Source organism: Sediminispirochaeta bajacaliforniensis DSM 16054 (assembly GCF_000378205.1).
Classification (GTDB): Bacteria; Spirochaetota; Spirochaetia; order DSM-16054; family Sediminispirochaetaceae; genus Sediminispirochaeta; species Sediminispirochaeta bajacaliforniensis.
The window spans coordinates 1-57671 of sequence record NZ_KB899412.1; the positions used below are offsets into that span (position 1 = coordinate 1).

Genomic DNA, 57671 nt, shown 5'->3' on the forward strand with positions numbered 1-57671 from the left:
TTTCCAGCTCATCAACACCCGGTATGAACGTGGATCTATCATCCTCACTTCAAATAAAACTTTTGGCAAGTGGGGTGAGATTATGGCTGATGATGCAGTCGCCACTGCAACTCTGGATAGGCTCTTGCATCATTCCCATGTGGTGAGCCTTAAAGGCGATTCGTATCGTATGAAAGACAGAATGAAGATTGGAGCCGTTGGCTTCTAAAGATTTTTGCCGGAACTCTGCAATTTAACTCCGATGAAAAACTGCAATTTCATTCCGGTGTTGACAGCAGGTTCCGCCACTTCTCGATTTCTTCGTAGATTTTCTTGTTGAGATTACTGATCGTTCCCGGTGACACCTTTGCTCCCCACAAGGCTTCTGTGATGTCTTCGACTCTCCGCACCGACACTCCTGCCAAGTACATTTCCACCATCGCTTCCTCTACGGAAATCTCCCGGCGCTTATACCGTTCAATGATCGCCGTTTCGAAAGTGACCTTCTTCAGCTTTGGCATCTGAAAGGTAACTTCCCCCGCCTTGGTCAACAGCTTTCGGTCATAATGGCCGGCCCGATACCCTTTGCGCTCAGCTCTTCTTTCGTGTTTCTGGGCATTGACCAATTGCTCGGCTTCAGCTTCCAGCATGGCATTCAATGTTTCCTCTACCGTTTCTCTAACAAAATTCCCTAAATGGTTTTTGACTTCTTCCTCATTTATCTCGATAATCGTACCAGACATTTGGTCCTCTCTCTGATGTGGTTTTGGTTGTACTTAATCAATCGTCAGATTGAGGACTTTCTTTTTATCAAAATTAGAATTTGCGCAAGATATTATACGTTATCCATCGATAGAAGAAAGATGCGGAGGCATAGCGTGGATGCCGGAAAGAGGATGGCGTGGATATGCCATGAAAAACTGTGCTAAGCGGCGGCCGTGAAGAAATCAGTATAGAGGCCGAAGAGTACGGGCTTTTTTCTCACCGGCCCGGGAGTAGGGGGCGCACCGCATGGAAATGCATTTGAAATGCCCTGGTGGGGCCGCCTGTGGTTGTAGTATGAAACATATGCTTTCATGATGGACCTGATGTGGCGGAGTGAGAAGGGTATGAAGAAGTTAAAGCATTCGCTTTCTGCCGATCGAACGAAGCGTTGGGCAAAGGCATTCAGGTTTGGCGAGTATGGAGGAAGTTTTACCTGAGTGATGGAGAGGGAGCGGTAGTCAAACCATGCGAGCTCGCCGGAGTTATCGTGGCTGAGAAGAACCTGCGTATCGATTCTGTCGAACATGAAGGCAGAGAGCTGGTTACGGATGAATGCCATGGAGGGATGAGCGGTAATGCCAAAGTGAACGATCATTCTTGTTTGCATGATGAAGAATACAAAGATGCGCTTGTGGAAGATGGTATCGACACAGAAAAAGTCGCAGCAAAAAAGAGAAGCCATGTGAGAGGTACCCCCAGAGTGGATTGTCTTTCTTGATCTCGATGATGAGGTTTCTGATGGAAGCGGAGCTGGGAGGTCTACCTGGCCTTGTACGATGGGGATAGGACCACCGGTGCTTGCAAAGCTTTTTCCATGAATAGAGGACGGTGTTGGGGGAGACGATGGTAAGGAGTTTTCGTGCCTTTGATAAAGGGAGAGGAGAAGGGTGAAAAAGTGCCTGTCTGCAGGGGAGACGTGGATCCTGCGTGAGTGTTGCCTGATCTGGGCCTTGAGGATCTGGTTTTCCTTAACCAGCAGGGCAAACTTGAAAAAGACGGTGGATCGTTTTGAAAAGAAGAGCATGATGAATGTAAGAAAAAAGCGCATAAGGGCCACACCTTTTTACCTGGAATTGGGTGACAGATGAGAATGTACCACAAACAGCCGGTAGTATCAGGAAACTTTTTGAAATGGAGCAAGGCAAAGAGAGCAGCGGAGCGAGGGAAGAGAGAGGTCGTAATCCTCAATCCCGTAATGCCTGGATCTCCTGCTGCCTGAGGCCGGTAAGCTCGGATATTTCCTGAATGGAGTAGCCTTTGGCCAGCATCTTTTTTGCAGTAATGACCGCCCGCTGCTTTTCGCCCTGTTCGACACCCTGTTTGATGCCCTGCTCGAGCATCATCTGGTCATGCTCTTTCATTTTGGTAAGTAACATGGATTTTACCTCCACAATGTCGTTGATCCGGGACAAGACCGGCTGTTTTTGTTGTTCTTCGACGGAAGCAAAGAAGTTGTTCAGCCACTGAACCAGCAGCTGGACTGCCTCAAGTTTCTCTTCGGTAATAATGGAAAGGAAGATATCGATCTCAGCCTCAAGCTCTTCGGGAGAGGAGTTCTCGGCATAGAAGACCGCGGAAAGGGCGTTCTTGATCTTCGCGAGGCTCTGCTTTGGAATCTGGTTCTCGATAACCGGATAGTACTGGAAAGAAGGGATGTACTTTTCCGGGATGGACTGTTCGATGAGGTCCCGGCTGTTAAACGAAGCAGTCCACCTTCTGTCGCCGTTGTAGATGAGGATGGGAAAGACGGCAGGAAAGCGGCCGGAATCGGTTGTTTGATGAAAGCTTTGATAGAACTCGGTGATGTAGCGAAGGAACCTAAGCGGCATGGAGTGGTCGACGGTGGACTGGAACTCGATGAGAAGGAAGAGGTAAAGGGGTTTATCGGTGTAATTGATCTTCCAGATGATATCGGATTCCCTGGTTTTGAAGTCATCGGTAATGAAGCTTTTGTCAACCCGTTCGAGGGAATCGAAGTCGAGTTTACGAACGAAACGTTCTTTGACAAAGGCCTCCATGAGGCGCTGAACAAAGATAGGGTGAGAGAAGAGGAACTTATAGCGTGTATCGTGCTCGCCTGCCATGAGGTAATACTACTACGGGAAGGGTGGTTTGGGCAATTGTAGGGAGTCTTTAACGATGCGTTAAGGAGACGGAGGGCGCCGGAGGCGGTCCGAGGCGAGAAGCCGAGGACGGGAGCGAAGAGCGTACCCCGGAGTCGACTGGCCCGAAGCGAGGAACGAGCGAGGGTAACGTCCAAATGCCCTCTATACCATGGTTAGAGTAATTGAACAAAGGCTCGAATGGCAGAATATGTGAAATATCGTACTGCTATTTCGTTTCCCGGGAAGGCTAATGGTTTCTGATCATCTAATGAACGCTGAAACCTGCCTTTGTTGTTCAATTTTTGTATTGCTTACCACCAGGATTCCGAACACTATGATTTTTACAGAAATAAATTGACAGCATTTACTTGTTAAGAAGATAGAGGAAACATAATGGAAGATGCGGACATAAATCAGGATAATAGTAAGGTTCACAACAGATCATTAATACTCAAGTTGACCGTGGTAAGGATAAAGCAGTTTTCTTAATGGAATTTCAGGACGAATCGCTGCAAATTCCCGTAGTTCTAAAGGCGCTTACGAGTGAATACTGTACGTGAAGGGTGCAAAGCCGCCGGGGAAAAGTATGGTGTTATCGGTGCTTCTCGTCCGCCCTTGAAGCCGGTATTCCGGTACTTGCATTGGATACGGATTTTGGTCTTAAAGGAAAAACAACCTTTGGTGGAACAAGTAATAAAACTGCCGAGGGATCGATCAAGGTGATGGATAGCGGTCAGATTAATGCTGCTTCCACTGTTGCACAGCAGCCGTACCTTATGGGGTATCTTGCCGTTGAGGCTGCCGTGAAAACGATAAACGGTGAAACGGTCTCTCCCGTCGTTGATGTTCCTGCAAACTTGATTACAAAAGAAAGTCTGAAGGATTTCTTGAAAGAATAGTATCTCCTTACAGAAAGAGGGACGCCGTCTTTCGAGGGAGTTGATCGGACTTTATCCCTCTCTCTTCATTCGGGATTCAAGCCGATTGGATACAGATACTTATCTATCCCAAAGAGAGACAATTGCGATTGTTGAATCAAAAGCCTATCCTATAAGCATAGCAGACGTAAATATCTGATTTAGGAGGAGGAGAAGGATATGGCCGAGTGTGAATGTCTTCCAACGTGTCCTTTTTTTCAGGATAGGATGGTGAATAAGCCGGTGACTGCAGATCTAATGAAGAGACAGTACTGTCTTGGAGACAATGCAAAATGTGCACGCCATATGGTAAAGGTAGCGGCGGGGGCAGAGGCGGTGCCGTCCGATCTTTTTCCATCGCAAACCGAGAAGGCTTCGAAGATTTTGGAATCTCGGAAATAACTATTATCGTTAACAATGCATGAAGCCGAAGGCGATGCTTACAGGGCTCTTTACCAATCTGCTTATCGGTGGAAAATCGTGTGCCAGTATTTCCCATTTGCGTTGTCTCCAATGCTTGCTTATAGTGGGGTATATGCAGATACCTATAATAGGGAATAGGGGTAGGTAGCCGTATCATGAAACAAGTGCCCGTATGCATCAATATCCTTTTATTCTGTATCTTATGTCCCGGATCTTTGTTCGCACAAAACCGACCGATATTGCGAATTTCTGTGGAGAATACAGAGACCCATGTGCAGGCCCAGTATGTTCGGCGTTTTTCCGAACTCCTCTCAGAGCGTTTGGAAGGTGCTGTCGAGGTACGTTTTTTTGATTCCGCACAGTTATTTCGCGATAGTGAAGTGGTTGGTGCCATTGCCCGGGGAGATCTGGAAATGGCGGTACCCGGCACCTGGCAGCTTAGTCGTTATGTTCCTGAGATCGGATATCTCCTGTTGCCGGATTTTTTTGGAGCGGAACGCATAGGGACGGATCGTTTTCTCAAAAGCGATATGGGGCGTGAGCTTCTTGCACGAATCGAGTACAATCTTAACGTTATTGTACCGGGTAAATGGATGGATTTGGGTGCAGCTCATATCTTTACAACCCGTAAGCAAATACAACGTTTCGACGATTTTGTCGGCTGCCGTATTCGGGTCGCTGGTGGGATAGCGAACAAGATGCGGGTAGAGATTTTCGGTGCCACCGGCGTTATTATTTCATGGCCTGATCTGCCTCCCCGTATTCGCGATGGAACGGTGGACGGCCTGCTTACCACTTTTGAAACGATACGAAGTGCTGCGCTTTGGAAAGACGGAATTCGATTTGCATTTCTTGATTATGAGTATTTTCCTCAATATGTGCCCATCGTATCCACACATTTCTGGGGGCTTTTGACCCCGCATCAACAGCGAATTTTTAGAGATACCTGGGATGAACTTGCTCTCCAACAACGGGGAGCCGCAGCCCAGGCGCAGACGGAAGCTATGGAAGTTGCCCAGAAAAACGGCATTATCATTACTGTGCCTTCGGACCTGGAAATAAATAAAGCGCATATGGACTTACAGGAGCATCGCTCTCAAATTATCCGTGAATTAGGAATTGATCCTGATTTCATCGAACTTGAGGATCGGTAGAGGGGTTTTGAGGTGACTATAGATGGGCGGTTCCATTTCCCTTCGATACTTTCTGTCGGTATTGGAATCATATTTGCACTTACAATAATCCTTGTGACCTTGATTTCTGCCCGTGAACGCCGTATGCAAATCGATAAACGTGCGGCCCTTGAAGCAGAGTATCAAGCAGGATTCACTGCCCAGTATATAAATGATAGTCTCGAACATATCGACTCTTTTTTACGTGTAGCAGCCAGTATGATCGAAGAAACCCCATCCGGTCTGGCTGTCGTGACAGATAAAAACGACCGGCGCATCAGAAGGGAACTGCTTTTGACTCCTCAAGTGGAATCTATGGTTGTTCTTGATCCTGAGGCTCATGAAATCTGGCGAAGCCCTTCTGCACAGGTCGATGCGCCTTGGCTTTCTCATATTGTAGCGGTTCATCGACAAACCGGGATCAGCTTTTCCATTATAACCCGTAAACAAGACTCCGCTCATTATCACATCCACATCAGCCGGTCTATAAGCGACGAAAATGGGGATATCCGTGCGATTGTCGATACCATTGTTTCTCCTGCCTCTCTGCTGCCTTCTGTTGAGGACCCCCTTCTTCATAATCCTCTCCGTATAAGCATATATACCGCGGATCGTGAAGAAATTTTGCGACAACCCGATGATGGTCCTGATGTTCCGTTACATGACTCCTGGTTGGACTCTCCTGATGGAGGAACGGCCGGCAAAACCAGAATTCTGGGCGGCGTGCATGTACATGTCGATAAAAAGTGGGCAGCATCCCTCTATCAGGTGGCCTCCTTTCCCTTCTATGCCATGGTGGTTATTAATTTAGAAGATGAACTCATCTTCTGGCGTCGGCAGACGCTGCAAATCATCTTTGTCCTTCTCGGGCTCGGCCTGCTTGCAGGCGTTTTAGGGAAGATCATGCAACAACGTGGATATGCAAGACGGATGCGGGAACATAATTTGGCTCTGAAAGAGGTAAATCAACACTTAGTGCAGACTAATGCTGAACGAGAATTACTGATCAAGGAAGTACATCACCGGGTAAAAAACAATCTTGCCCTAATTAGCGGAATAATCAGCCTGATTATCGACCGGGGTGGTCCCTATACTGAACAAACCCTGAAAGACCTAAGCGCCCGAATCCTTGCAATCCAGAAAGTTCACGATAGGTTGTATAAGAATGACGATTTTCATAGCATAGCTATTCAAGAGTACCTCACAGGCCTGGCCGAGACCATTGTGGAATCATTCTGTTCTTTCTCTGTTTTTATCGATGTACGAATTGCTCCCTTTTCGCTTTCCACAAACCAAGCGATCCCTCTTGGGATATTTGCCACGGAGGTCATTACCAATGCGATTAAATATGGGCTTCAGCCGGGTGGCACATTGAGAATTGTGGGGGAAATCACTACTGATGGTGTAGATCTTTCCTTTGCCAATGACGGCAAGCCATTCTCCGACGGGCCCAAGGGTTTGGGAAGTGAACTTATTTCTTCTTTGGCACAACAGCTTGATGCAACGCTTAATTTGGAAACTGGAAAGGAAACCTGTTATCGATTACGATTTAAGCTTTAGATGGTGATGATATGAAACCGTCTCACCCCGTAACCCGCCCAGAATGATTGACTGGGATTGAGAAAACAAAGCCTTCCTGCCTATCTATCGCAAGCCCCGACGAGATGCCTCTTGTATTATATCAGGACTCCGCGGTTTTCCTGTGTTGGCTGGGTGTAATCTGAAAGGTACGTTTGAAGGCTCTGTTGAAATGGGACACATCATTGAATCCCCATCGGAACGCTATATCGGTGACAGTTTGTGCAATTTGTCCCGTTTTTGCAAGGTCCTGCCAGCATTGTTCCAGGCGACGTTTGGTTATCCATTGTGATACGGATGTATTCGTTGTGGAAAATATGCGATGCAGATGTCTCAGGGAGATGTTGCATCCGTCCGCTATCTGTTGAGGTGTTAGGCCGGGATCCGCAAGATGCTGATCAACATAGGAGAGAATTCGGTCCAGCAACTCCCTCTGTGTCTTGTTCATCGACAAGGGATTGAGACTGTTCATCCAAAAGTGATGAGTTCCAGAGATAGATTTGCCGCCAGAGTGTATGAATCTCCTGTCAAGTTTTGTAATTGATCCCCTATCGTGGTTATATTGGCATTGACAAGCGCCCCAAGGCCTGTTCGTGCGGGTAGAACGGTTCCAACCAGTTCATCAACATGGATCAGCTGTCTTTGGAGATGAGTTTTGGGGATGAACATGGTGGTCTTTTTGAGTCTATCAGGCAGGGCAAATTGTAAGGGGAGAGTGGAATCCCAGAAAAACACCTCTCCCGTATGAGCGATTACGTCACTGTTTCGGTGGCGGATCAATTCACTCCCTTTCTGAATAAGCAAAAGGCCATAGTATTCTTCCGTGTCCCGGGCGACCTCGGCGGAATCCCGCTGCCCGCTGCATGGATCGCATGTACAATGTACAAATTGAACCTCACCTATGCGTTTCATGCGTAATTCTCCGGAAAAGCCTCTCTTTTCCGGTTTGTTCAGGCGCCATCCCAAATGAAAAGCGCTCAGGGCCGAGAACCATGAATCAAATCGCTCGTTCGGTCTGACCTCATTTGATGACCATTTTGTCCAGTGGTCCTGAGTAGGGGCTTCATAGTTCTCATATTTTCTTTTGTACTCATATTCTTCCCGGTCTGGCAGATAAAGCTACTGGTCAGGATGTTATCGGCAATAGGCTGGTAGGAAAGTCCTAAAAAACCTTATCTTTTTATAATCAGGGCACCTCAAAAACTATCAGAATTTCCCCAAATTTGTAATTGTGATATTCTCCCTCCGGGAGGATGAGAGATGGCGCAACAAAAAGGCTTTTTTGATGAAGATTTCCGTTTGGGAAAGGTCAGCAAACAGGGAGACCCGTTACGGAAGCTGGATGAATACATCGATTGGGAAATGTTTCGTCCGATTCTCAAGAAAGCCTTTCGTAAAGAAGCAAAAGGACCTGGAGGAAGACCTCCATTTGATTATGTGATGATGCTTAAAATCCTGGTACTTTAACAATTGTACAATCTCTCCGATGCACCGATGCAGTTTCACATCTTAGACCGACTTTCGTTCATGAGATTTCTCGGTCTACAGATCAATGACACTGTACCAGATGAGAAGACCATTTGGGATTTTCGAGAAACCCTTACAAAGAAGGGTAAAATAGAAATTCTGTTCGAGAAGTTCCGCTCATTTTTTATGGAGAATGGGGTCATCGTTCAAGGCGGAAATATCGTTGATGCCAGCTTCGCAGAGGCACCAGAACAGCGCAACAGTCGAGAAGAAAACGAAGAGATCAAAAATGGAAAAACTCCTGATAACTGGAATGAATCGAAGAAAAGTCAAAAAGATACCGATACTAAATGGACCACCAAGGGTGGAAAACCGGCATTTTGGCTTCATACACAACAGTGTGAACGGGTCAACGATACGATCTATAGGAATAGAGAAAGCTGAGGCGATAATCGGACTGATGAATCTGGGCTACAATATGAACCCTTCCCTACAGCTGCAAAGGATGTAAGAATGAATCCAAAGAGGAAAACGCTGCCTGAACAAGGTGAGTGTCAAAAAGAAAATATTACTTTAATCGGATATCGGACATGTTGTACCGATAATAACTTTGACCAAGCACCCAAAAAACTTATTTTTGAGTAGTTTTTAGAGGTGCCCTTTTCATTATCTTAATTTTCATGTCGGTACTCGGCAGCTCTTTTGTTGCTTATGCCTATACTGCAAGTAGAGCTGGTTTTTTCTTCAAAGACCAGCGCAAAATCCGACTGATACATCGTACCGCAGGAACTATGTTGATCGGAACGGGGATTACTCTGGCTGTGAAGAAATAGCTCCTGCTGAGATATCTGAGATTCTCCTGCCTTTGGCCTTTTGGGGCAGCAGATAGTATCCAGTATCAATCCCGATAATGCGGCAAGATTCCGAGAATCAAAGGATGTGGCCGAATTTTCTCTTGTTGCTTAGGAAGGCAAAGATATGCCTCCTATCAACGGGAGAGATGTTGTCTTTGCCGAACAGAAGGGCGCTTGACAAGGCTTTTATTTCTATATAAAATATACAAGCTTGAATAAGTAGAAAGGACCGTTGTGTTATGTCAACACGATTAGTGATTCTCGGGCTGCTAAAGGAGCGGCCCTTGTACGGCTATGAACTCAAAGGGATTATCGAGCGGTATATGGGTGATTGGACTTCGATTGCCTTCGGATCCATTTATTTTGCCTTGAACAAACTCACCAAAGAGGGGCTTGTTCGGGAGATAGCGGTTCAGAAGGAGGGGAGCCGTCCTTCACGTCGGGTTTACGAGGTAACCGAGGCTGGTAGAGATGAGTTCACGCGACTCTTGCGCGATGTGTGGCTGAAGGATGAGCGTACATTTTTCTCTTTTGACGTGGGGCTTTTCTTCCTTAGGGAACTGCCTAAAAAAGAGCGGATTGAATACTTGCGAAATCGAATTGAATCGGCACGACGGTCCCTTAGCTACCTGGATGGACATGAGACGGAAATGCTTGCGAATCCCATGGTACCTCCCCTCGCGTCTGCTATCTTTTCGCATTCCCGGTATCATGCTCAGGCCGAGCTCTCCTGGCTTGAGGAGCTTTTGCAGGGGATGCGGGAAGAGAAATATGAGTGATTTTTTTATGCTAATATACAATCTTGTATATATAATATTGAATAGGAGTGCAACATGAAACAGAAGAGAGTCATAGAGACAAACGAAGGCATTCAGGATCGGGTTACGGTAGAAGAATTTGATGCGATGCAACGTCATTTTCGGGACCGGGGAATACTGGAAACTGAAGAAATCATCAAAAGCGGTATTTGTACCGGACTTGTGGTGGAGATTGGTCCTGGTCCTGGCTATCTCGGACTGGAATGGCTCAAGGCGACCAGCGGGACACGCCTTGTCGGGGTTGAAATAAGCCCTGCGATGATTGCGCTTGCGAAAAAAAACTGTGCTGATTATGGTTTGGGCTCCCGGACTTCGTATCTGGAGGGTAATGCTGTATCCATCCCGCTGGAGGACAATTCCGCGGATCATGTTTTTTCCAACGGTTCCCTTCATGAATGGGAAGACCCTGCTGCCGCACTGAATGAGATACATCGGGTTCTAAAACCGGGGGGTACGCTGTTCATAAGCGACTTGAAGCGGGACCTTAATCGCCTGCTCATGGCGTTTATGCGCTTTTTTGTCCCCGGGAAAAGGATAAAGCAGGGGTTTGTCACCTCGGTCCGGGCCGCATATACACAGGATGAACTTGTCGAGCTTATGCACCGTTCTCCCTTTGATGGCTTCAAAATACGAGAAACGGCTTTCGGTCTGACAATGCGCGGCATAAAAAGATAGCTTTTGCCGTACAGCGTCTCTTTCAGGCTACCTGTCGAAATGACGGCCCCGTTTTCAGGGGAAAGACACCGGCAGTAGATTGCGTCAGGGATGCGGAGAACGGCCGCAAGGCCGGTCCGAGGCGGAGCCGAGGACGGAAGCGAAGCGGACTTCGGAGCAAGCCCGACCCGAGGGCCTTTGGCCCGAAGGGGGACGCCCAAAAAGAGCGTCCGGGAAGGATGCATAACACGGGCGGCCTTTTTAGCATTCGTTTTTCGGTGCGGCGGCATGAGGCGCTATTTGCTTAAAACAGTTGGTTACGGCTTCGATCAGAATGGCCGTTCCGATGGGTAAGCAGGAGTGGTCGAACTGCATATCCGGCGAATGAAGACCGGGCACAAGGTCGGAGCCGAGACCGATGTAGGCGGTGGGAATGCCTCCGATCATGCTGTACGCATGGAAATCCTCGCTACCAGGAGTGTGAGTAGGCGGTTCGACCTTACCGAGGACTGTGGTGATTGCATTCCTGCATATGTCGACGAGTGAGGGATCATAGTTGGATGCATAGCCCGGATTTTCCTCAAAGCTGAGGGTTGTGCCGAATTGATCAGCTGCCTCTTTTGCAAGCGTTTTTATTTTTTGGGTGATGCTGCTTCCCAGCTCGTTGTTCTGGGATCGGATATCGAGGGTGACTGAGCAAAATTCCGGGATGATGTTGTGCTGATTTTGATGACTGTCGACGACGGTTGCTTTTGCGGACCAATCCTCTTCGGTGTCCCATGTGAGTGTGTCGACGGCATGTATCAGCATGGCGGCAGAGGAAACGGCGTTAATACCGAGAAAGGGCCGTGCGGCATGGGCGGCCTTGCCATGAAAGTGAACGGTGATAGGAAGCGATGCAGAGTGAAGGAGCGCGGGGGTTGCCGAGCCGAGCGGCATCTCGATTTTTGGACGTAGGTGGATGCCTATCATGCCGTCGAGCCTGGGGAGCCCGTGCGCCAGAATTCTTTTTGCACCGAGCATGCTCTCCTCGCCAGGCTGGAACAAAAGATAGAGGATCCCTTCGTCGATGGTTTGAGCGGCGAAGTGCCTTCCTGCTGCAAGCACCATGGCACTATGGGCGTCATGGCCGCAGGCATGAAAATGTTGTACACTTCCGTCTTCTTTGTAAAAACTGAGTGCATCCATGTCGGCCCGTAACGCTATTGCTGCGCCTGGTTTCTTGCCTTCCATATGGGCAAGCAGTCCTGTATCGCCTATTTTTTTGACAGAAAAACCGATTTTTTTCAATTCCTTTTGGATAAAGTCCGATGTCCGATGTTCCTGAAACGCGATTTCGGGTGTATCGTGAAGGTGTTCGAAATCATGATAAAGTTGGTTTGTATCAAAATGATATTCCATTAGTTCATCCTTTCTTTTATTGTTAATGTTATTCATACTTTAATAATATATATAATAATATCGTAACATATCTAATTTTTGTGTCAATACTAATAATATTGTAGAAAATTATAGTAAGTGATATAATTATCCAAGGAGGTCTTTACATGAATAGAAGTTTTGTATCGGCGGATTTTCTTTATGATCGTCTGGCGGAACAATTTAAGCCGGAGGTGTATACGGATGTGTTTCCAAAGGTAGGTGTACAGTTCCATAATACGGATCGAATCGAGAAGGTGTATACGGCTACCTTTGCAGCCCCTGGGGTAATTGAAGAGATCCTCGGTCGCGACGAAAAAAATGTCATGCTTTTCTGTCACCACCCGGTGCCGCAAATGCCGAGCCTTGAGGCTGGATACGGGACTATTCCCGCTGAATTGGTAGAAAAGATGGCTGCCCAGGAAATTACGCTTTTTTCCTACCATATTCCTCTTGATGTGGCGGGCCCTTATTCCCCCGGCAACACACTGGCTCAGGCGATGCATGCCAACCCTTATGAATCATGGTATCCGCAAAACGGTGCACAGCTTGGGGCACTTTGTCAGACGGGTTTTACAACGGTGACAGAGCTGCAGGATTGTTTTGAAACGACGTTGGGACATGGGGTAAAGTGTTATCGCTATGGGAGCGAGAAGCTCAACAATGGGAAATTTGCCATCATGGCAGGTATAGCAAGAAGTACCGATGCCTATCGCTTCTTAAAAGAAAAGGGTATAAATGTGATGGTTACCGGAGTGACGGCTCAAAGTGTGGAATGGGTGGAAAAGATACATGCGGCGGCAAAGGAGCATGGAATCACTCTTTTGGGGGGGACCCATTACTCTACCGAGAAGTTCGCACTAATGGCGCTTTGCAACTATTTTCGCAATCTCGGAATTGAGGCGGAATTTTTGGCGGAGAAGCCGAATATGGATGAGATGTAAGCGTTTGATCGCTATTCTGGCCGGGGTGGAAGAAGTATGCTGAAATTATTGTCCAATGTTCTCGTATATCGGGAAGGAAGATGGAAATCTTCTGAGATCTTGATTGCCGACCGGAGGATCGCCCGGATTGCCGAAGCGATAGTGTGCAGGTATGACGCAATGGAACGAATCGACGGCTGCGGATGTCGGGCTGTTCCAGGCTATATCGATCAGCACGTACATATCACTGGGGGGGGTGGCGAAGGAGGATTTTCCACTCAGGTTCCTCCGCTTGCGGCCGGTGCATTGATGCAAGCGGGAACGACCACCGTTGTAGGTCTTCTGGGAACCGACGGGACGACACGCAGCGTTGAAAGTGTGGTGGCGAAGGCAAAGGCACTAAAGGAAGAGGGCCTTTCTGCATATTGCCTCACCGGGGCATACCAGTATCCATCTCCCACGGTTACCGGAAGTGTCCGGAAGGATATCATGATGATCGATGAAGTAATCGGAGTTAAGATCGCGATCGCCGATCATCGATCTTCTGGTATCACGAAAGAGGAGCTCGTGCGACTGGCGGCAGACGCCAGACAGGCCGGGATTCTAAGCGGGAAGGCCGGGATTGTTCATCTTCATACGGGAAAAGGAGCTGATGGGCTTGCTCTGCTCTTCCGGATCATCAGGGAAAGTAACATCCCGGTTGGAACCTTTCGACCGACCCATTTGGGAAACAAGCTGGATGAGGCCCTCCGGTTCGCCTCTTTGGGTGGGTATATCGATTTTACGACGGGAGAGGAGCATGAGGGAACGGCACGCGTCGTTGCCGAGGCTTTGCATAGGGCTCCCAAGGGCCTTGTTACAATGAGTTCAGACGGGAACGGCAGCATACCTGTCTGGAATGACCGCCATGAGATGATTGGGCTTGGTGTCGGGAAGGTCGGCAACCTCCACGGTGTGGTTGAGGCGCTGGTAAAAAAAGAAAGCATTCCACTGGAAGAGGCTGTTCTCCCCTGTACGGAAAACGTGGCGAAAGCCCTTTTGCTCTACCCTCGCAAGGGGTGCCTACAGGAGGGAGCGGATGCGGATATCCTGCTTCTAAACGAGGAAATGCGGCAGGATAGCCTGATCGCGGGAGGGAAGGTGGTGATGCGTCACGGAAGGCTTGTCTGTTCCATTTAGAAGTGTGTATCTTCGATCATGGTTTTTAGGCTGTCCACTTTTTCTTTGTAGGCATCGAATCGCTCCTTATTTTCCAAGACGAAAAGAGAGGCGAGAAGGTTCACCAAAGAGGCGGGGGCGGTCATTGAGTTAAAAAAGATGGTTTGATTGGTAATGCTCGTTAAAATGACATCGGCATCTTGTCCTATGGGACATGACACGCTATCTGAGAAGCATAGAACCTTGTTTCCCTCTGCATGGAGATGGCGGGCGAATTTCACCGGAGGCAGACTGTACGGTGCATAGGAGAACAGAACAATGAGGTCATCCGGTGTGCATAATGCCAGTCTATAGAGCGTATCAGGCACGGAGAGTGAGCCCAGGCTGACGACATCCACACCGAGACGAATGAATCGTGCGGCGAAAAGATTTGCCACTGTGTTCGCAAAGTCATACGACAGCACATAGACCCGTTTTGCCTCGCTCAGCAGACGAAGCGCTGCGTGAAAATCTTTGGCGCTAATATAATTGAAGGTCTGGACCAAGGCGTTTCGTTCTGCTTCAACAATCTCGGTATGGATATCGTTGCTGCTTTTTCCCTGATGTATGGCCGTCTTTATCTTTTCATTTGGGGACATCCACATCGAAATGTAGTTTTGGAGCTCGCTCTTTAGGTCGAGAAAGCTCTTGTACCCCAGCTTTCGGGAAAAACTTAAGATGGTCGCCTCGGTGGTGTTGGCATTTTGTGCCAACTGCCTGAGAGAAGAAAAACAGCTGGTGTCGGGATGCTGAAGCAGATAATCGGCAATCCTCCGTTGGGTTTTGTTGAAGGTTGGGTAGCGATTGCGAATGGTATCCAATATGTCCATAAAGTACTCCGATGTGAATATAGCAAGTAAAGAACAGTATTACATTAATTACGATTTTTCGCAATTAAGTGATTAAAAGATTATTTATGATATAAATCAAAATAAAATTATAGTATTTACTATTTACGAGCAAAAAAACTGGTGGTATTATTTACGTAATATGGAAGATTACTGAAAAATTGCTGCCAAACAAAGGGGGGTAAAAATGAGAGGATTATTCACGAACCACTTTGAAGCAACGTGGCGTGCTATTTTCCTTGCGCTTTTTATCGGCATCATGTTGCCGATTCGTTGTTTCGTCAATCATGAGTATGATCCCGGCCTGTTCGGGGTCCCGAATTTCATCTGGAACTGGCTGGTCTATGGTGTGATTACGTATGCGCTTATTATCGTTTATTACAAGATGTCGATGAAGCGTCCGGAAAACCATCGTTACGATGACAAGGGGGAAAACTAAATGGCTGAAGTTACACCTACTCCCGGTCCTTTTTTCCTCATTTTGGGGATCTATTTTGTTCTCATGGCCTGTATCGGCTGGTATGCCAGTCGCAAAACGAAAAGCCTGCGGGACTACTTCGTCTTAAACGGTAAGGCGGGCGTTATTATCAGTGGTATTGCCTATGCGACGACTCAGTACAGTATGGGAACCTTCCTCGGCACTCCCGGCATGTTATATAAGATGGGCTATGCCGGTATGGGCATTACCATTCCCGGTGTTGCCTTTGCCATGATTATTCCGACGGTCCTGATCGGGCGGAGGCTTGTTACCCTTGGTCACGAGCGGGGATTCCTTACCCTTTCCGATTATCTGTCTGATCGCTACGAAGATCACCGTATGAGTGGTCTCCTTGGTCTCATGATGTTATGCTTTCTCATTCCCATGATGGGAGCGCAAATCATCGGGGCCGGTGTCATTGTGAATGTGTTCACAGGCCTTCCCGCCTATGTAGGCGTAATTGGAATGGGGGCCATTGTCATCATCTATTGTATGTCCGGAGGCATGCGCGGTGCAATGATGACCGACGTTCTCCAGGGAAGCCTCATGTTCATCACCGCTATTGTTGCCTTTACCTTAACATTACACCAGGGAGGGGGACTCTTGCACCTGAATTCCAGTCTGCATGGAATGAATTCGGCCTACATGTCCTTCCCGGGAGCAAACGGTACCATGACATGGACCTATTATGTCTCGAATATCCTCCTATGGTCCTTCTTTACCATGGGGCAGCCTCAGCTATTTACCAAGTTTTTTGCCATGAAGGATCACAAAACCATGTTTCGTGCGGTGCTTCTTGGCACAGGCGGGATGATGATTACGGCTCTCCTGGTTCTTTGGTCCGGTGTGAATGGTATCTCTCTTGTTCCGAACCTGAAAAATTCAGATTACATCATTCCCATTATCCTACAACGGGGCCTGAATCCTGTGATCGCTTCGGTCGTTATCGCCGGTATTGTTGCGGCCGGTATGTCAACCATCGACGGTCTGCTTATAACCACTACCTCTGCCGCCACCCGCGATGTATACCAGAAATATATTAATCCGAAGGCATCGGACGATCAGGTCATGAAGCTTTCCAAGATCGTTACCCTTATCGTTGGTGTTGTGGTGATTATTTTCGGATGCTTTAAACCCGGCAGCATATTTATTATCAATACCTTCGCCTTCTCCGGCATGGCGATATTTGTTGTACCGATACTGTTCGGCATGTATTGGAAGGGAGCGACATTTCCCGCTGCTGTTTCGTCCGTCATCGCGGGAGTCCTTACCTTGATCTGCTGCACCAAAATAGCTGCCATGAAGGCGCTGATTCATGGATTCCATGCCGTGGTACCCGGCGTTGCTGTAGCTGCTCTTGCTATGGTGCTTGTGAGTCTATTGACAAAGGGCAAGCGCCCTTCGGAAGAGACCCTGGCGCGGCATATGCTGACAAAACAGGGGCGTGCTTAAAGCATGTATTTACACAAAATGACAAGCGTCCAGGCTGAAGCGGTGTTGAAGCAGGATCCCATTATTGTCATTCCAACGGGTAGTACAGAACAACATGGACCTCAGTGTGCACTGGGTACGGATTTTCTGGTACCGCAGCATCTGGCCGATCGCATCAGTGGCAAAAATAATGTCATTGTAACTCCGGCAATACCCTTCGGCGTATGTCCCTACCATATGAGTTTCGCCGGCAGCATCGATATCGGTTATGAAGGCTTGTATATGCTGATGTCCGGCATTACCAGATCACTCATGCACCATGGGGCACGGCGATTTCTTGTGATAAACGGCCATGGGGGAAATAATCCTGCTCTCGATAAAGTTGCCCTGGATGTCTATCATGCCGGAGGCATTATGGCCGGCATCGATTGGTGGAGCGTCGTCGGTCAAATAGATGAACGATTTGCAAACGGCGGACACGGAGATATCTTGGAGACCTCCGCGATGATGGCGGTGGATGAGTCCTGTGTTGATCTATCTCTTTCTCGTGATATGGCTCCGGTACATCCGACGGCCGAGATAAAGGCGCAGTACATACAAATGGTAAATTTCAAGGGGGGACTTATACGGTTGGCCAGGGACACGAAGGAACTTGCAACCAATGGCTGGTTCGGCCCTGGAGATCCCCGCGAATCGACAAAAGAGTTCGGTCAAGATATGCTGGATGTCTGTGTGGAATTTATTTCGGAATTCATTGAGGAGTATCGGAAGCTGTAGATGATGTATGGTTTTCGATCAATGAAGAATGATTGATCGCTACGGCGTGCAGTGCCTTTCTGTACGCCGTTTTTCGTACCTTTGCATAAGCGTCAGGGATGCGGAGAACGGCCGCAAGGCCGGTCCGAGGCGGAGCCGAGGACGGAAGCGAAGCGGACTTCGGAGCAAGCCCGACCCGAGGGCCTTTGGCCCGAAGGGGGACGCCCGGAATCAGAGCATGAGCGAGTGGGCCTTGAAGAGGCAATAGAGCTCGGTACCAACCGTTATGCCCAGACGTTTTTGAGAGTCGGCGGTGATTTTTGCAATCAGGGGAACTCCGGCATCGATGATGCAGTAGTGTGAGTGTTCTTTCTTGATGAGGTTGAGGACCGTTCCCCTGAGCTGGTTTTGGATGGAGATGTTTGGAACGGGGGTGATGGAGAGGGCAATCTCCTCGGGATGGATGGTCATGGTAAAGGAGGCTGCGGGAGCGAAAGGGGTTCGTATGACGGTGCCGTTGTCGAGCCCTTCGATCTTGCATTGAAAAAGGCCTTCGTCGATCTTTTCCGGTTCGATGAGGTTGAGGGTGTTGACGACACCCTGTTCACCGGTGACTGCGGTGCCACTGTTGATGAGGTTGATGATTTCGCCGAAGCCGACGCAGCGTCCCTGTTCGATGAGGTATACCATATTGGTCAGCCGCTGGATGTCGGGCAGATCATGGCTGATGACGAGGAGTGGAATTTTCAGCTCGTCCCTGAGCCTTCTGAGGTAGGGAAGCATGGTCTTTCTCAGATTTGTGTCGACGGCATTGAAGGGTTCGTCGAGCAGCAGCATTTCGGGTGAGGTAAGAAGGGCCCTGGCAATGGCTGCGCGTTGCTGTTCGCCTCCGGAGACTCCGTTTGGCATGGAGTTCAGGAGGGGGGAGAGTTCTAGGAGTTCCACCACGTCGTCGAAGCGGATACGCTTTTCCTTCACATAGCGTTCTCCGAAGAGGATGTTCTCTTTGATGCTTAGGTGAGGAAAGAGCAGCTTTTCCTGAAAAACGACACCGATCTTTCTCTTGTTGGGAGGAAGGAAGATTTGCTTTTCGGTATCGGTTATTATCTTGCCGTTAAGGGCGATATTTCCCGCACTCGGCCGTTCAAGCCCGGCAAGCAGGCTGAAAAGTGAGGTCTTCCCCGCTCCGGATGGACCGAAAACGCCTATGGTTTGGTCGCCGAAATCCGCCTTGAGCTGCAGGAGGAAATTTCTCCGCGGTAGTTCGATGTCAAATGAGAGACTCATCGGGACTGTTTCTCCTTTTCTGGATTACACGGGTGTAAAGGGAAGAAACGAACATTGCGGTAAAGGATATGATGATCGAAATGACCACAAGGATCGCCGATTCCCGCTCTTTTCCCGGAATTTGCAGGTAGGAATAAACCGAGAGCGGGATGGTACGGGTTTGCCCCTGTATATTGCCTGCAAAGGTCATGGTCGCTCCGAACTCTCCGAGGCTTCGCGCAAAGCCGATGATAAGACCGCTTATGATTCCGGGAAAGATCAAGGGGAGGGTGACCCTGAAGAAGACACTCAGCTTTCCCGCACCGAGGGTGAGGGCCGCTTGTTCCAGTTTGGGATCGACCATTTCCATTGAGACCTTGATGTTTCGTGTCACAAGGGGAAAGGAGACGACCATGGAGGCGATAACGGCCGCCGTGGTGGTAAAGGCGATGCGTATGCCGAACCAGGTGTAGAGATAGGAACCGATAAGCCCCTTTTTGCCGAGGATGATCAATAGGAGATATCCGGTGGTAACCGGCGGCATCACGAGAGGGAGATTGACAAGGCCGTCTACAAGGGTCTTTCCCCTGAAGTTGCAGCGGGTAAGGAGATAGACGACCGCCAAGGCCAGGGGCAGATTGGCGGCTGTTGATATACATCCGATCTTGAGTGACAGTAGTACGGTGTGGATGACATCAATTGATTTCATGGGCGATTACTTTGATATCGAAAATCCGTATTTTTTGTAAAGTTCACCCACCTTCTCGTTTTCGAAAAGAAAGTCATAGAATTGTTTTCCGGCAGCATTGCTCTCCTTCAGGTAGGCGACGAAGTATTCTATCGGCTCATGTGATTCTTCCGGAAAACGGGAGACGATCTTAACCTTCTGAGATTTCATGGCGTCGGTTTCGTAAACAATGCCAAGCTCCGTTTCTCCTAATTCAACCACCATAAGCGCCGCCCGTACATCGGCCGCAGGTTGTATCCTATCGGTCAGCGTATCGTACCAGCCGTAGTATTTCAATGCATCTTCGGCATATTTTCCGGCGGGAACATGGGCCGGGTCACCCATGGAAAGGCGTCCCTTGAAAATAGCCGGGAAGTCGGTGTTTCCCGTAAGTTCAAATGGCTCCATGGGAGAATCAAGAGGAGCGATCAGGACAAGACGATTTTTTACAAAGGGGCAGACCTCTTCGGTTATCCCGAGATCTTTCGTGAAATCCATCCACTTTTTTGAGGCCGAGATATAGACATCGGCTTCGGCTCCCTGTTCCAGCTGGTGGGCAAGGGTACCACTTGATGCCGGGTTACTTTCTACGGCAATGCCTGTTGCTTCGGCAAAAAGGTCCGCAATGTCGTTTACCAGGTCGGTGGTGCTTGCTGCGTTGAAGACCACAACAGGGGAAGTTTCCGCTGCAGATGGTTTGGCGGATTCCTTTTGACCTCCCGCCGACAGAAGCATGGTTACTCCCACAAGGAGAACCAAGAGAGATAATGCCTTTTTTTTCATACAAAACTCCTTCTTCTCTGTGTCATTATAAAACTGTGCAGATACCGTGCCACAAAACGCACACAGCTTGTGTTATACCATAGAGGTTTTTGAGTGTCTACCATTGTATATTGTTATATATAAAGGTGCTCTCTTTTCTTTGTCGCTTCAGTTTCTTTTGGGTTTGCTTTTCGTTACTATGACAAGTGGTTTCACTGGCGATGGTATTCGACTGTTTTGGGGATAGGGGAGCCGGCAACCGGGACTCATACCAATATTGTAGGTGGGGGCAATTCAAAAGTGTTACGAATATTGGTGGTCTACAACATACAATTCTTTTTTTTATCGTCGATTACAAAGGTGCATGTATAAAAATTAAGTAAAAAGGAAAAAGTAAGGATATTTCCTGCGAAAAGAACAAATTATCACCAGGATTCGGAACACTATGTAAACGATAGATATGGCTGACCGATAAAGGGGCAGAGAGCGTTTCTCAGAGCAGCTCCTGCTGCCTTGTCAAATATGTATGCTCCAATCTTAGAAGCTGGTCTTTGACCTCAAGACCTGCTCCATAGCCGACCAATGAGCCGTTCGCTCCGATCACCCTGTGACATGGAACGACGATAATGATGGGATTCTTGTTGTTTGCCAGCCCCACGGCGCGGAAACCCTTGGGAGAACCTACTGCTTCAGCAATTTGCCTGTAGCTTCTTGTTTCACCGTAGGGAATATCGAGCAATGCCTCCCAAACACGCTTTTGAAAGGGTGTGCCCTGGGAATCAAGAGGAAGATCGAAGCTCCTTCGTGTTCCTTCAAAATACTCTTTTAGCTCCTCGCCAGCCTTCTTTATAAGATTTGTTTCTTTATTTGTCTCTTCTGCTTTGTCGTAATTCTTTTCCCCGGAAACAAACGATATTTCGGTAATGGCATCTTCCGAAGCAACGATGCGAAGAGTTCCTATCGAAAAATCGTACAGATAATAGTTTCTCATTGTTTCTCCTTTAGCGGTCGAAAAGTGTAGGCAACTTGTTGCGTAATCCTATGTAGCCGCTGAAACGGTACTCATCGTTTATTGCCATGGAGATCTGAGCTTCTCCGATGATCGTATTGACAATGATCCCAAGCGCTGCACCACTATAGTATAAAGGATCTTCTCCTATGTCGGACCAATCCTCTTTCCATGATACTCCTCCGCTTGCCGCAAGCTGTGCATAGATTTCATTGCCGAAGCCCAGGGGAAGGTTGCCGATTTGGCGACGGACTCTCAACCCTGTTGCAAAAAGATTTTCCGAGCGAATTTCCTGACGATAATAACCATCCAGGCTTCCTGTTCCGCCCATGGCTGGCAGATCAACGGAGCGGGGGGTGCCGTGAAGCAAATTCTTGCTCAATGCCCATGGATTGATCACCCACCGTGACGAGGGAGATAAGAAGGCATTGCCTTCGGCATCTATCCTGACAATATCGTTCAATTCCTCTTCCGCACCATAATCGACTTCAATGGATGAATAGATTCCCCGTTTCGGGGTAAGGATACGATCAAGTGTATCTATCGAAAGGCTTCCATTTATACCGTAGCGGCTCCATCCTTCCTGTTCGAATAAACTGTCGCCTATAAAGCGATCCAGATAACGGTATTCTCCGTAGGGTCTAATTGTGATGCCTGCGTGCCCTCGAAAAGGAAGGAGTATTGCGCAATCGCCCCCGAAACGCTGCAGACTGTAGATTGCCGATACCTCGTCATCGTCATAAAAATAGTGGGGATCCTGATGAATGTATCCTCCTATGCTCATAAGTGCATTCCAGAACAGGGCCCTTGCCAAACCTGCTTTAAAGGAAGGCATCTCCGATATCCATGTTTGCACCAAGGCAGCGGTGCGGAGATCATCACTGATAAATGAAATGTAGGCTGCCGACATTTGGGCGTATGAGGCACTGCGTTTCGTTACTGTCCCTTCTATATTCAGGCCAAGGCTTAGGAGCGATCTAGGAATTTGCTGTGGTTCCTCATCAATGATGAGCTGGTAGCCATCATCCTCTTGCAGAAGGCGATACCAGATGTGGGCATAGGAACCATCGTCATATAGGGCGTAGATTTTCTCACGTAGTTCCTTACGCGCAATCTCCTTGGTGATGTTCTGATCCAGATATTCCTTTAAACGATTTCCCCTTTCCTCCGATAACTCTCCATTGATGGTTATGGAGGTGATGTGCAATTTTTGTTCGATATTCACAGGTGGTTTTGGGGCCTCTCTTTTGCTTCTCTGTAGGGCCGAAATCTTCCGTAATTCGGGTAAGAGGGGCTTTGCCGCTTCATAGCCCACAGCCACAAGTTCACTTCCCCGTTCAAAGTCGGCAGCCGTAAATCCCTGGAGATCAGGGGCGATGATAAGATCCGCTGCGGAAAGGCTCTCTTGTATCCGTTCCCTGATGCGAATCTGGTCGGCTTGCGAGCTCACAGCAGCGATGGTTTTCAACTCTTCGATGTCGTTTTTTAATCCCCCAAGTGGGACTACGATGATAATATCGGCTCCCATGGCCTTTGCAACCTGGGAAGGTGTATTGTCCGCCCAACCTCCATCGATGAGGTACCGCCCCTTGTATTCAATTGGGGTGAAGATTCCCGGGACAGCCATGGATGCCCGTATCACCGTTTTTAGATCCCCCTTATCATAGACGACCCGCTCTCCGGTCACAAGATCCGCTGCAACGGCCCTGAATTTTCGGGGAAGGGTATCGAAGTCAAGCTCTGCCGGATACTTCTCCAGAAGACGATCAAGGAGTTCTACAACATGCTGGGCATGAAAGGCGCCGGCCGTTGTGGCCTTTTGCGAAGGGGTGAGTGCAACAGAAAAATGGTAACTTGAATAGAAAGCCTTTTGCCAGTACGGCAACTTACTCCGGTCGCGTTTGTCGAAAAAGGTATCCTTCCAGTCGTTCGTCGTGACCAACGTTTCCATCTCTTCGGCGTCATAACCTGCCGAATAAAGGGCGCCTACAATACTGCCGATACTGGCGCCTATGACAATGTCGGGGTCGACTCCGGCCTCTTCAATGGCTCTAATAACACCGATATGGGCAAAGCCAAGGGCACCTCCACCGGCTAAGACAAGGGCAACGCTTGGAGAATCGCCATCATCCGTCTGCCGTATCTGACTTTGGGCCGCGGCATGGAACATAAACGTGCTGAGAAGGAGGACGAGTATGAATGGCTTTTTCATGTATCATATTGTAGGTATTTTCCGTGTTATATTCTATCCCTTTTTGTTTGATGTGCAGATTGAGGGCGGTGAGGGGAGGATGACCACCAATATTCGTAACACTACACAAGAAAAGCCTTGCACCTCCTCCGATACCAACGGTACACTCAATATGCTGGTAGAATATGCAATAATGAAACATATCTCAAAGAAGGAGAAAATGGTGGAAGAAGAGTCTCGAGTTGAACAACGCAAACGAGCGACGCGCGACCGTATTCTAAGAATTTGTGAAGAACTGTTTATCCTCGAAAACGATTACGACAATGTAACCATGAGGGAGATCGCCCGCAGGGCAAAAGTGAGTGTTGGTGCCCTCTATCTTCATTTCAAAACAAAGGAAGATATTCTGGCAACCTTGATTGCCGGATTTACGACAAAGCAGCGGGAGGATTTGGAAGCCGCTGTTCCCAAAGATGGCAACGGTGCACAACAGCTCGATAAACTGCTTAACTTTTTCGACCAGCTGTGCAGTAATCCGAGGTTCGCTTTATACAGTCAGCTTCCTCTGCTTCATTTGCAAAATGGCCAAGCGATTGCAAATGCCATCCGACAAACCATTATTGATGATATGAACAACTTTGTGGATTTTGTGACTGAAATTTTCCGCGAAGGGAAGGCAGACGGATCTCTCAATTTTGACGTCGATCCCCATTTGGCGGCTGTTACCCTTATCGATGCTAGTGTATCCCTCATGCTTGGTATTACGATGAGAAAGTCTTTTAGTAGCTTGCTTGCCTTTCCTTCCAGTGAATATAACATTGAATCCATTTTTTCGGTCTTTCGGGCCTTTCTGTCGAAGGCAATGATTCTTTCTCATCATAAATCAACAGAAACAGGTTGACGCATGGATTGTTTTTTTTTACCTTTTTGTTGAACATTGTTCATAAATGAACACTGTTCAACAGGAGATAATTCATGAAGATAAAACTGACACTTTTGGGTCTTGTGATGTGTGTTGTGTTCAGTGCTTGTTCCAAAGGAGAAACGGATGGAGCTTCAGAGCAAAGCATTACGCAGATATACAAGGAAGAGGGGTACCCTGTTCGGATTAGGGCCCTTGAACCGGAAAATTTTGCGGTCTATCTAAAATTCCCGGCAGAATTCAAGGCAAGAACTCAGTCTACTGCATATGCCAAAATAAGCGAAGTGGTTCGAGAGATCCGCTTCACGGTTGGTGATTATGTAAAGCGTGATCAGGTTGTTCTTTCCTTTTCTCAGGACAATTCGGCATACCAGCAGGCAAAACTGTCATTTGAGAATGCCCAGTCTGCTTATGATCGGACAAAAAAACTCTATGCCGATGCCGGTGTTTCCCAGCAGGAGTATGATAATGCCAGGACCCAGTACGAACTGGCCCGCGAAGCGTTCAAATCGGCTGGTAAAATGGTCGAAGTTGAGGCTCCCATCAGCGGTTTCATTACCCAGATAGACGTAAGAGAGTCTGCCAATGTTTCCCCTGGGGATCCTCTTTTCACCGTTTCAAACTTAGATGGGTACGAGGCTACTTTTTATGTCACTCCTGTGGATATCGATCAGATCAAGGCTGGAGCAAAGGCCGTTATTGCTACTCAAATCGAGACATTGACCGGACATATTTCAGAAGTTGCCCTCAATATGGATCTTCGGAAAAAAGCTTTTCTCGTAAAGGCATCTTTTGATGGTCAACCCAAAAGTTTGGTGAGTGGAATGAGTGTTGATATTTCTGTTCAGACGTATACCACTGATAAGGCCATTGTCGTTCGGCGAAGCGAGATCAAGCATTCAGGTGGAGAGTGGTTTGCCTTCGTCGCCGATGGAAATAAGGCAGTTCGGCGAAAGCTTACCATCGGCCATGAGCGTAATCTTGAGCTGGAGGTCATCGACGGTTTGTCTCCGGGGGATTTGTTTGTTTCCGAGGGTGGTGACAAGCTTACCGACGGAGCGCTACTGAAGATCATCGATGCCGACGAAAGCAAATAGGGAGTAGCTTATGCACATAGTTGATCTCTCCATTAAGCGCCCCGTTATGATGCTGATGGTGATCTTTGCCCTCATCTTGTTTGGGGGAATGGCGTATATGTCGATGCCAATCAGCCTTTTTCCGAATGTAACGGTTCCTTACATTACAATTCAGACTGTGTATGCGGGAGCAAGTCCCGATGTCATAGAAACCCAGCTTACCAAGAAAATCGAAGATCAGGTCGCTTCGGTCAGCCAGCTTAAATCGCTGACCTCCTATTCGATGGATAGTGTTTCGGTCATTATTGCTGAATTTGAGATCAGCAAGGACGAAAATATCGCGGTACAGGAAGTGAAGGACAAGGTAGAAGTGATCCTTTCTGATCTTCCCGACGATGCAGAACGGCCTAAGATTTCAAAGGTCGATTTTTCAAGTGCCATGCCGGTAATGAATATCGTCCTAGAGGGTGATATGGAACCCTCGGAGCTCTATACATTCGGAAGCACCACGGTCAGTGATAGTTTTGCTCAGGTTTCCGGTGTTTCGTCGGTTGATCTTTCAGGTGGGCAAAAGCGGGAAATCAGGGTTGCGTTTGATCGATCCACGGTCTTTTCCCACATGGTCCCTCTTTCGCAGGTTGCCGGAATCCTGGGGGCGGCTAGTATTGATCTTCCCGGTGGAAATTTCCAGTTGGACGATCAGGACATTCCCGTCCGGCTGGAAGGGGAGTTTAATGATCTCGATCAGATTCGAAATCTGGATATCCCCACGGGAACAGGGACCTTCAAACTGCGTCAGCTTGCCGAAGTAGAAGATTCCAGTGAGGATGTTAGGGTTCGGACGGTTTTGCTGGACCAGAAGGCCGGTACACGGGAAGAGAATGCAATATTGCTTAGTGTGGTGAAAAATCCCAGCGCCAATACCGTTGATGTCGTCGACGGCGTCATGGAGAAGATCAAAGAAATTGAATCTTTGCATTCCGGGATACATCTGAAGGTCGTAAAAGAAGATGCTACCTATGTTCGCGACTCGGTGAGCGGAACCTTGATGAATGTCTATTTGGGGATCATCTTTACTGGTCTTGTTCTTCTTTTCTTTCTTCATGATCTTCGTTCTACCCTGATTGTTGTCCTGGCCATGCCCTTTTCGATCGTCTCTACCTTTCTCGTCATGAAAGCGGCGGGCATAAGTCTCAATATGTTGTCTCTCATGGGACTTTCCAGTTCTATTGGTACCCTGGTAGCCAATTCGGTGGTTGTACTTGAAAATATCTTTCGACACAAAGAGCTTGGTCATGATCGTCTCAATTCTGCATCTTTAGGTTCGAAAGAAGTTACCGTGGCCGTGTTCGCTTCGACCTTGACCAACGTCGCGGTATTTGTACCTCTCGGTTCCATGTCGGGAATGATGGGCAAGATCCTCGCCAACTTTGCTTACACCATTGTAATTGCGACGTTGTTTTCGTTTTTTGTTTCATTTACCTTAACGCCGATGATGGCATCCCGAATTCTTCCGGAAAAGGCAAAAAAAGAACTTCCCATAAGCAAAGCACTGGAGGCCATGTTTCGGAGATGGGAAGAGTCTTACGGAAGGATACTTGGAGGAATACTGAAGAATAAGGGACGCAGTGCCCTGGTCGTATTTTTTGTTATTGCCTTGTTTGGCTTCAGTATGCATTTAGGTGGGCATCTCAAATTTGAGAATCTGCCGCAGTCGGATGGCGGTAAAATTCAGGTGGATGTCGACCTCCCTCAGGGGTATGGTCTTGAGTCCACTGCCTCGGTACTGACGGAACTTGAGGGGCGTCTTAGCGGCCATCCCGAGATCGAATCGATATTGACGACATTGGGAAGCCAGGGGTCTATAGACCAGGATGTGAGCGTTGCACAGATGACCGTCTATCTGGTCCCGAAAGCAGAGCGTAGTCACAGCAACGCCGTTATGGCCTCTCAATTCGCCAATGAACTTGCCGATATTCCCGGTGTAACTATCAGGGTCTCGCCGGTCAGTGAGACCGACAGTAGTGGCGGTTCTTCGGTTGTCGATCTTTATCTCAAGGGGCCTGATCTCACTGTTCTTCAGGAAACGGCCGAAGAGGTTGAATCCGTGATGGAATCGATCGAAGGTGTGTCCAATGTGGCCTTAAGTTCGAAGGCCGGAAAGCCTGAGCTGATTTTTCGGCCGAAACGCAAGCAGATTTCCGAAGACGGTATTTCTGTCCAGCAGGTGGCTATTTCCTTACGGGCCGCCGTAGACGGCATTGTTGCGACTAGTTACAAAGACGCAGGTGAGGAATACGATATTCTCGTCACGATGGCCGACAGCGAATTTACGGATATCGACGACCTTAAGAATATTCCCATCTCTTCAGCAGCAGGCGTTTATCCTCTTTCGCGGTATGCAAATGTTTCCTTCGGTGAGGGGAATAGTAAAATCATGCGTTATAATCGGTTACGTACAATAGAAATTACGGCCGACAACCTTCCCGGTTATGCCGGAGGCACACTCGTAAATGAGATCATGGCTGCTATAGAACAAGTCGATCTTCCCCCCGGTTACAGCATCGATCAAGGCGGTAGTACCGAAATGCTCAATGAAACCGTTCATGATCTCATTGTGGTCTTTTTCATTGCCGTGCTCCTGACCTATATGCTTTTGGCGGCAATCCTTGAAAGTTTTGTTCAGCCTTTGTTCATTCTTTCTACCGTTCCTCTTTCCATGATCGGTATCGTTTTGATTTGTCTTGCTACCGGGACCGTGCTCAATGTTGTGGCAATGCTCGGTATCATCATGTTGGTCGGCATCGTGGTGAACAACGCGATCCTTATCCTTGATTATTACAATCAGCTTAAGGCAAAAGGGAAGAGTACCCACGATGCCTTGTTGGAAGCCTCGGTCGTGAAGCTGAAGCCGGTTCTTATGAGCAATATTGCGATTGTGCTTGGTATGCTTCCTATGGCATTGGGGATCGGGGGATCGGGTGCCGAAATGCGTCAGCCCATGGGCATTGTCATTGTCGGGGGTATCATCTCCGCCATGTTCCTGACCCTTTTTCTCCTTCCCGCCCTTGAGTTTCTGGCCTCCCACCGATCCGGTGCTTCCTCAGCCCCCCTTCCGGCGTCAACAGAACAGAGAGGAGAATAATAGCGATGAGACGCATATTTTTGTATACATTATTAATGACAATAATGCTGGTCGGGGGATCTTTGCCGCTTTTTGCCCTCGATTACGACCTTGCCTCCTATTTGGAGAAGGTCGAAACCGATAACCGTGATCTTGAGCTCTCCAGGCAAAGGGTTGCCTCTGCACTGGAGAGCATAAAACAGGCACGTTCTGCCCTTTTGCCAACAATTGCCCTTGCCGGCGGTTATACGCGGAACTTTACCGACGTTGAACAGTCGACTGCCGTCGGCGCCGATACTTCTGCATCGCCGCTTGGTGCTGTTTCGCCCCTTGTCTATCAGGATGTCGACACCAATTTCGACAATGAAATGACTCTTGCGGCCAGCGTTAGCCAGAAAATCATCGATCCCGAGGCAACGGCTCGCTATGCGCAGGCAAAAAGAAATAGCCTCATACAGACAAGTGCCGATGATTATACCAGGAAAAGTATTCTGACGGCTGCGAAAAAATTGTATGCCCAGACCCAGCTCGCCTTTGCAGTTGCACAGGTGAGGGAAGAGTCTGCCGAGACATCCAAAGAGGTCTACGACAATATTGAGAAAAAATACAAGGCCGGTGTCTCTACGGAGCTTGACTTGAGAATGGCGGAGGTGGATTGGAAAAATGCCGTTACCCAGACAGCGGAAGCGAATAAGAATGCACAACTTGCCCTGATGTCACTGAAGACGCTTGCCGGGATTCCCCAGGAGGAAGATGTGCATTTGATTGAAAAGATCGATGTGCTTCCCGAGCTGCCGGAAATTCCAGAGCTCGGGGGTGTGCTTTCCTCCCGCTCCGATTATCAGGCCCAACTCTTAAGCCGCGATATTGCGGATATTGCCTACAAATCCGCTCTTGCCTCGTATCTGCCGAGTATCAGCGGCAGTCTGACCTATGCGTATGGTGGTTATGGAAACGATTCGCTGAATGGTGATTATGATTATACCAGTGTACAGCTGGGGGTGAAGATAAGCCTTCCGGTATTTACCGGGGGCTATCGTCAGTCACTTGTTGAAAGCGCAAGGATCCAAAAGACCAATTCCGCGGTTGAGATCATGAAAAGTCAGGATAAGATAGAGCAGGAGCTCTCTTCCCTGCATTTGCAGATGGAGGAGGCCAGAAAACGGCTTGATTCGGCCCATGCTTTGGTTGAAGCCTCGAGTCGGGCCGCATCCCTTGCCCGAACGGCGCTGTCCAGCGGCTTGGGAACCCAGCTTGCCGTGTCCCAGGCTACTTCGAATCTTGCCCAGGCTCAGGTAGGCCTGCAAAACGCTATCTACACCTATCGCGCCCTCTATTACGACTGGCAGCTTGCAACCGGCAATTGAGTCTTGATGTTTGTCTGTTTTGAAAAACGTATCGTTCTTACGTTACCGGGGAAGGGGGTATCTCCTTTCCCGGTATTATTATCGTGATTCTACCTGGACACGCAGACGTCGTTTAATGTTGTCGATATGCTCCATGCAGGATACCTGGGCAACCTCTCGGCTTCCGCTTGCAATGGCATCGACGATGGCCTCATGTTCGTCGGCAATGACACGGGGATCGAGATAGTCATCCTGACTCAATCGAATTTCTTCGCGCATAAAAGCCCTGAGGGTCGAATATATCGACGTGAATATCTCGTTTCCACCGCTTTTAATTATGCTATTATGGAATTCGTAGTCGGCATCGATTCGGGATTCTTCCCGTGGCGTGCTGCCCGTCGCCCTCATCTGCCCGATGAGCTCGCGTAATTGTTCCAGTGTGGCGATTGCCTCCTGGTGACCGGCTGCAACGCTTTCGGATAGTTTGAGCGTACTCCATAACTCCAGTGCGCCGCGGATATCAATGAGTTCGTGCAGTTCGTGAGAGCCAAGCAATACCGACCAGGTAAGGGCCTCTGTCGAGATTGAGGTGTGATCACAGAGATAGGTGCCTCGTGCGGTCCTCGATTCGAGGATCCCGAGGTAATTGAAGATTTTGATCGCCTCCCGAATAGAGGAACGACCAATGCCAAATTGCTCCGCCAGCTGCTGTTCGGTCGGGATCTTATCTCCCGGCCGATATGCGCCGCTGGCTATCATCCGGCGAATGTGCTCCATTACCTGAGCTACTACTGTTCGTTGCCGTATTTTGTCATCGCCGTCATTCATTATATTTGTATGATAATCGAATCTATTATTTTTGACCACAGCTTTTCTCCTGATGCCGAGATTTTTGTAGACATTTTTGTATTAGTATAATATCATAATTTCAGACAAAGTTGAAATCTCGAATGAAAGGAGTTTCCGGCATGCTGCAGGAAAGCGAGCACGAAGCGTTGAAACGGAAGGCTTTGGAAATTAGAAAGCTGACCATTGATGAAATTGGATACCTGGGGGTCGGCCATATCGGCGGGGCGATGTCTGTCGTCGAGGTTCTCACCCTTTTGTACGAAAAGTGGCTGAGGATCGATCCCTCCGATCCGAAAAAAGAAGAGAGGGACAGAGTAGTCCTTTCCAAGGGCCATGCAGGGCCCGCCCTTTATGCCGTGTTGGCCGATAAGGGCTATTTCCCTATGGAATGGCTTCATACCCTGAATAAGGGGGGGACACGGCTCCCGAGCCATTGTGACATGAAATTGACCCCGGGAATCGACTTTTCCACCGGTAGCCTTGGACAGGGCTCCAGTGCGGCCGTGGGGATTGCCCTCGGTCAAAAACTGCGTAAGCAGGAGTCGAGGACCTTCTTAATTCTTGGTGATGGTGAGAGCCAGGAGGGGCAGGTTTGGGAAGCCGCGATGTTTGCCGCTCATTACCACCTTGACAACCTCATCGCCTTTACCGACTACAATAAGCAACAGCTTGACGGCATGACCGGTGATATTATGAGCATAGACGACATCACCACAAAATATAACGGCTTCGGCTGGCATGTTCAGCGTGTGGATGGCCACTGTTTTCCTTCCATCAATCGGGCAATCGAGCGGGCCGTGGAAGAGAAGGGCAGACCCCACATGATCGTTTTGGACACCCTGAAGAGTAAGGGCTTTATTCCCGGAGAAGGGGTTCTTTCTAATCACAATATGAGCTTTTCCTATGAAACGGCAAAAGAAGCGATCGCCGAGCTCGAGCGGCGGGAAGGAGCTGCTAAATGAAACCCTTTGATGAGTATAAAGATATGCGGGCCGTCTATGCCGATACCTTAGTCGAGCTTGCTGCCGAAAATCCCAATATTCTTGTTCTTGAGGCCGATCTCATGGCTGCCAGTGGGACCAAGGCCTTTCGGGATGCCTATCCTGATCGTCTTCTGAATGCAGGTATCGCCGAAGCAAATATGGTCGGTGTAGCATCGGGGCTTTCATCTATGGGCTTTATTCCCTTTGCTAACACCTTTGCCTCTTTTGCCGGACGCAGAGATTTTGATCAGTTTTTCCTCTCTGCCAATTATGCCGGACAGAACGTTAAACTTGTCGGTAGCGACCCCGGTGTTACCGCCCAATTTAACGGTGGGACCCATATGCCTTTTGAGGATATCGTGCTTATGCGTGCCATTCCCGGTCTTGTCCTCGTTGAGCCCTCGGATACCGTTTCCATGCATGCAATCACAAGGCTCCTTGCCGAACACAAAGGGTCGACATATATGCGGCTTCAAAGAAAGGGTGCGGTAACCCGGTATAAAGCCGATCAGAAGTTTGAGCTGGGAAAGGGAATCGTTCTCAGTGAAGGGGATGATGCGGCGATCTTCGCAAGTGGTATGGTGATGGTAAACGAGGCGGTAGAGGCGGCCAAGCTGCTGAAAGAAAAGGGCATTTCTGCTGCCGTGATTGATATCCATACTGTTAAGCCTCTTGATGCGGACCTCGTTTTGGAGATGGCCGAACATACCGGTGCCATTGTTACTGCCGAAAACGGCCAGCGCTCCGGAGGGCTCGGGGCCGCAGTTGCCGAGCTTATCGGTGAGAATATTCCCACCCCCGTGGTCAGGGTTGGGGTCAAAAACCTTTTTGGTGAGGTTGGTACTCTCGACTATTTGAAAAAGAGGTTTGAGCTTACTGCGGAAGATATTGTCGCTGCAGTGGAGCGGGCCCTCTTTCTAAAAAAGAAACATTAACCGCTTTGAGGAAGGCTCCGGTGGTCGGGAACGCAACTCCGACTCGGGGCCTTCCTTCTCTTCGCTTATTATTCCATATTTATATTCGGTAGGAGTGCAAACGTTTTCAGATTTTGATACGTCATGACGAATGCTTTTTTTCATAGTATCTCCTACCGGTGACCGAAATGAGTGGGGCTACAGCCTCACGTTTATTGAAATTATGCATTGACAATCAAAAAGAATGGAGGGATAATTTTAATGAAATGACAACGTTTGCAAATATCTTTATTGCTTGAAGTCGGGAGTCGAAAGAATGGAGAAGTTTTTTCTTGTTGCAGATGTGGGTAAGAAAGCAAAAGAAGGTGAGTGGAGCTACATATGGATAAAATAAGGATTGGTTCCGTCGGGCTGGGGCGATTGGGACTTAGGCACGCTGAAAACCTTGCTTCCAAGATCGTTGGGACACAATTGGTGGCGCTCTGCGACGTTGACGACCGAAAGCTTGAAGATACAGCGAATCGCCTGGGTGTTGCTCATCGTTTTTCCGACTTTGAAGCAATGCTCAAACTTCCGGAACTTGATGCCGTACTCATTGCCTCTCCTTCGGCTCTTCATACCGGGCAGATTGCTTCCGCCTTAGCCGCTGGCAAGCATGTATTTACGGAAAAACCCTTGGGGGTTACCGTAGAGGAGTGTAGGGCGGCCGAGAAGGCTGTCGAAAGACATCCCGACAGAGTCTTCATGATCGGCTTTATGCGCCGTTTCGACGACTCTTACATGTACGCCCATGAGAAGGTGATTTCTGGGCAGATCGGTCGTCCGATTCTCTTTCGTTCATACAGCCAGGACCCTGAAAAGTTTATCGACGGGGCCATAGCCTTTGCTCCCCATAGTGGGGGGGAATTCCTCGACATGGCGGTTCACGATATCGATCTTGCCCGCTGGTTCCTGCAGGATGAGCCGGAAAGTGTCTATGCCATCGGCGGCTGTTATGCCCATCCTGAGTTTGCACAATATAAGGACGGCGATAATGTTTCCTGCCTGATGAAATTCCGCAACGAGGCAATGGCTTTTCTTTTCGCCGGGAGAACCGCTCCCCACGGTTATAATGTGGAAACCGAGATCATCGGAACGAAGGGAACCTTGCGAATCGCATCTGTCCCCCAGAAAAATCTCGTGGAGGTTCTCGATTCCCATGGCGTTCGCAGAGAGTGCAGCGAAAATTTCCTTGAGCGATTTTCCGCAAGCTATGTAAACGAGGTGCAGGAGTTTATCGACTCCATTCGCTATAGACGAAAACCGGCGGTAACGGTGTATGATGGTACAAAGGTGAGCGAAATCGCCTACAGATGTAAAGAGGCATTTGAAAGTGGCGTTATGCTGAGGTTTTAAATGGAAGATTCGCAGGTTACCATCAAAGACATTGCTAAAATAGCCGGAGTGAGTTTTTCTACGGTTTCCCGTTCCCTGAACAATAGTCCGCTGGTTGCGGAAAAGACAAGACGCCGAATTTCCGAGATAGCGGATGAACTCGGCTTCGAGTTCAATGCTTCGGCCCGCGGGCTGATTACAAAACAGGTGGGAACCGTAGGAATCATTCTTCCCGACCAATATACCGAAGTGGCGGTGAATGTCTATCACGGCATGTTGATGAATAGCCTGCGGACGATTCTCGAAAAGAAGGATGTCGATCTTATCGTTTCCTACGAAAAGAATCATTTCACCGGGAAGAACAATATTGTACGCCTGGTGACTCGAAATAAGGTCGACGGGCTTATTATTCTCGTAGAAACCATTCAGAAGGAGACTCTCGACTTTCTCGAATCGAAAAACATTCCCTTTGTCTGTACCCATTATCCCCCCATCGAGATACTCAAGGATCAGGATGTCGTGTACACCGATCATCTGGCCGGGGGCCGGATGATCGCCGAGTACTTTCTTGAAAGCGGCAGAAATTCTTTTCTGATTCTTGCCCAGGATATTGATCCACTTGAGTTTAAGATGCGGGAGGATGGGTTTAGAGATACGGTAGAGCGGGCAGGTAAACCGGTAAAAAGGTTGACCTGTAAAAAGGGATTCGACACGGCATACCTTGCCGTGAAACATTCCCCGGATCTCCTCGATGGTGTGGATGCGCTTTTTGCAATGAACGACATCATGGCCCTGGGGGCAATGAAGGGGCTCAAGGAGCTTGGTTTCAGAATCCCTGAGGATATTGCGGTGGTCGGTTACGATGACATTGATTTTGCCAAATATAGTGATCCACCGCTCTCTTCCATCCACCAGCCGAGGGAAGAGCTTGCCGTTCTCTCTTGTGAACGACTCTTTTTTCAGATGGAGAAGCAGAAATCAGGCATGCCGATGATGAAAAAGCGTATCACCATTCAACCCGTACTCATTGTAAGGGAATCATCGTAAGAGAAGGATCGAACCAAAACTATGATAGTAAAGAACGAACATGAAAAGCATTATGGGTATACCCCAATTACCGAACGGAAAGGGAAGCATCAGGAACTGCTTCTCGATTTTGGAATCCTGCGGCTAAGGGCGGGAGAGCGTTGGAGCGATAGTTCCGATACCGAACGGGCCCTCCTCCTTATTGAAGGAGAGGTCGTGTTCGAATGGGAAGGAAAAAGCTTCCATGCAACGCGAAACTCCTGCTTTGACGAAACTCCGATTGTGCTCCATCTCCCTCGTTCGGTTAAGGCCTCTGTGACCGCAAAAAAGGAGAGCGAGATTGCCCTCGAGATGTGCGAGAATCCCCAGGCTTTCGAGCCCAAGCTTTACGACAAGGGAGATACGCGAAGCGACATCTTCGGAGGAGGGACCCTGAACGAAACCTCTATCCGCACCGTCAGAACCGTCTTCGACGGTGAGATCGCTCCCTATTCAAATATGGTGATGGGAGAGGTAATAAACCATCCCGGCAAATGGTCGAGCTATCCCCCCCATGATCATCCTCAGCCAGAGATCTACTATTACCATTTCTTCCCGAAACAGGGGTTCGGTGTTTCTCTTCTGGAAGACGACGCCTTTATCGTGAAAGACGGAGACACCAGTCTGATCCACCCCGATAAAACCCACTCTCAGGTGGCGGCCCCCGGCTATGCCATGTATTACATCTGGATGATCCCCCATCTTCCCAATGACCGCTGGCTGCCGACCACCCGATACTATCGCCAGGAGCATCAGTGGCTTTTGGAAAAAGATGTGAAAATCTGGCCTGAACGAAAAAAAACGGAGGATAAAGCATGAAAACTGTTAGACTTACGGTTGGGCAAGCGATTGTTCGTTTTCTTGACAACCAGTATATTTCAACAGATGGAAAGGAAGAGAAGTACGTAAACGGAGTTTTCGGTATCTTCGGCCACGGTTGCGTCGTCGGCCTCGGCGAGGCCCTTCAGGAGCCGAACCACGGCCTGAAATTCTACCAGGGACACAACGAGCAGGGGATGACCCATGCTGCAATCGCCTACGCAAAGCAGAACAACAGGCGAAAGATCATGGCTGTAACCAGTTCCATCGGCCCCGGTGCCCTCAATATGGTGACCGCCGCGGCCCTTGCCAGCGTCAACAGGATTCCCGTGCTTCTGATGCCCGGTGATGCTTTTGCCTGTCGTCAGCCCGATCCCGTCCTTCAGCAGGTGGAGCAGTTTCACGATTATACCGTCACGGCCAATGATGCCTTCAAAGCGGTCTGTCGCTATTGGGACCGTGTAAGCCGGCCCGAACAGCTTATGACTGCCCTTATGAACGCTTTCCGCGTCCTTACCGATCCGGCACAAACCGGGGCCGTTTGTCTGGCCTTGCCCCAGGATGTTCAGGCCGAGGCATGGGACTATCCGGAATCCTTCTTCCGCAAACGTGTTCATTATATAGAGCGGAGAACACTCTCTCCCGAAGCCCTTGATCGTGCGGCCAAGATTATCGCCGGTAAAAAGAAGCCTCTGGCGATCTGCGGCGGCGGTGTACGCTATTCGGAGGCTGGTAAGGCCCTGGCCGATTTCTGCAGCCGTTTGGGAATTCCCTTCGGGGAGACACAGGCCGGAAAATCGGCGGTGGTGTGGGACCACGAGATGAACCTCGGAGGTATCGGTGCAACCGGAGGGCTGGCGGCGAACCATCTTGCGCCCCAGGCAGACCTTATCATTGCCGTGGGGACCAGGCTTTCCGACTTTACCACTTCCAGTAAATGGATTTTTCAGAACCCCGATGCGGAATTCCTTTCTCTGAATGTTAACTCCTTTGATGCCCTGAAGATGGATGCCCATGCCTTTATCTGCGATGCCAGGGAAGGTTTGACCGCCCTGGAGGGTGCCTTGGTGAAAAAAGGCTACCATGCCGATTGGGGAAGTGCCGTTGCCGATGCGAAAGCGGCCTGGAAAACGGAAGTAGACAAGCTTTATGCCGCGGAGCTTCCCGGCAATAGTTATTCTCAGCTGCGTGCCCTCGGCCTCCTAAACGAGGAGCTCTTGGACGATGATGCGATCGTCGTTGGTGCCTCCGGCAGTCTGCCCGGCGACCTTCAGCGGGTATGGCGTCCCAAAAAGAGTGAAACCTATCACATGGAATACGGTTTCTCCTGCATGGGATATGAGGTTTCCGGCTCCTTCGGTGTGAAACTTGCAGCCCCCGAGAGGGAGGTTTACGCCATGACCGGTGATGGAAGCTTTGTTATGCTCCATTCTGAACTTCTGACATCCATCCAGGAAGGACAGAAGATCAATGTTCTGCTTTTTGACAACAACGGTTTCGGTTGTATCGATAACCTCCAGCGGAGCCAGGGAATCCCCAAGTTCGGCTGTGAGCTGAAATTCCGCAATCCGGAAACCGGACGGCTCGATGAAGGAGGCAAGCTCGTACCCGTCGATTATGCCAAGATCGCCGAGGGTTACGGCTGCAAGGTGTGGACGGTACATAATTCTGAAGAGCTCCGCAAGGCCATGAGCGAGGCGAAGAAGAGCACCGTTTCGACCCTTATCGATATCAAAGTCGATTTTGATTCGATGTCCGGTGACTATGAGAGTTGGTGGAGGGTCGGGACTCCCGAGGTTTCCCTGAAGCAGTCGGTCCTTGATGCCCATGACCGACTGATAAAAGAGATAGCCAAAGCACGGCAATTTTAGTGCCGATGCGATTATATGTATAAGGACGGTTGAGTATGGACAGCAAAAAAGTCCGGCTGGGGATTGCTCCCATCGCCTGGACAAACGATGACCTTCCGGAGTTAGGAGGTGAAAACACCTTCGAACAGTGTGTCAGTGAAATGGCCCTGGCAGGTTTTACCGGTTCGGAAGTGGGAAACAAGTATCCCAAAGATCCGGCTGTACTAAAAGAATACCTCGACATACGGGGAATCAGCATCTGTAATCAGTGGTTTAGCTCCTTTCTTGCTTCAAAACCCTATGCCGAGGTTGAAGCGCTTTTCAGAGAGCAACTGGATTTTCTTGGAAAGATGGGTGCCCGGGTGATTGGTCCGTCGGAACAAACCCGGTCCTGTCAGGGGCAGCCGTTGCCGATTTTCTCCAAGAAGGCTGTGTTTTCCTCAGAGGAATGGAAGCAATTGACCGACGGCATGAACCGCCTCGGTCATGTTGCCAAGGAAGAAGGGTTTCGCATGGCCTTTCACCATCACATGGGAACCGGTGTTCAAACCGTTGAAGAAACCGAACGATTCCTCAACGACACGAACCCCGAATATGTCTGGCTTCTCTACGATTCCGGCCACTTCGCTTTTTCCGGCGAGGACCCTGTAGCTGCACTGCGGAAATTCATCGGTCGGGTGGGCCATGTTCACCTCAAAGACGTACGTCCTCAAACATATGCAGAGGTGAAAAAGAAGGACCTCTCCTTCCTTGATGCGGTTCGGCTCGGGGTGTTTACCATTCCCGGCGACGGCAGTGTCGATTTCCCGTCGATCTTTTCAATTCTCGAGGAGAATGACTATCAGGGCTGGATGGTTGTTGAGGCGGAACAGGATCCTGCCAAAGCCAACCCCTTTGTCTATGCGAAAAATGCACGAAGCTATATTCGAAAGCATACCGGACTTTAGAGCAGGAGCAGTATATGAAAGCAAAATTAAACTTAGGAATCATCGGTGCCGGCCGTATCGGTAAGGTCCATATCGAAAGTATTACTACCGGCTTTACCGATGTACGGATCAAGGCGGTTGCCGATCCCTATCTGAGCGATGAAACCCGTCAATGGGCCCTCGATCGAGGGGTTGAAGCGTGCTACAAGGATGTGGATAAGATCATCGGTGATGATGAAATCGATGCCGTTCTCATCTGTTCTTCCACAGACACCCATTCCCGATACACCATGGAAGCGGCCAGGGCCGGAAAGCACATTTTTTGTGAAAAGCCCCTGGACCATGACCTCGGAAGGATCGAAGAGGCCCTAAAAGTGGTCAAAGAGTGCGGCGTCAAGTTTCAGATAGGTTTCAACCGCCGTTTCGACCACAACTTCCGTTCCCTTCATCAGGCCGTCGTGGACGGTAAGGTCGGAGATGTCCATATGGTCAGAATCTCCAGCCGCGACCCCGAGCCTCCCGGCCTTGACTACGTGAAGGTCTCCGGCGGACTTTTCCTCGATATGATGATCCATGATTTCGATATGGTGCGCTTTCTCAGCGGAAGCGAAGTCGAAGAGGTCTTTGCCGCCGGCGCTGTCCTTGTCGATCCTGCTATCGGTAAGGCCGGAGATATCGATACCGCTATCGTCACCATGAAGCTGACAAACGGAGCACTTGCGGTTATCGACAACTCCCGTAAGGCCGTTTACGGTTACGACCAGCGTGCCGAGGTCTTCGGCAGCGGAGGTGCTGCATCAGTGGGCAACGACAGCCCATCCACCCTTTCGGTAAGCGGCAGCAACGGAGTCGTCGGAGAAAAGCCTCATTTCTTTTTCCTCGAACGCTATATCGATGCCTATCGCAATGAGATCGGTGAATTCATTAAAGCGGTAGTGGAAGACAAACCCACTCCCTTAGGACCTGAAGATGCCTTGATGCCTATTCGTATCGCTCTCGCTGCAAAGCGCTCCCTTGAAACCGGCAAACCCGAAAAGGTACGGTAAGGAGCAATAGCCTTTCGACGTGGAATGTTTATTTTCCGCATCGGTACAATGCGTACCGGTGCGGCCTTTCCCCCTATTCGTAACGCCAGCTCTTGTTCTCCTTGACCTGCAGGAAAAAGATTACGATATTTTCCTTCAGGAGAGATTTCATGAATGAAAGACCAAAATCGTTTTCAGAGCTCATTCGAACTTCCAGCATCCCCGTTTTAGTGGATTTTTATGCCGATTGGTGCGGTCCCTGTAAGATGGTCGGTCCTGTCGTCGCCCAAATCGCCGGCGAGTTGAAGGGGCGTATACTTACCGTTAAAATCAATATCGATAAAAAACCCGCACTTGCTACTCAGTGGCAGATCTCTTCGGTTCCGACCATTATGCTCTTTTCTGCCGGCCAGTCTGTTATGCGGCTTTCCGGTGCCTATCCGTATGAAAGCCTCAAAGCGGAAATCCTCAAGCATCTTTAATTTTTGTATAGTGTTCGGAATCCTGGTGATCAAAGCCCCTCAACGTCTTTTCTGGCCGTTAATTACAAGCGTATAGGTACATAAGATCAAGCAATCCCGGAAACCCAAGGATTCTTCCGGGAAAATGATACAAAACCACCAGGATTCAGAACACTACTAATGGCTTTGGGGGGAATGCCTTCGCCCCGGGCGAAGATCATCCTTCTTTTTCCGTTGACTATTGCGATACTTCCTTATAGAAGTAAAGAGTATGGAAAACACACTATGGGCACAACGGAACATTATCGATGATCGTCCCCTCTATTGGCACGGCCCCGAAAAGGTGCTTTGTTTTGTAAAAGAGGGTGATGAGCTACTATTGGGAATATCAGTCATAGAAGATGAACGTGAGGTTTTGCCATGGGGCTTCACGTTTGTCTCGGCAGCTTTCGATGCGGAAGTGGCGATATGGCACCGTTTTGTCGTCGGTAAGGAGCAGCAGATAGAGCTTACGCCTTGCTTACCGGACCGGCCTATCGTCGTCATCCCGGTTGTCGGAAGAGAATTACCTCCGGGGCGAAAGGGAGAGTTCTTTTTTTCGGTCCCGATGTGGGCCGCTCTTTATACCGGAACAGGGGCTGCAAGGGTGCTTCTTACCGAATTCCCCTGTAAGACACTCACTTCGACCTGGTTCGGCGATATGGCAACCGGCGAACTTTGCTATGGTTTGTCGGCCGATCTGCATACCGTCGGGAGGGAAGAGGAGGTGGAGCGCCGCGACCCCTTTGAAGCCGAGGTTCGTTTGTATCTGCGCAATACATCACAGACAATGCTTGATTTCTCCCGGATCTGTTTCCATGTTGAGCATCTCGCTCTCTACCGCGAACATGATCGATTTTTTACGAATGAGGTGTTTGTCATTTTTTCCGGGCCGGATCAGGTTAGTCAGGTTCGTTTTGCAAAGCGGGGCCCAAAAAGTGATGTAGAACACGGTCTTGTAAAGGAAAAGGTGACGCCTCCGCGCATCGAACCCGAAACGAGTATCATTAAGCGTAGTTTCTCCTTTTTGAAATCTCTCACGGAGATATGATATGACCGGTATCGACTTTGATCAGTTTCTTGCATATTTTACCACCGATAAGGTGATGCATGTGCTTCGAATCTTCCTTTTTGCCCTTGCCTCTTACCTGTTGGTCCGCATGATCGCAGTCATCGTTCGCCGGACCCTGACAAAAAATGCTTCAGAGCAATCGAAGGTTCTTATACATAAGATGATTATCTACACAGGAGTGGCGATCATCCTTATTGTTGTGCTGAACAGTTTTGGGGTAAGCCTCTCGGCACTTCTCGGAGCGGCCGGAGTTCTTGGTGTTGCCCTTGGTATCGCCAGTCAGAAAAGTCTTGGAAATGTCATAAGCGGCCTCTTTTTAGTCTCCGATAGAACCTTCGAGGTAGGGGATGCCGTCAAAATAGGCTCCTTTGTCGGTGTAGTCCATTCCCTGGATCTTCTTTCGGTGAAGCTCCGGACCTTCGACAACACCTTCATCCGTATCCCGAACGATCAGATTATTTCCACTGAGATAACCAACATCACCAGGTTTCCAATACGGCGAATGGATTTCAACCTCAGGGTTGCCTACTCAGCCGATCTTGAGCTTGCCCGCGACCTTCTTCTTGACATAGCCGAAAAGAATCCTCTTTGCCTTCGTGAACCCGAGCCCTTCTTCTTGTTTAAGGAGTTTGGCTCTTCCGGCATTGAGTTTCTTTTTGCAATTTGGTTTGAAAAGAGCAGTTATGTCGCGGTCAAAAACAGTGTTTTTCTTTCTATTCGTCAAGCATTTGCAGAACACGATATTGAGATTCCCATTATGCAGGTTAAGGTGTGGTATCCCGAAACAGAGGGGAGAGAGGCTGCTCTTTAGTCTGTGTTGATTTGTACGTACAAATATTGACTTGCCATGATACCGCTTATATACTACATATATGGAACGATTCTTTTCCCACCCGATACTCGACGTGAAGGAAGACCGGAAACAGATAACCTTTTTTTTCGAAGGCATTCCCCTGAATGCCTTCGATGGTGAGCCGATTGCGGTTGCTCTTGCTGCGGCCGGAATCCTTGATGTACGCTATAGCCGCCGTTTTTCTCAGCCTCGGGGAATCTTCTGTGGCATTGGTCAGTGCCAGGAGTGTTCGATGCTTGTCGATGGTGTTCCCAATGTCAGGACCTGCGTTACACCGGTTCGGGAAGGTATGCATGTTTCAAGGCAAAAGGGGCTTGGTGAGGTTATAAATGACGGTAGATCATAAGCTTCCTGAGCAATGTGATATTCTGATTGTAGGAGGCGGCCCTGCCGGCCTTGCCGCTGCAATCGAAGCTGCCGGTCGGGCTCTTCATGTCGTGCTGGTTGATGAGAATCCGGTTTTCGGTGGGCAGCTTATCAGACAAATTCATAAATTTTTTGGTTCCTCCTTCCATTATGCCGGGGTTCGGGGCATTCGCATTGCCGATATGCTATCTCGTGAGGCCTCGGAAGCTGGCTGCCTGATGGTTCCCGAATGCAGGGCCCTGGGGTTTCTTCGTGACGGAAGGGTGGCCCTTAGCCTTCGGGGAGCGGCATCGGCCCTTCGTGCAAAGCGGATCCTTCTTGCCGTGGGCGGGAAGGAGCATGGTCTGCCCTTTCCCGGCTGGACGCTTCCGGGGGTGATGACTGCCGGGGCCGCCCAGACCCTCTGCAACCTGCACCACCTGCTTCCCGGTCGCCATGTGCTTATGGTGGGAAGCGGCAATGTCGGCCTGATTGTCTCTTACCAGCTTATGCAGGCAGGTGCTTGTATAGCGGCCATCGTCGATACCGCGGATCGGATCGGCGGATATGCCGTTCATGCGGCAAAACTTCAGCGGGCCGGTGTTCCTTTCTTTCTCGGTGCTCAGATTCAGGAAGCCATTGGCTTGAAATCTGTTCAGCGGGTGAACATCGGTATCAACTCCACAGGGGAACACCTTTCTATTGACGCCGACGCAGTACTTCTTGCGACAGGCTTGAGTCCTCGGACCGAATTAGCATCCATGTTCGGCTGTGAATTGACGTATGAGCCTCGCCTGGGGGGACATTTCCCCCGTCATGACGATACTATGCGTAGCTCCGTTTCACACGTATTTGTCGCCGGCGACTCGGCGGGGGTGGAAGAGGCTGCTACGGCGATCGACGAGGGACGGCTTGCCGGACTTTCCATGGCCTTTGATATTAAAGGGGCCCATTGCGGAGACGAAAAAATGCGAGATGAGATAAGAAGCAGACTTAAGGCCTTTCGCAATAGAAAAGCCTCTTCTGGAAAAGAAAAACAAAACTGTTCGGCTGCTGCCGTCTCACCTGGGCTCGTACGCTATCCCGTATTCGAATGTGTGGAAAACATTGCCTGTAACCCGTGTGCCGATGCGTGTCCTGCCGGGGCCATTACAGTAGAAACGATTACCTCTCCCCCTGTTGTGGATTATAGTCGCTGCACCGGATGCATGCGTTGCCTTTCCGTTTGCCCGGGCCAAGCCGTTTTCATGGTCGACAGGCGTGGGAGCCTCACGCTTGCGTGGGAATATCTTCCCGTCCCTTCCGTAGGTGAAAAGGTTATACTCTGCGGACGTAGCGGCGAAGCCCTTGGTATGGGAAATATTACCGCCTGCCGCCGAAATGTCGGGGACAAGACCATGCTGGTCACCCTTTCCATGGATTCCTCACTTGTCGATCGTGTTCGCAGTTTCAAGAGGTGCGGTGATGAGTGAAAGGCTCGATACCATTATCTGTCGTTGCGAGGAAATCACCCTTGCAGAGGTACTTGAGGCCATTGATGCAGGCTGCAGCACGATTTCTGCGGTGAAACGCTATACACGTGCTGGCATGGGCCCATGTCAGGGACGAGGTTGTGCTCGTGCAATAGCGCAGCTGATTGCGCAACGGACAGGGAATATCCGAGCCGAACTGCGACCCGATAGGGCCCGGTTCCCCATTGTTCCGACCGAAATCTCGGGTTTCTCTTCGATAAGGGAAGAGCCTTTGGAAAAAGCGGAAACGATGATCCCTCAGCGCAAAGCCTGTACCTCCTCTCTCTCGATTGATACAAAGGAATCGTATGATGCAATCGTCATCGGCGGAGGCTACCATGGGCTTTCCATTGCACGGCAGCTTGCAGAAGCAGGGGTTAAGACAATCCTGCTTGAACGCAAAGAGATCGGATCAGGTTCTTCAGGTGCGAATTTCGGCTTTGTGCAGCTGCAGGATTCCAATACCGGTATAAGTTTTGAGCTCAACAGACGTGGTTTTGAGCGCATGGGTCAAATGGAAAAAGAATTGGCCGCAGATCTGGAGTACCGGAAGGTCGGGTCTCTGATTTTTGCCCAAACCGATGAGCAAATGGCGGCTCTTGAGGCCTTGTATCGGGAAAAACATGCGCTTGGGCTTGATGTGCGCTTTATTTCTCCCAGGGATATCACTTCACTTGAGCCCTATATGAATGTAAAGAGCATCAAGGGGGCAAGCTGGCATCTTCAAGCGCAGATTAATCCCTTCCGCTATCTTTTCGCCATGGTAAAAAAGGGAAAAGAGGCGGGACTTACCATCCGTGAGAATACGATTGTGAGAGAGATCCGTGTCTCCGATACATCCTGTAAAGGGGTTGTGCTGGCAAATGGCGAATGCATCCGAAGCAACGTTGTGATCGTTGCCGCAGGTGCCTATACGGGTACGCTTTGTTCAACCTGTGGCTTAGAGGTTCCGATAGAGTATGTGATTGGTGAAGCCTTTATTTCCGAACCTGTTCGGCCCCACATTATGAACTTCATCTCCTCTGCCTCGTTTTTTGCCACCGCTCACGATTCTACAGGGGCTGCGGCAAGCTTCACGGCTGGGCAAACGGCATCGGGAAATATATTGATTGGAGAAACAAGTGAGCCGGGACCGAGCAATCCCGAAGATGCCCTTCTTCTTACCAGTGCGGCCCACTGTGTTCGTATTCCGCGTATGCTCGAGGAGCTTTATCCGGATTTGAAGCGACTTACTGCTCTTCGCAGCTGGGCAACCTGCAGCCCCTCGGCTCCCGGTTTTGAACCCTTTCTTGGAGCAACGGAGATTGACGGGCTTTTTCTCGCCGCCGGTTTTAAGAGCTCCGTTATTATTTCCTCCGTTGTCGGTCAGATCCTCACCGATCTCATCGTCCGGGGGAGGACATGGTGTGATATTTCCAGTTTCAATCGGGGACGGGTTAAATGGTCAGGAGCATCGAAAGATCGATCCGATCGGGATGAAAATAGATCGTATTGAAGCATATACGATGATCGGAAAGATCGTAGAAGATTTCCTCCCAGACCACCATTGAGCGGTTTTGTTCTATCCCGAATCGATCGGCTACTGCTTCATCGACGGTACTGGAAAGCCATGTTGTGGTGTATGTGATGTGAACGCGGCAATGCCATTCCAAAAATGCCGAAAGTTTTTGTTCGTTTCCATCAAGGCTCGGTGGCGTTTGTAGATATGCATGTGGCAATTCGACATCACAGATGATGACGGGACCTCTGCTGTCAAGATAGATCCAATCGAATGCCGTTACTTCCATTTCATCTACCTCGGGCATTCTCCTGAGCATTCGCTGTGAGGCCCTCTGGTTGCGCAGATTGAGCTTGAGTAGTTGCGGCTTCTCCCCCGAATCGGCGATAAGCTTGAGAAAGTCGCTGCTGATGTCGATCCTCATCGGCAGTTTTGTTAGCGCAGGGTGGCCGAAGTTTCCTTTCCCCTGCCAGCGGGTAATGTATCCCTCACGAATTAGCGAGGCCATAGCTTCCCTGATGGTCGCCCGGCTGGTTCCCAATTTCTCGGACAACGCTTCTTCTGTTTCAAGTCGATTATTGCCGGCTTGCATATTTTGAATCGCTTTTAGAAGGTATTCGCGAATTTTCAGGTAGAGAGGGGGACTTTTAGTCTGTCTCTTATTCATAGCAGACTCCTTTTCCATTAACACAGTGTGATGGGAAAGGAAGAAACCGTCAATGGGAAAATAGTTGTTATGGTTGACAGCTCATCAGACCTATAGTATCATGATTTCATGAGAAAAACTCGATCAATAAGAGTAGAAGCGACCCCTCTTTATGTAAAAACGAAGGAAGCCTTGATCCAGCTCATCCTCAGTCGTAATTTTTCGGGGAATCGGCTTCCGTCTGAGACGACCCTTTGTGAGATGTTGGGGGTTGGGAGAACGACCCTGAGGGAAGCGCTGATGGCGTTGAATCGTGAAGGCGTCATCACCAAAAAACATGGCTTGGGTAACCTTATCCACAGGACTACCCTTAATGCGAAGATGCGGATCGATACGATTCATGGCTTTCGAAAGCTCCTTGAAGACGGCGGCTACCGGGTTTCCTGCAAGAGGACCTCTCCCCGATGGGTCACTTCAATTGATGTTAAAGGGATTGACTGCAGTAACTGTTTTGAGGAACGCTTTCTTCTTGTAGAAAATCGTTACTTCGCAGATGGGCATCCTGCAATTTACGGCCATAACTATCTGTGCGGAAGCTTTGTTCGGGAGAGTGAAGCGCAGGATATCCTTTCGTATCAGGGCAGTTTCTATGATTTACTGGGGCAATTCCTTACCGAAGAAGTTGCCAATTCCATCAATACCTTTCGTCCTGCTATCGCAACGGCCCCTTTGGCGGAGATTCTTGACGTTGCGGTAGGGGATCCCCTGATTCAGTGGCAGGAAAGTTTTATAGGAATTTTCGACCATATTGTATGCAGAAGTCTCATATCGTTTAATCCTGCTTACGTCGATCTTACCTTACTACGAAAATGGACATAAAGGAGTTCCTTAGTGGGAAACATCAAGGATTTAAGAGATTTTTTATCGGCCCTGAAGAAAGCCGGTCAACTTGCGGATATTGAGCGGGAGGTCGATCCCGTTCATGAAATCGGGAGTGTAATTGCCACACTCGAAAAGGAACGTGGACCTGCCGCCCTCTTTCATAGGGTCAAAGGCCATAGCGTTCCTGTTGCCGGGGGATTGCTTTCCGATTATGCCAAAATTGCTGTTGCACTTGAATGTGGACAATCGGATGTAACCGATAAGATGGAAGCCGTTCTTGATCATCCCATTGTGCCCCGGGAGGTGAAAAACGCTGCTTGTCAGGAAGTGATACTGACGGGCGATGAGATCGATCTCGGGAATATACCTATCCCTATTCACGCCCCCGGAGACGGAGGGGCCTTCATTACTGCGGGCGTTACCGTTGGTCGTGATACAGAGACGGGTATGCAGAACCTGAGTTTTCAGCGGATGCACATCAAGGGGCCGCGAAAGATGGGGATCATGATTAATGAGTGGCGTCATCTTCGTGATTTCTTGAAGAAGGCGGAAAAGAAAGGACAGGCTCTTCCCATTGCGGTTGCCATTGGTGTTGATCCTGTAGTAATGATGGCGGCCGGATTTCGTTACGATGGCGATGAGGCGGAAATAGCTGGTGGTTTACGGGGAACGGCCTTGGAACGGGTTAAGTGCATCACCAGTGATATCATGGTTCCCGCCTGGAGTGAGTACATCATCGAAGGTGAAATCCTGCCGGGCGTGAGAGAAGAAGAGGGGCCCTTGGCTGAATTTACCGGGCATTACGGACTCTTGTGGAAAAGTCCCGTCGTCGAGGTCAAAGCCGTTACCCATAGGCGTGATCCCATTTGGCAAACCCTCAACGGAGGAAGCTTTGAACACATCAATTTAGGTAATGTTTTGCCCCGGGAACCTCTTCTCCGCAGACATACCAGATATGTTTCGAAAAACGTCAAAGCGGTACATATTCCGCCCTATGGTTCCGGTTTTCTTGCACTTGTACAACTCGAGAAAAGTAATGAAGGGGAACCGAAAAATGTTGCACTGGCTGCAATGACTGCATATGTAAACATTAAAAATGTGATTGTCGTTGATAGCGATGTCGATATATATAATCCGGCCGAAGTACTCTGGGCTGTCAACAACAGAGTTAATCCTCGGGAGGATGTCTTTGTAATACCGAATAGTCAGGGACACGAGCTTGACCCCTGCAGCGACGAGACCGGCGTCCAGAATAAGATGGGAATCGATGCAACGCTACCCGCTAACCGAAAGACCCTGAAAAGGGCGGTGTATCCTTCGGTTGACCTATTACGCTATCTGAGCGAGTAGCTACTGTTTGGAATCCTGGTGATACATAAAAGAGGATCTCCTCGCCATCTTTTCATATGCTTGTCCGGATAGTAATAAAACTTTCCCGTAGCGTGTGCAATTCATGGTTTCCTTTTTTATACTACAAAGTGATGTCGATTCACGATGACTGTCAGGAGCTTTTACTTGCCAGAGAACGGGAACTCGATCTCCTGCGAAAGATCATCTCTAGTATTTTCTCATCTCCAGACTATTTTGTCGCTCTGGAACGGGTGCTTGGCGAGGTAGTCCGAGCAACCGGATGGAAATTTGGCGAGGCATGGATCCTTTCCGAAGATGAATCGGCACTTGTCAATAGCAGGATCTACTATACCGAGGAGCCGTCGCTCAACGGTTTTTTTGAAGAAAGTCTCGTATATTCGTTTCCTTACGGAGTCGGTCTTCCGGGAAAAGCTCTCGAACGAAGGGAGGCCGTTTGGTTTCAGGATGTAAGCACCAATAAGGAGTTTCTCCGCGCTGCCATTGCTGCCCGCTACGGATTAAAGGCAGGGTTCTCGATACCGGTATTTAGCGGTAAGCGAGTATGGGGCGTGCTTGTTTTTTTTGCCTATGAGGCCAGACGGCAGGAACCGGGGATGATTCGGCTTGTTTCCGCCGTTGCAGCCCCCTTGGGAGAGGTTATCCAGCGGAAAGAACTTGAATATCGACTGCGACAGGAACAGGAACGCTCACGTCAGCTTGAGACCGCAAAGAATCTTTTCTTTCAAAACATCAGTCATGAACTACGAACACCTATGAACGGAATCCTCGGGCTTACGCAACTCCTTACCGATGAGATAGATAATCCGGAGCAGCGTGAACTTCTTGGTTTGATAACCGAGTCGGGCAATCGATTACTTCATATCTTTGAAAAGATGCTGCATTTGCTTCAGCTGAATCGCCCGGTGAGCGACGAAATCAACACCGAGGGGAATATTCTTGTGGTTGATCCTCTTGTTGATGAAGTGGTGCAGCGATATCGTATGAGCGCGATTAAAAAGAAACTCTCTTTTGAATTCATCATGGGGGCATCTCAGGCCCAAATCACGGGAAATGCGGACTTTTTTCGACAAGCGATTGATTATCTTCTCGAGAATGCATTCAAATTTACGTGCAGCGGTGGCATTAAGGTTTTAACAGGCCTCGCCGGGCGGGGGCAAAAACGACGCGTCTATATCAACGTTGTTGATACGGGAATCGGGATAGTACCTGTAAAGCAGCGGCTTATCTTCGAAGATTTTCGACAGGCTGATGAGGGGATCGACAGACCCTTCGAAGGGATCGGCCTTGGCCTCTCTTTGGTAAAACGGATTGTCGGCATGATGGATGGGAATATTGAGCTTCAAAGTGAAGAGGGGGCAGGTTCCTCCTTTACCATCTCCTTTCCACTTGTTGCGGGTTTGCACGAGTACCATGGCATGCTCGCACCTCGACAGGGGGGGTATCGGAATGATGCAGAAGGGGAAAAGCGGATACTACTTGTAGAAGATAATTTCATCAACCTTTTGGTTATCGAGAAGCATCTGGAACATGATTTTGCGGTTACGCGTGCTTCTTCCGGAGAGAAAGCCCTTGAGGCGGCACAGAAAAAGCGATTTGATCTTGTTTTGATGGATATCAATTTGGGGCGGGGCATCGACGGGATCGAAACGACCAGACAACTGAGGTCAATGGAACCGTATCAGTCGACTCCCATCATTGCTGTCACCGGTTATGCAATGGATAAGGATCGTGAGTCGCTGCTTGGTATCGGTTTTAACGAATATATTGCAAAGCCATTCTCAATGGAGATGCTGGATATGGTTATTACCAAGGTTCTCTAATGCCTATTCTTCAAGGGGAAAGAGGATTGTCACTACCGCTCCATTACTATTCGATATATCGATCTCTCCACCTATCTGTGCGACAAGGGTAAGTATCAGTTGCATTCCCAGTGAAGTACTTTTGTGAGGGTCGAATATATCGGGAAAACCCGATCCCCGATCTGAAACGATAAGCATGGCTTTTTCTGCTTCGACGAAGAAGGTGATGTGTATGCTAACATAGCCATTGGCATCTTTTCCATATTTTACGCTATTTATGATTAGTTCGTTTGTTATCAGGGAGATTGTTATGGCCCTTTCAAGAGAAAGGGGACAGGACTTAGCATCTACTTTAATTGTTACATTATCGTATGAATAACCTCCGAGGATCGAAAGCCGTTCGAGAAATGAACGCATGTCGATCGCCTTAAGGGAATGAGACTGGTACATCATCTCATGTATGCTGGACATTGCCCTGATACGGTGCTCTATTTGTCGGGAAAAGGTTTCGATATCCCTGCTGTTCTCTTTTTCAAGATGAATAATGCTAAGAATGAGTTGGAGGTTGTTTTTGACTCGGTGATGTACCTCTCTCAGCAGCATTTCCCGTTCTTCGATGGCCTCGGAGAGCTTCTTTTCGTTTCGATCTCGCTCGTCGTTTCGCTGTTCAAGGGTCTCTGCCATATCGTCAATCGCTTTGGATACCATACCGATTTCGGAGTTTTCTTCCTCAAGTTGCGTCCTTGCAGACAGTTTTCCGTTTCTTATATCGGTGACTGTTTTTGCCATGCGCAGTAATTTTGAGCCGATGGTAACATAGCCGATAAAAGCAGCCATGATCATGCTGAAGAGCGCGACGGCTGCCATAAGGAGCAGGTTGCGTATCAGTATCCTTGTCGCCGGATAACGAGCACTCTGTTCCGGTATGCCGATGACGATATTCAGATAGGGTTCCTTTCCCTCTCCTGTCCTGATGCGCTGAAAGGCATAATATCTGCTTATCCCATCCGATCCCGTCGTTACCATTGTTCCCGATTCGTCGCCGGAGCCGATCACCTTCCATACATCGGCCTTAATTGGTTTCCCAATGGGATTGGTTGATTTCTCGGGATAGAAAAATATGCGAATTCCGTATCGGTCGGTGATGCCAAGAAACGATTCTTCCGGCAGGTCGAAACTCCTGAAAAATTCACGATAGGTGCTGAGACGATAGATTGCGGAGAGTACTCCTATGATGTTTCCTGTATTGTCCTTGATCGGTACGGCAAAGGGAAAGGCCGCTTCATTGTTTACTTGGGCGATGATGAATTCTCCGGCGGTAAAGTCTTCTCCACTTATAGCCCGTTGTATGTGGTTCCTTTCGCTAAGATCGGTCCCAGGCTCGAGCTTTGCGGACACGGTCACAATACCCTTTGTGTCTGTCACGGTGATGTTGACATATTCCGGGTTTTCTTCGAGGACCTGCCTGAGAATACGTTCCTGCCTGCTCTTTTCTCCTTCCGTAAATGCCGGAAGGAGTGCAAGGGTCGATAGTGTGTGATGGACGGTTTCCATTATGGTATTCTGAACCATTGCCAGGGTTTCCACTTGCCGCACCGCTTTTGCCCGTACCTCTTGTTCAAGGACGGATCCATATTCGATTCCGGTAAAGATAATGATGGCAAGAGAGGGAATCAGTGCAATCGCGACGATGAGTAAAAGCAACTTCCGAAAGGATGAAGCAAATATTCGTTTTACCATATGCTTTTTATTATACTTCGATTCTTTCATGAAAAAAACGCCTATCCTCTCGCCTTCGCGGCCCGCGGATCATATCGCAAGCCTTTGATTGCCGGCATGAAGCCAAAGGTCTCCATATCGTTGGCGAAGGGACTTTGGTCCGCCGGGAATGCATTGATGCTTTCGACCACAAGGGAGTGGGGCGGACGAATATCTCTCTGTGCGAGGTCTTTAAAGATTTCCAGGTAACGCTGAATCTCTGGTGCCCCCGGATGGGCCTCCAACGTCATCGAACGTCCTCCATGTTCGAGGGTGAGTACAAGGCGAGATCCGTGAAATACAAGAAAGTTGGAACGTTTCCGCGATGGAAGTTCATAGGGTAACTCCTCTATGGATAGGCCGCAGGGGGATGCGGGATCGACGGCATTCATCCAGAAGACCTCATCGAGTTCCCTTTCCTGCCAGGAAAGTAATTCCTGGATCGCTTGGCTCAGGACAAATTGTATACCGCCGAGGCCACGAAAAAAGTATCCGCCGACCATCTCTCCCGAGAGTTCCATTCTCCTGAGGCTTGGGAGCAACGCTTTCCATTGAAACGACTCGGTTTCCCGATCGAGCAGGGGCTTGGCAACCACTCCGTAGCGGTCGCTAAGCGTGAAAATTTTCTCCCGTATCCGTTCTTCCCGATCGAGGGGATCTTCTCTCCTCTTTTTTTCACCAAGAAGATACCAATTACCGGCAAGCGGCCTGGAATTTCTCCATTGGTGATAGGCCCCGTGGGAGCGGTAACGATGTCTGTTTTCGGAAAGCGGAGCGGCCTTAAATTGTGTGTTAATGCCGTTTCGCAATGCTGCAAAGGAGTCGTTGGCAATCTGTGTTTCCCATACCAGTTCCCAGAGCTGTTGTGTAAGTTCTGCCGAATCGAGTCCACTGGCCTCTTTTAGGTCGAAAAAAGTATAGCGCCCTCTCCCTTCATTGACTGAAAACGGGAGAGGCGTTTTTCTTTCTGCCGCTTCAGAACGTGAAAACAGCTCCGTCTGTTCGGGGTAGGCAAGGAATATCTGTTTTTTCCCTGCGCCGAACCAGGATAAGTCATGACTTTGGGAGAGGGCATCGATCCATTCATGGTAGTATGGGGACATCCTCGCCGGAAGGATCCACTCTTCAAGCGCGTCGGCGGGAAGCCTGTATCCAAGGAGCGAATCGATTCTGCTCGCAAGCTCCTCAGATCCCTTACCCCGGTTAATCATTCCCTGGCATGCAGCCATAAAGGGCACGATTAGGGATGATGCCATCGGTTCTATAAAGCGACGTTGCTTGTAGCGTCGCATTCTCAAGAGACGATCAAGGTTTTCCTTGTCGCAAAGCTGCGGCCCGGGGGCATCGAGGCATATTCGGGCCTTTACAAGATCTCCCTTTGTCAATAATTCGGCGATTGCTTTATTACGCTGTTTGACCGGGAGCGGTACGATCACGTCGATTTCCTCTGCGGTCAGCGGACCGTAAAAGCGGAATAATTCCGAAAGTGCCGCAGTCATGGTCTCGGAATGCATCAGGCGTTTATATTGATGCTCATGGCAGCGGTGGGTAACCGGTCCCTTTTCCGAATAGAGCAGGCGCAGCTTTCCGTCGATCGAGTTGAGAATTTCAGCCCTGTCCATCCCGCTCTCCGCAGCGACGGCATCGATGAGCCGCTGGTATTGATCTTCCGGAATGATGACGCGTTCGTCAATCCAGCGCAACAGTTCCTGCGGATCGGCAGGAGCATAGCCTTCTGCAGTTCTCTGCAGTTTTTCATTGAGTTCTAAAACTAAAGAGGGATCAATGGGCGCGAGTCGATCGGGATCGTCGAGCAGGTGGTCAATGAGATCATCATCCAATCCGCTTTTACCCGAGGCTTCCGGTGTGTCGTCGGCATACATAAAGAGGTTAATCTGCCGCCAAACCAGTCCGTCGCAAAATGGAGAAGGAATTGCCGTTCTCACCTCACATATCTCGGTTACACCGTCGGCAAGCTCTTCCAGCACCATGGCAAGATTGGCAAGGTCAAAGTAATCCTGCAGACAACTCCGCCATGTTTCAATCATGATGGGGAAATCCGCAAGGTCGAAGACCGTCTGAAGCAATTTACGTGACCGCAGCCGCGTAAACCAGAGCGGCATCCGTTTCCCGAAGCTTTGGCGGGGCAGCAAAAGAGCTCTACCCGCATTCTCTCTGAAAAAGGCCCCGAACAGTGCACTATTTTCAAGTCGTTCTCTGATTGTTTCTTCCAAGGGAAGGGTGGCAAGCATGGGAAGATACGGGGCCACTCTTGTATCATCGGGTACGATGATAAGAAGCGCATCGTTTGAAGCAATGGTTCTCGGTGTATAACCAAAGCGGCTCTTCCAGAACCCTTCGATCAAAAGTGCAAGGGGTTTATTGACAGCCGCCCCCCAGAAGGTGTGAAGCACAATCCGCTGCAAGCCTTCCGGCCCAAAGGATTCGGCGATATGTTCGACAATGATGCGATGTTCTCCTGGCAAGGGAGCTCCTGTGTGTTCTCTTTGACGCGTAAGAAATCGCATAAGGCGGATGGCAGAAGCCTCATCAAGCCCCCATTCCTCCTTGGTACTCCCTTTTGCCTGAACGTGATCAAAGAGTCGGAGGATTGCCCGTGAAAAGGTGAAGTCACGACTGCGATCTTCAGCCCTCCAGAATGGAATGATATTCGGAGGAGCATTGGTCGGCATAACAACGACGTTGTTGTGATCGATGCTTGTAATCTCCCAGGTCTGAGTACCCAATTCAAATCGATCCCCCACCGATCGTTCCCAGACAAACTCCTCGTCAAGGGTACCGATGTTGTTCAGGCCGTCGGCAAGCTTCATATTGTATTGCCCCCGATCGGGGATGGTTCCGCCTGAGAGGTAGAGAAGGTAGCGGACTCCCTTTGCGGGGGAGAGTAGCCCTTTTGATTCGTCCAGAAAGAGTCGGGGGCGCAGTGCCCGAATTCTGGTTCCCTCATATTTGCCCGTAAGCATTTCGACAACAAGATTAAAAAGGCGGCGAGGTAGGCTTGCAAAGGGTTCTGCTGTTCTGATGCTGTTGAAAAGGGATTCAATAGTTTGCTCTTTTATCACTATCAACGATAGGATGATTTGAGCGAGAATATCGAGGGGATTGCGCATCGGCCGCAGGCTTTCGATTTCATGGTTTTGCATGGTCTCGATCATGGCTGCGCCTGATGCAATATCAATACCGTGACTGGGAAAGAGGATTGCCCGGCTGACCGCATCGACCTGGTGGCCGGCACGACCTGCTTTTTGGATCGCCGACGAGATGGTGAAGGGTGTTTGAATAAGCACGACGAGATCGAGTTCTCCGACATCGATGCCGAGCTCGAGGGAGTTTGTGGCAATGATCGCTTTCAACTCACCCCGCTTGAGGCGTGATTCCACCGTCAGCCTGATCTCCTTTGAGAGGCTGCCGTGATGGGCGTAGGCGATGCGCTTTCCCGCAATCTCGTTCATCAGGCGTGCAATTTTCTCGACAAGACGACGGCTGTTTGCAAAGACGAGGGTGGAACGATATCTTTCGGTTAGGCGGAAGATTTCGGCGGCCATTCCCCGCCATATCGAATCCTGCTGTGCCCCCTGGGAAAGCATCCCGCTTCCCGTGTCGGGCAGCAGTTCGGGGCTAAGGACAGAGAGGTCGTATCGTTTCGTGAGAGGGGCAGTGCAGATTCGTACGGGCCTCTGCCGATGTTCTATCTTGCTTTCCCGACAGATCATCCGGTACCCACCGATGAAGGCGGCTACCGCTTCAGCCGGGCGGACCGTCGCCGTCAGGGCTATTCGCTGGAATTCTCCCCACTCAAGGGCGGCCTGCTCCACCATCGACATAAGCAGTACTCCCCGCTTGGTTCCGTAAAGCGAATGGATTTCATCAAGAATAACACAAGCGATGGAGCCGAAAAGGGTCCGGCCTCCCTCCGAGAGCATCATGATGGTAAAAGATTCGGGAGTGGTTATCAGGATTTCGGGCTGGTGGCGGAGCATGCTCCGTCGTTCGCTCTGGGGGGTATCCCCGCTGCGGGTCATGACGCGAATATCGGGAAAGCGCTCCCCTTGCTCACGGAACCTGAGGCGTAAGGTCTCTATTGGAGCTATGAGGTTTTTTTGAACATCGCTGCCGAGGGCTTTGAGGGGAGAGATGTAAAGTACGGAGAGTCTATCCTCCGGAAGCCGCCCTGTTACCAGGCCGTCGATGGCCCAGAGAAATGCGGTTAAGGTTTTTCCGCTCCCCGTGGGGGCCGTGATGAGACAATGATCCCCAGCCGCGATAGCCGGCCAGCTTTGCCTCTGAATCGGGGTTGGTGCTGGATAGGTATCCCGGAACCACTGAGCTATGAGCGGGTGAAACAGGGACAATCCCTCTATTTCCTTGGGGGCACCAAGCTGAGACATAGAAGTAGTATAGTGATTATTCGTCTCAGACAAAAGACGGAAGTCACGATACCATGATTTTGGCCGTCAAATAGTGATCTTTATTGTCGCTCCTTCATCATGCTGGGAAGTACGTTATATATGCCTGCAAGAAGGCCTGCTAAGCTCTGTTCTTTTGGTACGGCATGAATGAAGAAGTTGTTATTGTCACGATAGCAACAGAAGTGGAGAAGATCCTCAATCCCTTCGCTACTCTCAAGAAGGGCTTTCATCATCGGTTCCAATTTGGGATTATCCCAGAGTAGGATGAATTGCCTGCCTTCGATTTCGAACTCCTCGCGTTTTAATGTTTCGATCCCCGCGATATCGACCCGCATCTTCGGAAAGTAACGTTTGGCAATGATATGTGCCTCCCCCTTTAGTTGCCGGCTTGTAAAGATGTGGAGATAGAAACGATCGTATCGCGTAATAAGAAAGGAAAAGGGGAGGTACAACAGCGAATGGCGGGGAAGGAGCGTGAAGGTCCCCTTTGCCTGACTAAAAGGCTCTTCAAGCTGGTAGGTGAAGTTGTGACCAAGTACGCCGCCGATATTTACATATGTCGTATCCTTCGGCTGTAACAGCTTTTCACACACCTCACCGATCATAACGCTTAACTGTTTGTTTCGCTTTCTGCCGTGTAGGTATCCCATGCTCGTTGCAAAGGCCAGGGCTATGAGAAGATAGATGTAGGAGTTCATTGCGGATTTTCCTCCCGCTGAATATGGACTATGAGGTCGTCGATATAGATTTGACCAAGCTGCTGCCTGGAGGTGATTCCTCCGGCGATTGAGATGAATTTAAAAATGGGAAATTCGGCGAAGGTTCGCTCTATCGCCTCGTGAGGATCATCCAGTGAAAGTACCTTATTCAGACAAAGACTGTTGAGGGTGATATGAAGCCTTCCCAGCTCGGTTCGTATCCGTTCCGATTCGGCAATACTCAGTTTGTCGTCGTTGATGACAACCGACACATAACTCTCCTCGGTAAAAAGACG

Annotated in this window: 52 protein-coding genes and 1 pseudogene (1 of these 53 running past the window's edge); 35 read left to right on the plus strand and 18 right to left on the minus strand. The window is 49.4% G+C overall.

The window, feature by feature from the left end; translation table 11 throughout:
* Window positions 1-208: ATP-binding protein (locus tag F459_RS22140; protein ID WP_020612169.1), on the plus strand; the 208-nt coding region annotated here is incomplete at its 5' end.
* 70 nt (window positions 209-278) lie between these two features.
* Here the strand turns inward: F459_RS22140 and F459_RS0107785 are convergent.
* Both F459_RS0107785 and F459_RS24105 read right to left on the minus strand, forming a co-directional pair.
* Window positions 279-722, minus strand: a pseudogene (locus F459_RS0107785) (IS256 family transposase); the annotation flags it as partial.
* Window positions 723-904: 182 nt separating this feature from the next.
* Entirely contained in the window at window positions 905-1426 is a 522-nt protein-coding gene (locus tag F459_RS24105) for an integrase core domain-containing protein (protein ID WP_169517939.1), read from the minus strand.
* A 205-nt stretch (window positions 1427-1631) separates the two neighbouring features.
* On the opposite strand from F459_RS24105, the gene F459_RS24110 reads away from it, so the two are divergent.
* On the plus strand, window positions 1632-1832 hold the full coding sequence (locus F459_RS24110; protein ID WP_169517940.1) for a hypothetical protein: 201 nt from the start codon (window positions 1632-1634) through the stop codon (window positions 1830-1832).
* Between the two features lie 96 nt (window positions 1833-1928).
* Here F459_RS24110 and F459_RS0107795 read toward each other — a convergent pair whose 3' ends face one another.
* Window positions 1929-2828, minus strand: a complete 900-nt coding sequence (locus F459_RS0107795) for an Rpn family recombination-promoting nuclease/putative transposase (protein WP_020612171.1) — start codon at window positions 2826-2828, stop codon at window positions 1929-1931.
* Window positions 2829-3490: 662 nt separating this feature from the next.
* Here F459_RS0107795 and F459_RS0107800 point away from each other — a divergent pair.
* The 3 genes from F459_RS0107800 to F459_RS0107815 all read left to right on the plus strand — a co-directional run bounded on the left by F459_RS0107800 (window position 3491) and on the right by F459_RS0107815 (window position 6921).
* Window positions 3491-3748 carry a type 1 periplasmic-binding domain-containing protein gene (locus tag F459_RS0107800; protein ID WP_154651655.1) on the plus strand — a complete coding sequence of 86 codons (258 nt, stop codon included), beginning with the start codon at window positions 3491-3493 and terminating at the stop codon, window positions 3746-3748.
* A 692-nt stretch (window positions 3749-4440) separates the two neighbouring features.
* A complete protein-coding gene (dctP, locus tag F459_RS0107810) occupies window positions 4441-5343 on the plus strand; it encodes a TRAP transporter substrate-binding protein DctP (protein WP_245540115.1) in 903 nt (300 codons plus the stop codon).
* Window positions 5344-5436: 93 nt separating this feature from the next.
* On the plus strand, window positions 5437-6921 hold the full coding sequence (locus F459_RS0107815) for a sensor histidine kinase (protein ID WP_245540116.1): 1485 nt from the start codon (window positions 5437-5439) through the stop codon (window positions 6919-6921).
* A 121-nt stretch (window positions 6922-7042) separates the two neighbouring features.
* Here F459_RS0107815 and F459_RS24650 read toward each other — a convergent pair whose 3' ends face one another.
* Together F459_RS24650 and F459_RS0107825 are read right to left on the minus strand one after the other, a co-directional pair.
* The gene (locus F459_RS24650) at window positions 7043-7411 is read right to left on the minus strand and encodes a helix-turn-helix domain-containing protein (protein ID WP_020612176.1); all 369 of its coding nucleotides are present in this window, start codon (window positions 7409-7411) and stop codon (window positions 7043-7045) included.
* Window positions 7408-7905, minus strand: a complete 498-nt coding sequence (locus F459_RS0107825) for a cupin domain-containing protein (RefSeq protein WP_169517942.1) — start codon at window positions 7903-7905, stop codon at window positions 7408-7410. Before F459_RS0107825 ends, F459_RS24650 begins: the two co-directional genes overlap by 4 nt.
* Window positions 7906-8199: 294 nt before the next feature.
* Between F459_RS0107825 and F459_RS23195 the strand changes: the two genes are divergently transcribed.
* The 4 genes from F459_RS23195 to F459_RS0107855 all read left to right on the plus strand — a co-directional run bounded on the left by F459_RS23195 (window position 8200) and on the right by F459_RS0107855 (window position 10753).
* Window positions 8200-8406 (plus strand): transposase, encoded by a 207-nt coding sequence (locus F459_RS23195; RefSeq protein ID WP_020612178.1) that lies wholly within the window; start codon window positions 8200-8202, stop codon window positions 8404-8406.
* A 3-nt stretch (window positions 8407-8409) separates the two neighbouring features.
* Complete coding sequence (locus F459_RS23200) at window positions 8410-8850, plus strand: transposase (protein WP_081623718.1); 441 nt, start codon at window positions 8410-8412, stop codon at window positions 8848-8850.
* A gap of 649 nt (window positions 8851-9499) precedes the next feature.
* Window positions 9500-10039, plus strand: coding sequence for a PadR family transcriptional regulator (locus F459_RS0107850; RefSeq protein WP_026294946.1), 540 nt, complete (start codon window positions 9500-9502; stop codon window positions 10037-10039).
* Between the two features lie 54 nt (window positions 10040-10093).
* The gene (locus F459_RS0107855) at window positions 10094-10753 is read left to right on the plus strand and encodes a class I SAM-dependent methyltransferase (protein ID WP_020612183.1); all 660 of its coding nucleotides are present in this window, start codon (window positions 10094-10096) and stop codon (window positions 10751-10753) included.
* 240 nt (window positions 10754-10993) lie between these two features.
* On the opposite strand, the gene F459_RS0107860 is transcribed toward F459_RS0107855, so the two are convergent.
* Window positions 10994-12169, minus strand: coding sequence for an amidohydrolase (locus F459_RS0107860; RefSeq protein WP_245540117.1), 1176 nt, complete (start codon window positions 12167-12169; stop codon window positions 10994-10996).
* A 110-nt stretch (window positions 12170-12279) separates the two neighbouring features.
* Between F459_RS0107860 and F459_RS0107865 the strand changes: the two genes are divergently transcribed.
* Window positions 12280-13095, plus strand: coding sequence for a Nif3-like dinuclear metal center hexameric protein (locus F459_RS0107865; RefSeq protein ID WP_020612185.1), 816 nt, complete (start codon window positions 12280-12282; stop codon window positions 13093-13095).
* 36 nt (window positions 13096-13131) lie between these two features.
* Window positions 13132-14253, plus strand: coding sequence for a beta-aspartyl-peptidase (iadA, locus tag F459_RS0107870; protein ID WP_020612186.1), 1122 nt, complete (start codon window positions 13132-13134; stop codon window positions 14251-14253).
* Here the strand turns inward: iadA and F459_RS0107875 are convergent.
* Window positions 14250-15101 carry a MurR/RpiR family transcriptional regulator gene (locus F459_RS0107875; RefSeq protein ID WP_020612187.1) on the minus strand — a complete coding sequence of 284 codons (852 nt, stop codon included), beginning with the start codon at window positions 15099-15101 and terminating at the stop codon, window positions 14250-14252. The two genes, iadA and F459_RS0107875, sit on opposite strands and share 4 nt — an antisense overlap.
* Window positions 15102-15306: 205 nt before the next feature.
* On the opposite strand from F459_RS0107875, the gene F459_RS0107880 reads away from it, so the two are divergent.
* The 3 genes from F459_RS0107880 to F459_RS0107890 are packed head-to-tail and all read left to right on the plus strand — an operon-like array spanning window position 15307 to window position 17805.
* Window positions 15307-15558: a hypothetical protein gene (locus F459_RS0107880; protein ID WP_020612188.1), complete on the plus strand. Its 252-nt coding sequence runs from the start codon at window positions 15307-15309 to the stop codon at window positions 15556-15558.
* The gene (locus tag F459_RS0107885; protein ID WP_020612189.1) at window positions 15559-17049 is read left to right on the plus strand and encodes a sodium/pantothenate symporter; all 1491 of its coding nucleotides are present in this window, start codon (window positions 15559-15561) and stop codon (window positions 17047-17049) included.
* Window positions 17050-17052: 3 nt separating this feature from the next.
* The gene (locus tag F459_RS0107890; protein ID WP_026294947.1) at window positions 17053-17805 is read left to right on the plus strand and encodes a creatininase family protein; all 753 of its coding nucleotides are present in this window, start codon (window positions 17053-17055) and stop codon (window positions 17803-17805) included.
* A 210-nt stretch (window positions 17806-18015) separates the two neighbouring features.
* Here F459_RS0107890 and modC read toward each other — a convergent pair whose 3' ends face one another.
* The 5 genes from modC to F459_RS0107915 form a co-directional block, all read right to left on the minus strand.
* Window positions 18016-19071: a molybdenum ABC transporter ATP-binding protein gene (gene modC / locus F459_RS0107895; RefSeq protein ID WP_020612191.1), complete on the minus strand. Its 1056-nt coding sequence runs from the start codon at window positions 19069-19071 to the stop codon at window positions 18016-18018.
* Window positions 19055-19759, minus strand: a complete 705-nt coding sequence (gene modB / locus F459_RS0107900; protein WP_020612192.1) for a molybdate ABC transporter permease subunit — start codon at window positions 19757-19759, stop codon at window positions 19055-19057. The genes modC and modB overlap by 17 nt, the downstream gene beginning before the upstream one ends.
* Before the next feature lie 6 nt (window positions 19760-19765).
* Window positions 19766-20560 carry a molybdate ABC transporter substrate-binding protein gene (gene modA, locus F459_RS0107905; protein ID WP_020612193.1) on the minus strand — a complete coding sequence of 265 codons (795 nt, stop codon included), beginning with the start codon at window positions 20558-20560 and terminating at the stop codon, window positions 19766-19768.
* Window positions 20561-21032: 472 nt separating this feature from the next.
* Complete coding sequence (locus tag F459_RS24525) at window positions 21033-21530, minus strand: methylated-DNA--[protein]-cysteine S-methyltransferase (RefSeq protein WP_020612194.1); 498 nt, start codon at window positions 21528-21530, stop codon at window positions 21033-21035.
* A gap of 10 nt (window positions 21531-21540) precedes the next feature.
* Window positions 21541-23760: a patatin-like phospholipase family protein gene (locus F459_RS0107915; RefSeq protein WP_020612195.1), complete on the minus strand. Its 2220-nt coding sequence runs from the start codon at window positions 23758-23760 to the stop codon at window positions 21541-21543.
* Here F459_RS0107915 and F459_RS22155 point away from each other — a divergent pair.
* From F459_RS22155 to F459_RS0107935, 4 genes are all read left to right on the plus strand, one after another.
* Window positions 23744-24640 (plus strand): TetR/AcrR family transcriptional regulator, encoded by an 897-nt coding sequence (locus F459_RS22155; protein ID WP_245540118.1) that lies wholly within the window; start codon window positions 23744-23746, stop codon window positions 24638-24640. The two genes, F459_RS0107915 and F459_RS22155, sit on opposite strands and share 17 nt — an antisense overlap.
* A 74-nt stretch (window positions 24641-24714) precedes the next feature.
* Window positions 24715-25758, plus strand: coding sequence for an efflux RND transporter periplasmic adaptor subunit (locus F459_RS0107925; protein ID WP_020612197.1), 1044 nt, complete (start codon window positions 24715-24717; stop codon window positions 25756-25758).
* Between the two features lie 10 nt (window positions 25759-25768).
* Entirely contained in the window at window positions 25769-28882 is a 3114-nt protein-coding gene (locus F459_RS0107930) for an efflux RND transporter permease subunit (protein WP_020612198.1), read from the plus strand.
* Between the two features lie 5 nt (window positions 28883-28887).
* Window positions 28888-30228: a TolC family protein gene (locus F459_RS0107935; protein ID WP_020612199.1), complete on the plus strand. Its 1341-nt coding sequence runs from the start codon at window positions 28888-28890 to the stop codon at window positions 30226-30228.
* Window positions 30229-30306: 78 nt separating this feature from the next.
* On the opposite strand, the gene F459_RS0107940 is transcribed toward F459_RS0107935, so the two are convergent.
* Entirely contained in the window at window positions 30307-31035 is a 729-nt protein-coding gene (locus F459_RS0107940) for a FadR/GntR family transcriptional regulator (protein WP_245540119.1), read from the minus strand.
* Window positions 31036-31175: 140 nt separating this feature from the next.
* Here F459_RS0107940 and F459_RS0107945 point away from each other — a divergent pair, with 140 nt between their 5' ends.
* From F459_RS0107945 to F459_RS0108015, 14 genes are all read left to right on the plus strand, one after another.
* Window positions 31176-32018: a transketolase gene (locus tag F459_RS0107945; RefSeq protein WP_020612201.1), complete on the plus strand. Its 843-nt coding sequence runs from the start codon at window positions 31176-31178 to the stop codon at window positions 32016-32018.
* Window positions 32015-32974: a transketolase family protein gene (locus F459_RS0107950; RefSeq protein ID WP_020612202.1), complete on the plus strand. Its 960-nt coding sequence runs from the start codon at window positions 32015-32017 to the stop codon at window positions 32972-32974. Before F459_RS0107945 ends, F459_RS0107950 begins: the two co-directional genes overlap by 4 nt.
* 360 nt (window positions 32975-33334) lie before the next feature.
* Entirely contained in the window at window positions 33335-34348 is a 1014-nt protein-coding gene (gene iolG, locus F459_RS0107955; RefSeq protein WP_020612203.1) for an inositol 2-dehydrogenase, read from the plus strand.
* Window positions 34349-35374 carry a LacI family DNA-binding transcriptional regulator gene (locus F459_RS0107960; protein WP_020612204.1) on the plus strand — a complete coding sequence of 342 codons (1026 nt, stop codon included), beginning with the start codon at window positions 34349-34351 and terminating at the stop codon, window positions 35372-35374.
* A 21-nt stretch (window positions 35375-35395) separates the two neighbouring features.
* Window positions 35396-36211: a 5-deoxy-glucuronate isomerase gene (locus tag F459_RS0107965; protein WP_020612205.1), complete on the plus strand. Its 816-nt coding sequence runs from the start codon at window positions 35396-35398 to the stop codon at window positions 36209-36211.
* Complete coding sequence (iolD, locus tag F459_RS0107970; protein ID WP_020612206.1) at window positions 36208-38082, plus strand: 3D-(3,5/4)-trihydroxycyclohexane-1,2-dione acylhydrolase (decyclizing); 1875 nt, start codon at window positions 36208-36210, stop codon at window positions 38080-38082. Before F459_RS0107965 ends, iolD begins: the two co-directional genes overlap by 4 nt.
* Window positions 38083-38117: 35 nt before the next feature.
* Window positions 38118-39008: a myo-inosose-2 dehydratase gene (iolE, locus tag F459_RS0107975; protein WP_020612207.1), complete on the plus strand. Its 891-nt coding sequence runs from the start codon at window positions 38118-38120 to the stop codon at window positions 39006-39008.
* Between the two features lie 14 nt (window positions 39009-39022).
* The gene (gene iolG / locus F459_RS0107980; protein WP_020612208.1) at window positions 39023-40033 is read left to right on the plus strand and encodes an inositol 2-dehydrogenase; all 1011 of its coding nucleotides are present in this window, start codon (window positions 39023-39025) and stop codon (window positions 40031-40033) included.
* Window positions 40034-40182: 149 nt separating this feature from the next.
* Entirely contained in the window at window positions 40183-40494 is a 312-nt protein-coding gene (gene trxA / locus F459_RS0107985; protein WP_020612209.1) for a thioredoxin, read from the plus strand.
* Between the two features lie 250 nt (window positions 40495-40744).
* The gene (locus tag F459_RS0107995) at window positions 40745-41563 is read left to right on the plus strand and encodes a hypothetical protein (RefSeq protein WP_020612211.1); all 819 of its coding nucleotides are present in this window, start codon (window positions 40745-40747) and stop codon (window positions 41561-41563) included.
* 1 nt (window position 41564) lies between these two features.
* Window positions 41565-42395 carry a mechanosensitive ion channel family protein gene (locus tag F459_RS0108000; protein ID WP_020612212.1) on the plus strand — a complete coding sequence of 277 codons (831 nt, stop codon included), beginning with the start codon at window positions 41565-41567 and terminating at the stop codon, window positions 42393-42395.
* A 61-nt stretch (window positions 42396-42456) separates the two neighbouring features.
* A complete protein-coding gene (locus tag F459_RS0108005) occupies window positions 42457-42783 on the plus strand; it encodes a (2Fe-2S)-binding protein (RefSeq protein ID WP_026294949.1) in 327 nt (108 codons plus the stop codon).
* Entirely contained in the window at window positions 42767-44254 is a 1488-nt protein-coding gene (locus tag F459_RS0108010; RefSeq protein ID WP_020612214.1) for an FAD-dependent oxidoreductase, read from the plus strand. Before F459_RS0108005 ends, F459_RS0108010 begins: the two co-directional genes overlap by 17 nt.
* Entirely contained in the window at window positions 44247-45788 is a 1542-nt protein-coding gene (locus tag F459_RS0108015) for an FAD-dependent oxidoreductase (RefSeq protein ID WP_020612215.1), read from the plus strand. Before F459_RS0108010 ends, F459_RS0108015 begins: the two co-directional genes overlap by 8 nt.
* Here F459_RS0108015 and F459_RS0108020 read toward each other — a convergent pair.
* A complete protein-coding gene (locus F459_RS0108020) occupies window positions 45730-46458 on the minus strand; it encodes a GntR family transcriptional regulator (RefSeq protein WP_020612216.1) in 729 nt (242 codons plus the stop codon). The two genes, F459_RS0108015 and F459_RS0108020, sit on opposite strands and share 59 nt — an antisense overlap.
* A gap of 108 nt (window positions 46459-46566) precedes the next feature.
* Here F459_RS0108020 and F459_RS0108025 point away from each other — a divergent pair, with 108 nt between their 5' ends.
* From F459_RS0108025 to F459_RS0108035, 3 genes are all read left to right on the plus strand, one after another.
* Entirely contained in the window at window positions 46567-47316 is a 750-nt protein-coding gene (locus tag F459_RS0108025) for a GntR family transcriptional regulator (protein ID WP_026294950.1), read from the plus strand.
* 12 nt (window positions 47317-47328) lie between these two features.
* Window positions 47329-48669, plus strand: a complete 1341-nt coding sequence (locus F459_RS0108030) for a UbiD family decarboxylase (RefSeq protein WP_020612218.1) — start codon at window positions 47329-47331, stop codon at window positions 48667-48669.
* A 131-nt stretch (window positions 48670-48800) separates the two neighbouring features.
* Complete coding sequence (locus F459_RS0108035; protein ID WP_154651658.1) at window positions 48801-50510, plus strand: response regulator; 1710 nt, start codon at window positions 48801-48803, stop codon at window positions 50508-50510.
* A gap of 3 nt (window positions 50511-50513) precedes the next feature.
* Here F459_RS0108035 and F459_RS0108040 read toward each other — a convergent pair whose 3' ends face one another.
* The 4 genes from F459_RS0108040 to F459_RS0108055 form a co-directional block, all read right to left on the minus strand.
* Window positions 50514-52229: a histidine kinase dimerization/phosphoacceptor domain -containing protein gene (locus F459_RS0108040; RefSeq protein ID WP_245540120.1), complete on the minus strand. Its 1716-nt coding sequence runs from the start codon at window positions 52227-52229 to the stop codon at window positions 50514-50516.
* Window positions 52230-52270: 41 nt separating this feature from the next.
* Window positions 52271-56656 (minus strand): DEAD/DEAH box helicase, encoded by a 4386-nt coding sequence (locus F459_RS0108045; RefSeq protein WP_026294951.1) that lies wholly within the window; start codon window positions 56654-56656, stop codon window positions 52271-52273.
* An 80-nt stretch (window positions 56657-56736) separates the two neighbouring features.
* Entirely contained in the window at window positions 56737-57375 is a 639-nt protein-coding gene (locus F459_RS0108050; RefSeq protein ID WP_020612222.1) for a hypothetical protein, read from the minus strand.
* Window positions 57372-57671, minus strand: partial view of an ArsA family ATPase gene (locus F459_RS0108055; RefSeq protein ID WP_020612223.1) — the 3' portion only. The gene runs 630 nt beyond the window's last position; only the last 300 of its 930 coding nucleotides appear in the window; its start codon lies beyond the right edge, outside the window; the stop codon is at window positions 57372-57374. The genes F459_RS0108050 and F459_RS0108055 overlap by 4 nt, the downstream gene beginning before the upstream one ends.

What these genes read in the sequence shown, in the direction of transcription:
- F459_RS24105 (WP_169517939.1), bottom strand. Translation starts at nt 1,426, where the DNA reads ATGGCTTCTCTTTTTTGCTGCGACTTTTTCTGTGTCGATACCATCTTC.
- F459_RS0107795 (WP_020612171.1), bottom strand. Translation starts at nt 2,828, where the DNA reads ATGGCAGGCGAGCACGATACACGCTATAAGTTCCTCTTCTCTCACCCT.
- F459_RS24650 (WP_020612176.1), bottom strand. Translation starts at nt 7,411, where the DNA reads ATGAACAGTCTCAATCCCTTGTCGATGAACAAGACACAGAGGGAGTTG.
- F459_RS23195 (WP_020612178.1), top strand. Translation starts at nt 8,200, where the DNA reads ATGGCGCAACAAAAAGGCTTTTTTGATGAAGATTTCCGTTTGGGAAAG.
- F459_RS0107850 (WP_026294946.1), top strand. Translation starts at nt 9,500, where the DNA reads ATGTCAACACGATTAGTGATTCTCGGGCTGCTAAAGGAGCGGCCCTTG.
- F459_RS0107855 (WP_020612183.1), top strand. Translation starts at nt 10,094, where the DNA reads ATGAAACAGAAGAGAGTCATAGAGACAAACGAAGGCATTCAGGATCGG.
- F459_RS0107860 (WP_245540117.1), bottom strand. Translation starts at nt 12,169, where the DNA reads ATGAATAACATTAACAATAAAAGAAAGGATGAACTAATGGAATATCAT.
- F459_RS0107865 (WP_020612185.1), top strand. Translation starts at nt 12,280, where the DNA reads ATGAATAGAAGTTTTGTATCGGCGGATTTTCTTTATGATCGTCTGGCG.
- iadA (WP_020612186.1), top strand. Translation starts at nt 13,132, where the DNA reads ATGCTGAAATTATTGTCCAATGTTCTCGTATATCGGGAAGGAAGATGG.
- F459_RS0107875 (WP_020612187.1), bottom strand. Translation starts at nt 15,101, where the DNA reads ATGGACATATTGGATACCATTCGCAATCGCTACCCAACCTTCAACAAA.
- F459_RS0107880 (WP_020612188.1), top strand. Translation starts at nt 15,307, where the DNA reads ATGAGAGGATTATTCACGAACCACTTTGAAGCAACGTGGCGTGCTATT.
- F459_RS0107885 (WP_020612189.1), top strand. Translation starts at nt 15,559, where the DNA reads ATGGCTGAAGTTACACCTACTCCCGGTCCTTTTTTCCTCATTTTGGGG.
- F459_RS0107890 (WP_026294947.1), top strand. Translation starts at nt 17,053, where the DNA reads ATGTATTTACACAAAATGACAAGCGTCCAGGCTGAAGCGGTGTTGAAG.
- modC (WP_020612191.1), bottom strand. Translation starts at nt 19,071, where the DNA reads ATGAGTCTCTCATTTGACATCGAACTACCGCGGAGAAATTTCCTCCTG.
- modB (WP_020612192.1), bottom strand. Translation starts at nt 19,759, where the DNA reads ATGAAATCAATTGATGTCATCCACACCGTACTACTGTCACTCAAGATC.
- modA (WP_020612193.1), bottom strand. Translation starts at nt 20,560, where the DNA reads ATGAAAAAAAAGGCATTATCTCTCTTGGTTCTCCTTGTGGGAGTAACC.
- F459_RS24525 (WP_020612194.1), bottom strand. Translation starts at nt 21,530, where the DNA reads ATGAGAAACTATTATCTGTACGATTTTTCGATAGGAACTCTTCGCATC.
- F459_RS22155 (WP_245540118.1), top strand. Translation starts at nt 23,744, where the DNA reads ATGAATGGCTTTTTCATGTATCATATTGTAGGTATTTTCCGTGTTATA.
- F459_RS0107915 (WP_020612195.1), bottom strand. Translation starts at nt 23,760, where the DNA reads ATGAAAAAGCCATTCATACTCGTCCTCCTTCTCAGCACGTTTATGTTC.
- F459_RS0107925 (WP_020612197.1), top strand. Translation starts at nt 24,715, where the DNA reads ATGAAGATAAAACTGACACTTTTGGGTCTTGTGATGTGTGTTGTGTTC.
- F459_RS0107930 (WP_020612198.1), top strand. Translation starts at nt 25,769, where the DNA reads ATGCACATAGTTGATCTCTCCATTAAGCGCCCCGTTATGATGCTGATG.
- F459_RS0107935 (WP_020612199.1), top strand. Translation starts at nt 28,888, where the DNA reads ATGAGACGCATATTTTTGTATACATTATTAATGACAATAATGCTGGTC.
- F459_RS0107940 (WP_245540119.1), bottom strand. Translation starts at nt 31,035, where the DNA reads ATGAATGACGGCGATGACAAAATACGGCAACGAACAGTAGTAGCTCAG.
- F459_RS0107945 (WP_020612201.1), top strand. Translation starts at nt 31,176, where the DNA reads ATGCTGCAGGAAAGCGAGCACGAAGCGTTGAAACGGAAGGCTTTGGAA.
- F459_RS0107950 (WP_020612202.1), top strand. Translation starts at nt 32,015, where the DNA reads ATGAAACCCTTTGATGAGTATAAAGATATGCGGGCCGTCTATGCCGAT.
- iolG (WP_020612203.1), top strand. Translation starts at nt 33,335, where the DNA reads ATGGATAAAATAAGGATTGGTTCCGTCGGGCTGGGGCGATTGGGACTT.
- F459_RS0107960 (WP_020612204.1), top strand. Translation starts at nt 34,349, where the DNA reads ATGGAAGATTCGCAGGTTACCATCAAAGACATTGCTAAAATAGCCGGA.
- F459_RS0107965 (WP_020612205.1), top strand. Translation starts at nt 35,396, where the DNA reads ATGATAGTAAAGAACGAACATGAAAAGCATTATGGGTATACCCCAATT.
- iolD (WP_020612206.1), top strand. Translation starts at nt 36,208, where the DNA reads ATGAAAACTGTTAGACTTACGGTTGGGCAAGCGATTGTTCGTTTTCTT.
- iolE (WP_020612207.1), top strand. Translation starts at nt 38,118, where the DNA reads ATGGACAGCAAAAAAGTCCGGCTGGGGATTGCTCCCATCGCCTGGACA.
- iolG (WP_020612208.1), top strand. Translation starts at nt 39,023, where the DNA reads ATGAAAGCAAAATTAAACTTAGGAATCATCGGTGCCGGCCGTATCGGT.
- trxA (WP_020612209.1), top strand. Translation starts at nt 40,183, where the DNA reads ATGAATGAAAGACCAAAATCGTTTTCAGAGCTCATTCGAACTTCCAGC.
- F459_RS0107995 (WP_020612211.1), top strand. Translation starts at nt 40,745, where the DNA reads ATGGAAAACACACTATGGGCACAACGGAACATTATCGATGATCGTCCC.
- F459_RS0108000 (WP_020612212.1), top strand. Translation starts at nt 41,565, where the DNA reads ATGACCGGTATCGACTTTGATCAGTTTCTTGCATATTTTACCACCGAT.
- F459_RS0108005 (WP_026294949.1), top strand. Translation starts at nt 42,457, where the DNA reads ATGGAACGATTCTTTTCCCACCCGATACTCGACGTGAAGGAAGACCGG.
- F459_RS0108010 (WP_020612214.1), top strand. Translation starts at nt 42,767, where the DNA reads ATGACGGTAGATCATAAGCTTCCTGAGCAATGTGATATTCTGATTGTA.
- F459_RS0108015 (WP_020612215.1), top strand. Translation starts at nt 44,247, where the DNA reads ATGAGTGAAAGGCTCGATACCATTATCTGTCGTTGCGAGGAAATCACC.
- F459_RS0108020 (WP_020612216.1), bottom strand. Translation starts at nt 46,458, where the DNA reads ATGAATAAGAGACAGACTAAAAGTCCCCCTCTCTACCTGAAAATTCGC.
- F459_RS0108025 (WP_026294950.1), top strand. Translation starts at nt 46,567, where the DNA reads ATGAGAAAAACTCGATCAATAAGAGTAGAAGCGACCCCTCTTTATGTA.
- F459_RS0108035 (WP_154651658.1), top strand. Translation starts at nt 48,801, where the DNA reads ATGTCGATTCACGATGACTGTCAGGAGCTTTTACTTGCCAGAGAACGG.
- F459_RS0108040 (WP_245540120.1), bottom strand. Translation starts at nt 52,229, where the DNA reads ATGGTAAAACGAATATTTGCTTCATCCTTTCGGAAGTTGCTTTTACTC.
- F459_RS0108045 (WP_026294951.1), bottom strand. Translation starts at nt 56,656, where the DNA reads ATGTCTCAGCTTGGTGCCCCCAAGGAAATAGAGGGATTGTCCCTGTTT.
- F459_RS0108050 (WP_020612222.1), bottom strand. Translation starts at nt 57,375, where the DNA reads ATGAACTCCTACATCTATCTTCTCATAGCCCTGGCCTTTGCAACGAGC.